The organism is Bifidobacterium goeldii (genome assembly GCF_003951095.1).
Taxonomy (GTDB): domain Bacteria; phylum Actinomycetota; class Actinomycetes; order Actinomycetales; family Bifidobacteriaceae; genus Bifidobacterium; species Bifidobacterium goeldii.
In genome coordinates this window covers 173,015-230,685 of sequence record NZ_QXGL01000001.1, presented here as the reverse complement: position 1 = coordinate 230,685, position 57,671 = coordinate 173,015, and the positions used below count along the sequence as shown (strand labels likewise).

Sequence of the window (57,671 nt, the reverse complement as noted above, 5' to 3'; positions counted from 1 at the left end):
TTGTCGGCTTGTAATTCGATATACCTGTCGTTGTCGAATCCCTGTCGCATAAATCGGCATTCCTTTCGAACGGCGTCGTAAACGCAAGGATTATACCGGAAAACCAACCCGTCTGCGACATGCAAAAGCGGGTCGGAACCATAACGATTCCGACCCGCTTTCATCACTCGTTATCAAAGAAGTCGCTATCGACGGCTTTGACCTCATAGGAGGTTTTCACGCTGACTCCAACGTTGTATTCGATCATCAGCTTTGTCAATGTCATGCCGTCGATGAGCACGACGCTGAGATTGCTGGAACGCATACTTTCCTCGGCATAGCGGCGGGCTTCCTCCGAGAAACGCGAAGTAGTGATAAACACGCCTCGCTGGGCGCCGTTGCCGACAAGCGCGCCGACGAACCCTTGTATATCCGGTCGTCCGACGACATGATCTCTGTTCCAACGCTTGGCTTGAATATATACGGAATCCAGGCCGAGTCGATCCAACCTCACTACACCGTCGATTCCTCCATCTCCGCTTTTCTTCGTGATTTCGCTGGAAGTTGTCTGAGACAGATCCCCGTATCCGAGACTCAATATCAGCCTAGTCACTAGCCGTTCGAAGAAGTAGGGGTCGTTGGCCATGATGCGGTCGAGTAGTTCTGCGGCAAGTGCTTCATTCAGTTGCTCTGAAGCCTTCTCCAACAGATCCTCCGGGGTCAGCTCATCGGAATGGGATGTAGCATCGGCATTGTTGAGGTCCGAGGTTTGAGAACCTTTCAATTCGATGTTTCTGGCCAGATACCCTCTCTTCCAGGCGATGAACGCGGGAACCGATTCCAGTTCTTCAAGCGCAAAGCCGTCACGGTGGGCATTGAGAAACACTTGTCCGTTTTCGGTGATGCGATAGGAACCTCGTTTCCCGGCATTTTCGATGAGTTCCGCTTTGCGAAGATCAGTTAGACCCCAGTAGACGCGGTTCGAGATGCGCGACTGTCCGCTTTTCAGTGTTTCCCCTTGTTCATCCGCTGTCATGGCGAACGTTTCGATTACTCTTTCTCGCAAGTGTTTCGCGGTGTGTACGTTGCCATCAGATAGTTCCTTCATGATGGGGAACATTGTCTGGTCCCATGTCGGCATCGTCATGGTTATCTCCTACGTTGTGAACGTCTCATTTGAACCCAGTGTAGTGTGCCGAGGATCTTCAGAGAAAAAGTGACGTAGTACGCGTGGGTTTGCATACTCTGGTTGGTTGTCGACTGCCACGGAATGAGATTTTCGGCTGTTTTGCCATCGCGTGCGAGGACGGTTACGCACGCGATGGAATACAATGGTTCTTTTGCAGTCCTGTGCTCCCGATTTTGGGACACAGGATGGAATTAGAGATATGTTTTGCCATCGTGTGCGAAGCGCTTTCTGCACGCGATGGCATATTGTGCGTGTTTTCCCATCCCGTGCGATTTTCCGGATGAGCGGCACAAACCCTAATGCCGACTAGCGGCAGTCAGAGTCATGTCGGCTTTTTCGTCACGTGACGTGTGTCTGCAAGGAGGTAGAGGGTACGACATGAATCTTCGTGCTTCTTTGATGACTGCAGCACCCATCCAAGTATGTGAAAGCGGATCGAATCTTTCACAGATCCGACCCGCTTTCACATACTTTTCAGATGATCATCCGGTGAAATTCGACGATGTGTGCGGAGACCGACGTCTGAGGCCGAAGGCGTGCTGAGCACGTCGAGCGCCGAGGAAAGTCGGTATACGCTCCATCGTCGCCTGCTATTTGAGAGGGATTGAATAACGTGTGTGTCCTCGAGACGCACCGAGGGAAGGCGTACGAAGGTACGTCGACCGAGGAGCAACAATGAGGACACTCCGTTATTCAATCACTCCCATTCGATGGTTGCTGGGGGCTTCGAGGTGCAGTCGAGGACGACTCGGTTGATCTGGCGGCATTCGTTGGTGATGCGCGTGGAGATTGTGGCGAGCACGTCGTAGGGTAGGCGCGACCAGTCGGCGGTCATGGCGTCTTCGGAGGAGACGGGACGCAGGACGATGGGGGAGCCGTAGGTGCGCTCGTCGCCTTGGACGCCGACGGAGTGAACGTCAGCGAGGAGTACGACGGGGCACTGCCAAATGTCGCGGTCGAGACCGGCTTTGGTGAGTTCTTCGCGGGCGATAGCGTCGGCTTCGCGCAGCAGGTCGAGGCGTTCTTTGGTGATTTCGCCGATGATGCGGATGCCGAGACCTGGGCCTGGGAACGGCTGACGCCAGACGATTTCGTCAGGCAGACCGAGCTCAGTACCGATGGCGCGCACTTCGTCCTTGAAGAGGGTGCGCAGCGGCTCGACAAGCTGGAATTTGAGGTCCTTAGGCAGGCCGCCTACGTTGTGGTGGCTCTTGATGTTAGCTGCACCGTCGCCGCCACCGGATTCGACGACGTCGGGATAGAGGGTACCCTGCACGAGGAATTTGACTTCCTTACCACGGGCGCCGGCTTCTTCGAGGACCTGGCGCTGGGCTTTTTCGAAGGTGCGGATGAACTTTTCGCCGATGATCTTGCGCTTGCGCTCCGGTTCAGAAACGCCCTTGAGCGCGGTGAGGAAGTCGTCAGCAGCGTCGACAGTGATCAGGCGGATACCGGTAGCAGCAACGAAGTCGTGCTTGACCTGTTCAACTTCGCCCTTACGCAGCAGACCGTGGTCAACGAATACGCAGGTGAGCTGATCGCCGACAGCTTTGTGTACCAGAGCAGCAGCAACAGCAGAGTCCACGCCGCCGGACAGACCGCAGATCACTTCAGCGTCGCCGACCTGTTCGCGGATTTTCTTGACCTGATCTTCAATGATGCTGGAAGCGTCCCAGTCGTTGGGCAGTCCAGCGCACTGGTGCAGGAACGTTTCAATGAGCTGCTGGCCCATTGGGGTGTGCTTGACTTCCGGATGCCACTGCACGCCATAGAGCTTGCGGGATTCGTCCTGCATGGCGGCAACAGGGGCGCCTTCGGTGTGGGCGAGGACCTCGAAACCAGCAGGCGCGGTCTTGACAGCCACGCCGTGGCTCATCCACGTGTTCTGTTCGGCGGGGGAGCCAGCGAGAATGCCTTCTGCGTGATCGATGCTGGTTTCAGTTTTGCCGTATTCACCAAGTGCTGCCTTGTCGACATCTGCGCCAAGTGCATACGCCATGGCTTGGAAGCCGTAGCAAATGCCAAGCACAGGCACGCCAGCGTCAAAGAGCTTAGCGTCAACGCGCGGAGCACCGGGTTCAAACACGGATGCGGGGCCGCCGGACAGGATAATGGCCTTGGGATCCTTAGCAAGGATCTCGTCAACGGGCATGGAGTGGGGCACGAGTTCGGAATACACACCGGCTTCGCGTACGCGACGCGCGATGAGCTGAGCGTACTGGGCTCCAAAGTCAACGACGAGCACAGGACCTGTTGCCATGAATTCTCCCTTATATATGCGAGATGATGACGGACGGATAACTCATCCATTGTGGCGGCGCAAGGCGACATTGTGACATGAAGGTGTGCGTATGCGCGTATTCGAGTGAATGTGACATCCCGTTATGTTCGTTTGAACAACACGCGCGTGTCTTCACGCAGAAACGAACGCAATGAAAACAGTCGAATCGTTGATTTTGCGCGGAATATAGCCATTTTGTGGAAGATGAACGATAAACCTGACATTCACAAAACCACCATTAAAAGCGAACAAAAGGTTAGATTTTTGCAACATTTTCGAACACACACGCAAAAAATCGGCCAAAAGTCGCGAATCGCTCGTATGATGCAAAGTGATTGGGATTGGAAACGGCAGGATCGCAAGGCCCAGCCGTGCCCATGACCTACCGATAATAATCAATCGCACAACACAGTGCAGGAGTACAGGAGTACATATGACGAGTCCTGTTATTGGCACCCCTTGGAAGAAGCTCAACGCTCCGGTTTCCGAGGAAGCCCTCGAAGGCGTTGACAAGTACTGGCGCGTTGCCAACTACCTTTCCATCGGCCAGATCTATCTGCGTAGCAACCCGCTGATGAAGGAGCCTTTCACCCGCGAGGACGTCAAGCACCGTCTGGTGGGCCACTGGGGCACCACTCCGGGTCTGAACTTCCTGATCGGCCACATCAACCGCTTCATTGCTGACCACGGCCAGAACACCGTGATCATCATGGGCCCGGGCCACGGTGGCCCGGCTGGTACCTCCCAGTCCTACCTGGATGGCACCTACACCGAAACCTTCCCGAAGATCACCAAGGATGAGGCTGGCCTGCAGAAGTTCTTCCGTCAGTTCTCCTACCCGGGTGGTATTCCTTCCCACTTCGCTCCGGAGACCCCGGGTTCCATTCACGAGGGTGGCGAGCTCGGTTACGCTCTGTCCCACGCTTACGGTGCTGTGATGGACAACCCGAGCCTGTTCGTGCCGGCCATCGTTGGTGATGGTGAGGCTGAGACTGGCCCGCTGGCTACCGGTTGGCAGTCCAACAAGCTCGTGAACCCGCGCACCGATGGTATCGTGCTGCCGATCCTGCACCTCAACGGCTACAAGATCGCTAACCCGACCATCCTGTCCCGTATCTCCGACGAAGAGCTCCACGAGTTCTTCCACGGCATGGGCTACGAGCCGTACGAGTTCGTCGCTGGCTTCGACGATGAGGATCACATGTCCATCCACCGCCGCTTCGCCGAGCTGTGGGAGACCATCTGGGACGAGATCTGCGACATCAAGGCCACCGCTCAGACGGACAACGTGCACCGTCCGTTCTACCCGATGCTGATCTTCCGCACCCCGAAGGGCTGGACCTGCCCGAAGTACATCGATGGCAAGAAGACCGAGGGCTCTTGGCGTTCTCACCAGGTGCCGCTGGCTTCCGCTCGCGATACCGAAGCTCACTTCGAGGTCCTCAAGAACTGGCTCGAGTCCTACAAGCCGGAAGAGCTGTTCGACGAGAACGGTGCTGTCAAGGACGACGTCCTCGCCTTCATGCCGAAGGGCGAGCTGCGTATCGGTGCTAACCCGAACGCTAACGGTGGTCTGATCCGCAAGGATCTGAAGCTGCCGAAGCTCGAGGACTACGAGGTCACCGAGGTCAAGAAGTACGGCCACGGCTGGGGCCAGCTCGAGGCTACTCGTCGTCTGGGTGTCTACACCCGCGACGTCCTCGCTGCCAACATGCACGACTTCCGTATCTTCGGACCTGATGAGACCGCTTCCAACCGTCTGCAGGCTTCCTACGAAGTCACCAACAAGCAGTGGGACGCTGGCTACATCTCCGACGAGGTCGACGAGCACATGCACGTCTCCGGCCAGGTCGTTGAGCAGCTGTCCGAGCACCAGATGGAAGGCTTCCTCGAGGCTTACCTGCTCACCGGTCGTCACGGTATCTGGAGCTCCTACGAGTCCTTCGTGCACGTGATCGACTCCATGCTCAACCAGCACGCCAAGTGGCTCGAGGCTACCGTCCGTGAGATCCCGTGGCGTAAGCCGATCGCTTCCATGAACCTGCTCGTGTCCTCTCACGTGTGGCGTCAGGATCACAACGGCTTCTCGCACCAGGACCCGGGTGTCACCTCCGTGCTCCTGAACAAGTGCTTCCACAACGATCACGTCATCGGCATCTACTTCGCTACCGACGCGAACATGCTGCTGGCTATCGCTGAGAAGTGCTACAAGTCCACCAACAAGATCAACGCCATCATCGCTGGTAAGCAGCCGGCTGCCACCTGGCTGACCCTCGACGAAGCTCGCGCTGAGCTCGAGAAGGGTGCTGCTGCTTGGGATTGGGCTTCCACCGCGAAGACCAACGACGAGGCTGAGATTGTGCTTGCCGCTGCTGGCGATGTCCCGACTCAGGAGATCATGGCTGCTTCCGACAAGCTGAAGGAACTGGGCGTCAAGTTCAAGGTTGTCAACGTGGCTGATCTGCTCTCCCTGCAGTCCGCTAAGGAGAACGACGAGGCTCTGACCGACGAAGAGTTCGCTGACATCTTCACCGCTGACAAGCCGGTGCTGTTCGCGTACCACTCCTACGCTCACGACGTGCGCGGCCTGATCTACGATCGTCCGAACCACGACAACTTCAATGTCCACGGCTACGAGGAGGAAGGCTCCACCACCACGCCGTACGACATGGTTCGCGTGAACCGCATCGATCGTTACGAGCTGACCGCTGAGGCTCTGCGCATGATCGACGCCGACAAGTACGCCGACAAGATCAAGGAGCTCGAGGACTTCCGTCAGGAAGCCTTCCAGTTCGCAGTTGACAACGGCTACGATCACCCGGACTACACCGACTGGGTGTACTCTGGTCTGAACACCGAGGAGAAGGGCGCTGTCACCGCTACCGCTGCAACCGCTGGCGACAACGAGTGATGTAGCCTGACCTTCTAGGTTAGCGAATCAATAAATGGTCCTCGAGGAGAAAATCCTCGAGGACCATTTATTGTTCTTGGGATGAAATACGACACAAATAACATCATCTCTAGTGACGCGGAGCGTGACCAGGAGCGGCCCCCTCAATCCTTGATTTTGGTAAAACCCTTATTTTTTAATGCTTTGTGGACTTCATACTGTTGATTGATTCGCTCCTGGTCACGCTCCGCGTCACAAAAGTGCAACACGACTGCGAATTGGTAAACTACGTAGCTAATTATCAGTTAGAATCATTGTGTTTGTGTCCGATTTGGTCATCCGACCCTCGAAGAAGAAGGTGATGATTCCCCTTGGATGTGTCGCTGTCATACTTCATCCAACAAGTGTTCTCTAATCCAGCGTTGGCTATTACCACGCTACTGACACTGGGAGTCATCTTTGTCAACGGCTGGACTGATGCGCCCAATGCCATCGCCACCTGCGTAACCACCCGATGTATGCGCATTCGGCCAGCTGTGATTATGGCCGCGGTACTCAACTTTTTCGGCGTACTAGTGATGACGCAACTCAACGCATCGGTGGCTTCCACAATCTCTAACATGGTTGATTTCGGCGGTAACACGCATGCTGCATTGATTGCATTATGTGCAGCACTGTTTTCTATTGTCGTCTATAGCGTTGGCGCATCCATGCTCGGCATTCCCACTTCTGAAAGCCACAGTCTTATTGCCGGCCTATCTGGCGCAGCGATTGCAATCCAGGGCGGCATGAGCGGCATCAACATGCATGAATGGGTCAAGGTTATCTATGGTTTGTTCGCGAGCCTACTCATCGGTTTTGGCATGGGCTGGATCGTATGCAAAGTTGTCACTCTGATTTGTGCTGGAATTGACCGTAGACGAGCCAATGGATTCTTCCGTTATGCACAAATCGTTGGTGCTGCCGCAATGAGCTTTATGCACGGTGCACAAGATGGTCAGAAGTTTATCGGCGTGCTGTTCCTCGGCATGGCATTTTGCAACGGTCAGTCAAGTGTTGCCGGAGTAGTTATCCCAGTGTGGCTAATGATCCTGTGCAGTGCGATTATGGGCGTTGGCACATCAGTTGGCGGCGAGCGCATCATCAAATCTGTCGGCCAAGACATGGTTCGTCTTGAACAATATCAGGGCTTCTCTGCTGATTTGTCCAGCGCACTGTGCCTGCTGCTGATGACTGTGCTCGGTATTCCAGTGTCAACGACGCATACAAAAACGAGCGCGATTATGGGTGTTGGTGCGGTGCGTCGCCTGTCAGCAATCAATTTCGGTGTGGTCCGCGACATGATGCTCACTTGGGTATTTACGTTCCCCGGATGCGGCATCATCAGCTTCGCGATGGCCAAACTCTTTATGTTCGTGTTCTAGCCAGCATTCAGGAGGACTTCAATGGCAAGAAAAAATGACGCGTTCTATTTCGATAGCTTTACTAAGAGCGTCGAATGTGCATGCCAAGCAGCAAATCTACTGTCGGACGTCATGCATGACTATGACCCAACGAGACTGCGCAAGCACATGGACACGATGCATCGTATCGAGCAAGATGCTGACAGTGTACGTCACGCCATGATGGATGAACTAGTAACTGCATTCATCACGCCCTTTGACCGTGAAGATATTGCTGAGCTCAGTCACGTGCTTGACAATGTAACCGACAGCATTGAAGGCGTGCTAGACCGCATGTACTACGACAACGTAACAGTTATTCGCGAAGACTCGTTGCAGATGGCTGACATGATCGTACGCGCTTGTGGCCGACTGTCTGACTTGTTTAATGAACTGCCGCAGTTTAAGCGTTCGAAAACGTTGCGCGAGCATGTGTTTGCAATCAACACGATTGAAACTGACGCAGATCATGTGTTTATTGAAGCGATGCGCACATTGCACACTACCTGTGATGATCCGCTACAAGTGTTTGCATGGCATGACGTATACCGTCATCTTGAACAGTGTGCTGATGATTGCGAGCGTGTTGCTGACACCGTTGACAGCATTGTCGTCAAAAATAGTTGATTGCATTTGCCGGTATGCTGCTTTGCGGTGATACCGGCAAATTGGGCTTACCGGTGCGCGTTAAGCCACAGGATCGCAAGTTGTGTGCGATTTGTCAGTCCCATTTTTTCCAGGATGCCGCTGATGCGGTTACGCACAGTACCCTCGCTGAGAAATAGTTTGGCAGCGATGTCACGATTATCAAGTCCCTCGGCAACAAGCGCTGCAATATCACGGTCGCGTTGTGGCAGTGATTGTAACGCAGCACGATCAGCAGTATGATTAGCGAGATGTGCAGCAGATGGCAGTGCAGAAGATGTTTCCGCTGTACTATGCACAGCGGCTGGATTGTTTGAAGCTGAGTGCTCGGAAAGCTTGTCTAATACTTCAGCGCCGAGTACGATTTGCCCGGCCATTACTGCTTGCAATGCTGGGCCAACTGACGCAACATCCTGTTTAATGAGATAGCCGCGCGCGCCAAGCGCTACAGCTTGCGTAATATACGACGTATCTGCAAACGTAGTCAGGAACAAGATTTTTGCGCCGGGATCTTTACTCAAAATCTCGTGAGCCGCACTGAGACCATCTTTCTCAGGCATTTGCACATCGATGAGCAACACGTCAGGCCGGTTTGAAGGTGACTCAAAATATCGGGTTACTGCTGCATTGCCATCATTCGCCGTCCATAATACGTCAGCCACTTGCGTTGCTGTCAGAATCGTCGCCAATGATTGACATACGATTGGATCATCATCCACAATCGCTGTTCTCATCGTTGCTCCTTGGACGTTGAAATTCGCTGAGCAGTACTGACAAAATGCCTGTAATAATCACTCACCACGATTATGGTAGGTCCACTGTTGCTTCGGAATCGTGACAAACACACGCCAACCATTACCGTACGGTCCGCATGATGATGTGCCCCCAAGCGAACGCACACGATATTCAATATCCGATAAACCCATGCCGCGAAATACCTCAGTATCCGCAGGAGCGGATTCACTATACGCGGGAGTCGATGGTTTAGCAGGTCCAGGATCTTGGACGATGAGCTGCCAAAGGGCAGGAAAATCACGCAATGTTACGGTTGCTGATTTTGCTTCGCTATGTCGTGCCACGTTCGACAACGATTCACGAATCACGGTTGCAAAGCAACGCGCAACTGGTGCTGGCGCATCGATAATGTCATTGGACACCATGACATTGAAGTCGGCAGAAGCGTCACCGAACGTGTGCGCCGCGTCAGCAATTTGTGCCGCAAAATCGGTACCATCGTCTTCCAAATCGTGCACTGAGCGACGAACCATCGTCATTGCTTCGCTCAGCGTGGCATTCAGTTCACTAAAACTTTGTGCTGCGATTGGGTTATTGGTCGCATCAGCAACCGCTTTGCCAGCCTGTGATTGCATAATTGCGCGGGTAAGCAAATGCCCTACATTGTCATGAATTTCACGCGCAATACGCGTACGTTCACTCAGCGTTGCTGCACGTATCGACTGAGATCGTTCTTCGGCAACATCAGCCATACGACGACGATGCACACGGTTACTATCGCGAGTCAAATCCTGCGTACGGCGCAGCGATTGCCGTAACTGCATCACTGTTGTACGAGATCGACCAAGCATCATGCCAAGCGCAACAAGCGGCATAGTTACCAGTATCATCCAGCGATCATGCATACTTGACACGCTTATCATCGCACTCATGATCGGTGCGAACGGCAAACACTTGATCGCATAATCGACACGAGCATCGTGCATAATCGCCGGTAATCGCAATGTGTCATAAGCAGTAACTGGTAGCAGCACGCACCAGTGCGGCATAAGCATTGTAGCGACTATGAAACAGCCAACTGGCAGGGCAGATATTTTCGGAGAAGATTGGCGAGCTATCAGCCATTCGCTGATACACGAGAGAGAAATAGCTATCAGCAGGCCAATCAATAGGGCGATATCAAAGCCAGAAAATGATGCTACCGCCGTCCCGCAGGCAAGCAGCATAGCCTTTTCTAGCAAGATAATCATGCTTTTATGGTAGTCGGCTCCGGGGATTGAGCAGAATACGGTACTTCAACAAACTCATGACAAATGTCATTGTCTTGCGGCGAAGTGGTGACGGATGACTGTGGTGTTACTGCATGGCAAGCGCGATGATGATCATATCCACTAGGAAAGGAGCGGACATGACCGACATCAACGAGACACCGGCAGTCCACGTCAGTCAACTGGTCAAACGCTACGGCGATATGGTCGCGCTCGACTACTTTGATCTTGACGTGAAGCAAGGCGAGATTTTCGGCCTCCTCGGCCCTAATGGTTCCGGCAAAACTACGGCAATCAACTGCATCCTGGCATTATTAACGTACGACTCTGGCACCATTCGCGTGTTCGGCCAGCCGATGACACCGACCTCGTATGCGCTCAAGCGTCGTATCGGCATCGTCCCGCAAAACGTCGCCGTGTTCAACGAACTGACCGTCACGGAAAACATCGACTACTTCTACTCACTGTACGTACCAAAGAAAGCCGATCGTGCACCGCTGGTCGAAGAAGCGATTGAATTTGCAGGACTACAAGATTTCCGCAAATTCCGCCCAGGCAAACTCTCTGGAGGTCTCCTGCGCCGCCTGAACATCGCTTGCGGTATCGCACACAAGCCTGACCTGATCTTCTTCGACGAGCCAACTGTGGCTGTTGACCCGCAAAGTCGCAATGCGATTTTGGAAGGTATCCAAAAGCTCAACCAGGCCGGCGCAACGGTGATCTACACCAGTCACTACATGGAGGAAGTCGAACAGATTTGCGATCGCATCCTCATCATGGACCACGGTCGCCATCTTGCGCTCGGCACGGCCGACGAGCTCAAAGCCATGATCGACACAGGGGAGCGCATCACCATCGAAACGTTCGACCTGACCGACGACGCGCTCGCAGCAGTACGCGCGCTCGCATTCGTGATCGAAGCAACGTATGACGGACACGAATTAGCGGTACGATGCCGGCGCGGTGACCACAATCTTGTCGATCTGATTGGCGTGCTGCGTGCGGGAGGCGCAAACCTCGGACACTTGACCAGCCGGCCTCCAACCTTGAACGACGTGTTCCTCGAGCTGACCGGTAAGGCGCTGCGAGACTAGACAGCCCCGCCGCCTCTACTCAAAGAAAGGAGAACGCCATGTGGAGCACCTTCATCGTCACTCTGAAAACGAACCTGCGTGATAAAAGCGCTCTGTTCTGGCTCATTGTGTTCCCGATTGCGCTGGCAACCATGTTTAACGGCGTGTTCGGCGGACTCGACAAAGCCATGAGCATCACTCCAGTATCCGTCGCTGTCGTCCAAGATACGAATTGGACAAACGCAGTCGGTGCAAGCACGCTGATTGATGCGCTCGCTGGCAAACAGGCCAGCACCAACGCAACAGTAGACAACACCACAGATGGCAACAACAATGCTGACGCAACTATCGGCGACATTGACATCGGTGTGAAGCTGCTGGACATCACTGAAGTCGACTCCGCTACTCAGGCTCGCGACTTGCTGAACCAAGGCAAGACCGATGGCACTATTGCCGCTGACAACAATGGTCGACTGGAACTGACGCTCGGCTCTGACACTGTCGCCACCGCCAACAACGGCACGCAGGACGTGGGACTCGATGTCTCTCTTGCCGCGCTCGACAATGTAATCGATCAGTACAATCGCACTAGTGCGACCGTGCGCACCGCGCTCAAAGACAATCCAACCGCCGCCATCACAAGCACGTTCTGGAACGGTATCGGATCGGCCATGAACGGTACGAAAGAAGTCCAACTCACCAATTTCAAACCTGATGTGATGGCGAGATACTATTACGCGCTCATGGGCATGGCCTGTCTAATCGCCATGTCTTACATGATTCACACGGTCACCACTGCACAGGCGAATCTCTCTGCGCTTGGTATCCGTCGTACTGTCGCACCACTCGGGCGCGCCAAACAACTGCTTGCTGGATTCCTCGCCGGATGGTTGTGCTCTTGCACATGTCTGCTCATTGCTCTTGCCTACATTCGCTACGGGTGCGGCATTGCAGTAGGCGGGCGCGAACCGCTGGCCGTGCTTGCTGTAGTAGTCGCCTCGTTTATGACCTGCTCGTTCGGCACAATGATCGGCGCAATCCCCAAACTCACAACCGGTGTCAAACAAGGCATGTCCACCGCGATCGCCTGCGGACTGTCACTGTTCAGCGGCTTGTACGGCGGATTCGCAATGGAATTAAGCGACCTGATTGTGCGTAAAGCACCGCTCCTCGCTGCCATCAATCCTGCCCAACAGGTAACCAACCTGTTCTATTCGCTTATGTATTTCGACAGCACTCAACCGTTCGTCCGCACATGCGCAATCCTGCTTGCAATGAGCGCAGTGTTCCTTGCGGCCGGCGTGATCATGCTCAGGAGGCAACGCTATGAACACTTGTAAGGCCACGGTGCGCGTGCTACTTGCGCACCGAACATACATCATCATTTATCTCGTACTCATGGGCATTATGATGTTCACGCTCAGCTGGTCGCAGATCGTCGCCTCCAACCGGCAGGTAGTCGATACGTATGAGCCAGCCAAAGTCAACGTTGCGGTCATAGATCGAGACAAGAACCACGGAGGTATCGCCGACGCTTTACGTGATTATTTGTCTGAATCCGCCACGCTGATCGATCTGGACGATGACTCTGAGTCGTTGCAGCAGGCGGTTGCCTCGAACTGGACTGATTTGATTGTCATTATTCCCAATGGTTATGCGGATCGGTTCCTTGAGGCTGCGCGTTCCGGCGAGGATATGCCGCAAGTTGAGACGGTCACCAGCTACGCATCGGGAGCCGGCACGATCGGCGGTATGAACGTGACTGGGTTCCTCTCACTCACCCGAATCGCGTTGATTGGCGAACATGCGCATATTGATGAGGCGGAACTCAAAGCGTGGACTGAACGCACGTTGGGTGCCATGAACAGCGGGGAAGCAGGGGCAGGTATGCCTGCAAACCCGAACACGGGGGATACGGGCGACTGGTCGCAGTATATGAACAGCTCGTCCACGTTTGATATTAACTCGCTGCCACAAGGTACGCTGACGGACTTGACGATGGACGATGTACATGATGCGGCTCAACATGCTGCAACAACAGCGCACGATACGCAGGTCAACCGTCCGGTGAGCGTGGAACGGGTTGTGTCACAGGATGAGCAGGATGCTGGCATGGTGAATCCGGTTGCATCGGGATTCGGCGACACTATGAAAACTGCACTGTACCCGCTATTTCTCACGCTGAGTGTTTGTGTGAGCTTGGTGGCGCGCGTGTTCGGTGCCGGAGAGTTGCGGCGCAGGCTCACCGCATCCCCGGTGGCAGCGTCGATTGGGCTCAAACGCATGGGAGTGTTGTGCGTGTTTGCTTTGCTGATCTGTGTGGCTTATCTGCTTGCCGCGCTGGGATTGACGATTGCTGCCGGAGCAGATCCAACCGCATTGCCAGTGGCTGGCGTTGCGATGGCGTTTGGCTCGGTGTGCGTATTCAGCCTCATGTGCGTCGGCTGCGGGTTTATGCTCGGCGAGTTCGGTGCCTCCGACACGGCTGCCAATGGGTTTGCGAACGTGTTCGGCTTGCTTATCCTGTTCACGTCGGGTATCGCATTCCCGATCAGTATGATGCCCGATTCGATTATTCCGTTCGTCAAACTGACACCTGGCTGGTGGTACACGTCGTCGATTGATGCGGCTCTTGGCGTTGGCATGGACGGGTCAAATACCCTCGGCTGGCTGAACGGCATTGGTATTGTTGCTTTGTACGCGGTGACGTTTGTTTGCATTGGACTCGCGGTGGGACGAGTGCGTAGGATGCGACCCACGAACGTTGCTATGGCGACTACGCAACTTGCTGAGGCATAAGTCCGACAGTGTCACTCGCCTTGTTTGCCGGTTATGAGGCCTGACCGATATTTAGCCGGTACCGTTGGTCCGGGTCATCTTGGAATCGCACTGGGATGACCCGGCCTTCGCGTAATAATTCACGGAGTCCAGTTGTGGCAGCAAGTGGAGTGAGTTGCAGCTCACGCATGATCTCCTTTGCACTCATCGCCGAGTGACGTTCTAACACGGTTGTGATCGCTTTAGAGATGTCACTGGGGGAGCCCAGCCGTGCCGTGCGCTGCTTGGTAATCGTCATGGTAAACGTGTTAATCGTATTCACAGTAGTAGCTGGTTCAATACCAGCCTCACGCAAGGTTGCAGCAATACGTTGATAACCGTCTCCGCCTTCTGGATTCACATATCCGCCATCAGGGTAAGGGGTTGATTCAAGCAGCGCGAACAGAAACTGGTTACGAGTTGATTGCAATGGTGTTCCTGATACAGGGTGCGGATCAGTGAGCACATCATGCGTAACTGTTCCGTACAAGCCACCAGGATTTGCAATCTCAATACGATCCGTAAACACACTGATACGCACTTGTGTGCCACGAGCGTCAGGGGAATAGTCGCGATGTGTCAATGCGTTCGCAATTGCTTCGCGCAGTACAACAGGGGGATAATCAGGTTTCTTCGCGCCGATCCAATGCATGAGAGACTCGACTGCGTCGTTAATCATTACTGGAATTGGGCCAACAATTGATTTTGAAGCAACAAGACGTTCGTCGCCGCGAAACACGTCGTCTCTGACCGTACTGGGGAATACTGCGATCGAGATACCGAGGCGCGGATAAAACTTTTGCGGGTAACGCCCCAAGGCCAGCAATCCCGCTAATGTTGGTCGCAGTGAGCTACCGACTGCAGTTGTACTCGAATCGTCATGGCGAAGTACTTGCAAATCAAGCAGCGTGTCTGTATCAGTACGTTGAGCGAATACATGCGGATGCTGTTCGCGCACACGCGTCAGTAATCCGCTCACGAGCGTGGGATCAAGATCGTCGATGGTGGCTCCTGGAACAACATCTAAATCGTAAGTTGGCTGCAGATGCTCTTCGATGAGCCGGTCAACCTCATACGAATTCATATGCCGGTCACCATCGCCAGTGCGAATATAAGAACCGTTATACGGGCCCTGTTCAGTCAAGAAACATGGCTTATCACGTGGAAGCATTTCATCGATTCGCGCGAATACCAGATTTGAGCCTTCAAATGGGCATGTTACGATCACCGGGCGAACTACTGGGGTCATTTTTTCACATGCTTGGCTTAACGCCTCCTGCATCGCACGTGCGTTGAACCCCTCAACTGGAGTGAACCCGGCTTTTTCAGATAACCCAAGAATAATCCAGCCGCCAGAACCGTTAGAAAATGCGGACAACGTATCAGTAATAGTTGATGAAATACGCCGACAGCATTCTTTTACTTCACACTGCTGGGTATCATTGCCGATCAAACGCATTAAGTCAATGAGCTCAACCATCTTCGCAGTGTAATCGACAGTGTCATCAACCATGGCGGATCTCCTTACGCCCGATACATACCAACTATTGTGCTGTACTGGTGTGCGTATATGGAAAGTCAGCGAGAAATTGTTGCCAGTGGTTCACGGCGAATTCACGCGTTAGGCATGAGCGCCTAGTCAAAGCTAATAGTGAGCGTGCGTCCCATGCCGTGAGCCAGCGCTTCAAGCGTTTTGAACGATGGATTGATATGCGCTTGCTCAATGCGCTGAATCGTAATACGCGATACGCCGGTAGCGTCAGCCAGCTGTTGTTGTGTCATATCGCATTCTTTGCGTGCTTTGAGCAACGCTGCACCAACTTCTGGATAAATACGAGGTTGTGAGGCGTTTTCGGCCATGAGGCTTCCTCCTTGAAGTGATGAATGCATGCTGGAACCACTTACTAGTATAAACAATAATGCGGCCTGCACAGAAGATCATTGATAATGATAAATCTTCTGTACAGGCCGCTGCAGTTACTACGGCAAATGTATGCTCGTTATTGTTCGCTACGAACAGCGAGGAAATGCTCTTCGCTAGGCAAAACAGCGTTGAGAATAACCGCAACAACGAAAGCAACAGCAATACAGTTCGAAGCGAAGATCTGCTGGAACAGGGCCGGGAACTGGCTGAAGATGTCGCTTACCTGCGTGAAGCCGATGCCGATCGTCAGCGACAGCGCCGCGATCGTGATGTTGCGCTGCGAGAAGCCAGCTTCAGCGATCATCTGGAAGCCAGAGAGGATGATGTTGCCAAACATCATAATCGTGCAGCCGCCGAGCACAGCTTGCGGCAGCGAATTGAACACTTCAGCGATAGCCGGCACGAAGCTCGCCACCACCAGAATCAGGCCACCGGAGAGGATTACCTTGCGATTAACAACCTTAGTCATGGCCACAAGTCCGATGTTCTGCGCGAACGAGGTCAGCGGCAGGCAACCAAACAGGCCGGACACGGAAGAGATCAGACCATCACCGGCGATTGCGCCCGCCGTCTCGCGTTCGGTGGGCTGTCGGTTCAGGCCGACCTTGGTCAGCGCGGCCGTGTCACCCAGCACCTCGACCGAGGAGACGACATACAACAGGCCGAGGGAAATAATCGAACCCCAGTCAAACGTAGGCTTGAACGGCATGAACTGCGGCAGGGAGACGATCGAGAGGTTTTGGAAGCCAGAGAAATCGACCTTGCCCATAATGATGGCGACCACATAGCCTACAACAAGGCCAAACAGCACGGACAGCTGCTTAGCAGTACCCTTCATCAGCAACTGGAATGCAAGGCAGGCGACAAGAGAAATCAGACCGAGCGTGAGATTCTGCCAGCTGCCGAAGTCCTTCGCACCTGAGCCGCCGCCGAAGCTTGTTGCACCCACGTTGAGCAGTGAGAAACCGATCGACGTCACAACAATCGCAGAGACAATTGGCGGCACAAAACGACGCCAGTACTTTGCTGTCAAACCCAGCACAAGTTCAAGCAAACCACCAACAATCACCGCGCCAACAACCGCACCGTAGCCTTTATCAGCAGCAATAGCACACGCCGCCGCAACATAGGTGAACGAGATGCCGGTAACCATTGGCAGACGAGAGCCAATCAGCCACGCGCCGTACAACTGCAGGCAAGTACCCAAGCCTGCAACCAGAAGGCCTGCCTGAATGATCGCTGCGGATTGTGCAGCATTCATCTTCGCAGCAGAGGCGACAATGAAAATCGGAGCGAGATTCGCCACGAACATGGCCATCACATGCTGCAAGCCGAACGGAATACCTTTCCAAAATGAGATCGGCGCGTCCAAGCTACTCAAAGCCTCAAAAGAGACAGCTTCAGATTGCTTCTTCTGCGACAAAACAGTAATCCTCTCTTCTTCTCTTCTTTCTCGTTGTTGTAAGTGCTTTATGACTTAGTGGCGGAACACGATGTCGCCGGTCTTCGGATCCATCGATTCAACAATCGCCAGTGAATCAACGTCATAACCGTCTGCGCGCAGCTGATCGCCGCCGCCTTGGAAGCCCTTTTCTACAGCGATGCCAATACCTTCAACAGTGGCACCGGCATGCTCACAAATATCAATCAGGCCACGCAGTGCTTTACCGTTGGCCAAAAAATCATCAATGAGCAGCACGTGATCTTCGGGGCCAAGATACTTACGAGACACAATCACTGGGAATTCACGCTGCTTCGTGAACGAGTACACAGTAGTCACGTACTGGTCGCCATCAAGATTGATAGACTGCGCTTTCTTCGCAAACACCACCGGCACGTTGCCAAAATGACGTGCAGCTACGCAAGCCATACCAATACCAGATGCTTCAATCGTGAGAATCTTCGTGATGTTCTTGCCGGCGAAATGCTCAGCCCAAGCCTTGCCCATCGCATCGTAAAGTGCTACATCGCACTGATGATTGAGAAAAGCGTCTACTTTAAGTACGTTGCCTTCCTTAACGGTACCTTCCTTGCGGATGCGTTCCTCGAGTTCCTGCATAAGACCCCTTTGCTCAAGCGGTTGACAGTGATTATGGATGTAGCATACGCGGCACAGATGACTGGGAAGCAAGCAACGTAATGGAGACACTCTGCAAGCCATATTCATGCTGGTTACGTAACACGACACAAGCGTGCAAACAGTCACGCGTCTTCGGTAATCTTGCCTCGCATACAACGCAGTGGGAAGGCATGCAAAGAAGTGGTTACGCGGCAAAATGTGCGCTATGCGAGCATAGATGGCATTAAAGGGTTCGCACTGATCGGCATTATCTGGTATCACCTTGCACAGCAATCGTTACCAGGCGGATTTATCGGCGTAGAAGTATTCTTCACTGTTTCTGGTTTTCTGCTCGGCTTGAGTGTGCTGCATGAGCTTGACCGCAATGGGCGTATCGCAATCGGCTGGTTTTACTTGCGCCGTTTGGCTCGCCTATGGCCAGCTATGCTCTTTATGATTGCATCTGTAGTGAGCTTTGGATTCCTTACAGACCATGACACACTCGTGCATATCGGCAGCAAGAGTGCAGCATCAGCCGTGTTTGCTTCAAACTGGTATGAGATTGCCACTGGCGGTAGCTACTTTGACTCCACTTCACCGCAATTACTACGCCACTTATGGTTTGTGGCGTTACTTGCGCAATTCACCATCATTGTGCCGTTATTAGTACGAGTGTTGCAGCTCGTACGCTACTTCGCACTCCGAGTACTGGTGACTATTGGCTTGGCAGTTGTTTCAGCTGCAGGCATGGCATTGCTGTTTGTGCCAGGAAGCGACCCGACACGAGTGTATTTCGGTACTGATACCCACTGTTTTGGGCTACTCATTGGCCTGGCATTAGCAATGTGCGTGCATCATTCCAGCCAGAAAACGCATGGTGCCACGGCCGCTCATGCGGCTGAATCACCCACTGGTATTGCATGGCGCAGTGAGGTGATGTCCTGGCTGGCGACGGCTGCTGTATTGGCATTGATCGTATTGATGACGCGCGTTGGGCAGGACGCTTCCGCATTTCGTGGCGGATTGTTTGCCGCTGCGGTACTTTCCGCTGTTGTTATTGCCGGTAGCATTACCAAAGGCTCATGGATGAGCGCACTGTTCGTGTGGCGCCCGCTTGCATTACTCGGCAAATACTCGTACGGCCTGTATTTGTGGCATTGGCCACTGTTTTTACTGTTCCAAGTACTGTTGCCAGCATGGCGAGGAACAGGCATGTGGTTGATCTGGACGTTGACCATGATCGGCAGTATCGCAATGACCGCACTGTCATGGTGGATGCTTGAAAAACCTATCGCGCAATGGATAGCAAAGCTACGTCATCGTCGGGCGATTCGCTCCGGTAATGCGGCAGCGCGCACCGCATCATCGCAATATCACACGCCAATGAATACACCGATGGTCATTCAGCCAACACGTGAACCTGCGATTGCGATGCGACTCCATACCAGCATCACTGCCATTATTGTGCTCTTGTCAGTACTTGGCTTCGTAGTTGGCACACTGCATGCGCCAGACAAATCTCGAATCCAAATGACACTTGAACACAATCAAAGCGTGCTCAGTCATGAGGCTAGCCAACGTGAACATGATGTTGAAGCTGCTCGAGCTGCCGCTGAAACACAACGTCGCGTTCAAGAAGCAGCGCGTAAACGCGAGCGCGCGAAGCAAGAAGCATTGCAGCATCTTGATGGCACCAACGTAACTATTATCGGCGACTCCGTAACCGTGAGTGCATCGCCAGCCTTAAGCAAACTATTGCCAGGCGTTGTAGTAGACGCGGAAGTGTCACGCTCCATACTGAAAGGCCCTGAAGTAATTGCCACACTCAAAGCACAAGGGCAATTGCGTAAATACATTGTTATTTCATTGAATACCAACTCAGAATCCAACGCTGCGCAACTCGATGACATCGTTCACGCAGCAGGAGACGACCACGTCTTCATTTTCGTCACCGCGTACGGTGACCGTGCATGGATTTCATCGTCAAACAAAGTATCGTTCGACTATGCGAGTACGCATCCGAACAATAGTGCTGTAGCAGATTGGAATGCTGCTATCAGCGCGCAGCCACAACTGCTCGGCACAGACGGTATACACCCGATTGAAGGCGGACAAGAATTGTACGCGCAAACAATCAAAGAAGCGCTCGCTGATTGGATTGCTGATCACGGCGCGTAACCATGCGCCACTGGTGATTTGAGCAGTATGTGCTTACGATGCTGACCGCCGCCTGTGGTAGACAAGTAAGGCCGCAAAACGACAATCACATGTGAAGGGGAACAGCGTGCAGCAGGATCCGGATCTTATCGCTCGAAGCGCCACCGAACTCGTTGGTGACCTTAATCCACAGCAGGCACAAGCTGTGCAGTATCGTGGTCAAGCGCTGCTTATTGGCGCTGGCGCTGGCTCTGGTAAGACGCGCGTACTGACGCGCCGTATTGCGTGGATTCTTACGCAGTTCGGCGCATGGCCCAGCCAAATTCTTGCCATTACGTTCACAAATAAAGCTGCAGCTGAAATGCGTGAACGTCTATCGGCATTGATTGGACCAGTTGCAGAACACATGTGGGTGTCAACTTTCCATTCCGCCTGTGTGCGTATTCTGCGCCGTGACGGCAAAGCGATCGGCCTGAACTCTGGATTTTCTATTTACGACACTGCAGATTGTGAGCGTCTCGTTAAGCTCATTGCTGCTGATCTCAATATTGACGTTAAGCGTTATACGCCGCGTGCAATCCTCACGCGTATTTCTGATTACAAAAACAATCTGAAAAGTTGGCAAAGCCAGCTGAAAACGTATGCGCCTGATTATCGGCCTGGGCAGCGCGGTTATCAGATCGGCAACTTCGGTGATATTGAAGTGCTGTATTCGATTGTGTACGCGGAATATCAGCATCGTCTCGCTGCTGCTAATGCTGTTGACTTTGACGATCTGATCGGTCGTACGGTTGAACTGTTGCGCACGCAGCCTGATGTTGCCGCCTACTATCGTCATAAGTTCCGTTATATTCTCGTCGATGAGTATCAGGACACGAACCATGCGCAGTACGTGTTAGTTCGTGAACTCGCTGGCGTTGACGAGCACAATGCGGCGGGGCAGTCCGCGCTTGCAGCTTCTGGAGCTCCGGCAGCGCCTGTACAAATGAGCCAGCAGCCAGCTTGGATTACCGTGGTCGGTGATTCTGACCAGTCGATTTATGCGTTCCGTGGCGCAGATATTCGCAATATTCAAGACTTCGAGCGTGATTTCCCTGGTGCAAAAACCATCATGCTTGAACAGAACTATCGTTCTACGCAAACGATTCTTGATGCTGCGAACGCGGTGATTGCCAACAATCAAGGGCGCAAGCCTAAGAAGTTGTGGACTGCGCTTGGCAAGGGTGACCCGATTATTGGGTATGCGGCTGATAATGCGCAGCAAGAAGCCGCATGGATTGCGGGTGAGATTGCGCGTATACATGTTGAAGAGGGAGTCGCGTACTCGGATATCGCGATCATGTACCGTGCTAACGCACAGTCGCGCTCTCTTGAAGAAGCGTTGATTAACGCGGGGCTACCATATCAGCTCGTCGGTGGCACGAAGTTCTATGAGCGCCGTGAAATTAAAGATGCGATCGCTTATCTGCAAGCCATTGTGAATCCGGCTGACAATGTGAACATGCGACGTATTTTGAACGTGCCGAAGCGTGGACTTGGTCCGCGTGCTGAATCGATTATTGTGGCATGGTCGGATGCGCGTGGCACCACGTTCTGGAATGGTGTTGATCATCTCGACGAGATCGAAGGTGTGCCCACGCGCACTGCAAAGCAGCTCGCAGCATTCCGTGATCTGATGCGAGAACTGTCTGCTTTTGCCGCTGAGCATGATGCTAAGCCTTCCGAAATCGTTGCTGAAGTATTGCAGCGTACTGGTTTGCTCGGGGAATTGCAGTGTTCTGAAGATCCGCAGGATGCGTCACGCGTGGAAAACCTATCCCAGTTGCAGTCGGTAGCTGCTGAGTTTGAACAGAACACGCCTGATGCAACACTGGCAGGCTTCTTGGAAACCACTGCGCTCGTTGCTGATTCCGACCAACTGCCAAGTGAGAACGAGGATTCTGGCAAGGTCACCATGATGACTTTGCACACTGCTAAGGGCCTCGAATACCCTGTAGTGTTCCTGACCGGCATGGAACAGGGTACGTTCCCGCATTCGCGTGCCATGGAAGATGCGAGCGAACTCTCTGAAGAGCGTCGACTCGCTTACGTGGGCATTACGCGTGCAAAGCGGCGGCTCTACGTGACGCGCGCGGCCGTGCGCGCCCAGTGGGGGCAGGCTAATGAGATGATGCCCAGCCAGTTCCTTGATGAAATTCCTGACACGTTGATTGATTGGAAACGCCGCGAAACCGGTATGGAACGCATGCGCGGTGGATGGTCCAACAACAGTTTTGATGATGAATTCGGCGGCTGGGATGACTCTGATACAACCACGTTCGGCGGTTCATCCTATGGTTCTTCGCGCTCGTATGGCTCCCGTAGTAGTTATGGATCTGGATCATCGTATGGCTCTTACGGTGGTTCATCCTATAGTTCTGGTTCGTCAGGATCATCACGCCGATTCGGATCTGGTGCTTCCCGCACGGGGCGTTCTGGTAGTGCTTCATACAGATCGCGATATGGCTCATCATCGGGATCTTCGACCTCGTCACGTTCTGGCAAAGTCACGACGCGCCGCACTACGCCCAAATCATCGAGTAGTGCAGGATTTGGCGTATCGCCGTCGGCTGCATTGAAGCGCGACAATGGCTTGAACATCGCCGACTTCCACGTCGGTGACAAAGTTACACACGACCAGTATGGACTCGGCACCGTGGTCGACACTGTAGACAAGGGGCCGAAGTCAGTGCTTACCGTTGACTTCGGTTCGAGTGGCGTGAAGCGGTTGATGCTGCGGGTTGCGCCTATTGAAAAGCTTTAGGTAGCTTTTCAATAGGCGCCTTCGCCGCTGTGCGGCTCACCTCGCCTACAGACAGTCCACTGGACTGTCTGTTTGACGGCTCAGCTATTGAAAAGCTTTAGGTAGCTTTTCAATAGGCGCCTTCGTGGCGATATCGGAGGGGTGCGTAACACAGAGCGCGAATAAAATCAAGACTTGTTTTTCTTTTTTGCCTATGCGCATAATGCAAAGGTTGTGCCGTCATGGCTCGCGACTGTCAACAGAAGTTACGCGTATCAACCATGAACGCCTTGAGGAAAAGAGAAGAAGTCATGAAGAACAAGCTGTTCGCATCCATCCCCAACATCGTGTTCGGAGCGCTACTCGTCATCGCGCCGCAAACATTCGCTCACGCGTGCGGCGCGCATGACGGCATGATGCCAGCCTGCCACTACTCGCAACAAGCTGCCACCGGTATTGGTGCAGTCATTCTCGTCCTTGGCCTCGTGGCACTTATTGTCGACCCGAAAGTACGCATCGGCTTAAACATCGCCGCAATAGCTAATACGGTGCTCTTGTTTGCTATTCCTACCGTGCTCATTGGCATTTGCAAGGGAGCTATGATGCATTGCCGCGCGGTGATGCTTCCTACCCTCATCGTCCTTGGCGTGCTCGTTGTTGTCTTTGCAGTTCTGTCTATCGTCTTCGACACTCGTTCCAGCAAGCGAGCGTGAGACATTATGGCCAACACAGTGCGCAACAACACGCTGCGAACACTAGCTTCCCGCAACCTTGCTGGACGCCCCGTGCGCACGGGGGCGTTACTCGCAGTAGTCACCATTCTGGCGCTAGCATTCTTCGGCGGCACCATGTTCACCATGAATCTCAACACTGGCATGACCAGCATGGAGCGCCGACTTGGAGCAGATCTGATGGTCGTGCCGCAAAACACTGCGCAAAAAGCGGAAGCGCTACTCACCGACGGCAATCCCAGCACGTTCTACTTTACAAAAGACATTGTCGCCAAAGTCAAGCAAGCTGACGGTATTGCGCAAGCCAGTGAACAAACGTATATTGCCTCGCTCGCTGCAGAATGTTGCGCAGAAAAACTCCAGATTATAGGGTACGATCCAGCCACCGATTTTGTTATCGAACCATGGGTAGCTTCCCAGTTTGACGGCACACTAGAAGACGGCCAGATGATCGCCGGCGCGAACGTTAATGTTTCGACAGATGGCACCGTAGAACTGTACGGTCGACGATGGTCTATTGTGGCGCAATTAGCTGCCACCGGTACCAATCTTGACAACTCTGTGTTCATTAACCTCAATACAGTGCCTGAAATGGTAGCTGCTTCTGCCGCAGTATCGCAGCGCATTATGCCTGAAGAGTATGCGCATAAGGCCATTTCTACAGTGCTCATCAAAGTGGCAGAAGGCTATGATGCACAAACTGTAGCTGAACGGATCAAAGATCTTGACCCGTCGTTTACTCAACTCGGCTACGTATATCCGGGCGGTATTACTGCCACTACGAAAACCGCGCTGAATGCACTGGTCACCTATCTTGCGGTGTTTGTTGCTGCAATCTGGATTATGGGCGTGATCGTACTGCTAGCAGTGTTCGCTTCATCTGTTAATGAGCGCAAACGCGAATTCGCCTCATTGCGTATTCTTGGCGCTACGCGTGGCATGTTGGCGAGTATTCTGCTGCGCGAATCTGCAAGTATCGGGCTCATTGGTGGAGTTCTTGGAGTTAGCATTGCTTCACTCGCAATTTTCCCGTTTAGCACGCTGATTAGTCGTCAACTCCAATTGCCATACCTGCAAGCATCTCTTCCGGCAGTATTCGGCATCATGATACTCACCGTACTCTGCGCGGTGGTAATTGCCATTGTTGGTTCAGTAATTGTGCTTGTACGTGTTGGACGGCCAGAAGCATATCTAGTTCTTCGTGAGGGGGAGTGACGTGACTGATACCACGGCAACCATTGAAGCAGTGCGTCAAGCAGATATGCGCGCAACACAAGCACAGTCCGCGTCGTCACAATCCGCGCCGCTGGTTGAACTTCATGATTTGACTCGTACCTTCATGCGACGCGGTAAACCGTTCGACGCAGTCAGCCATGTAAACCTTGCGATTGTGTCTGGCCAGTTTGTCGCTGTTACTGGACGTTCCGGCAATGGCAAAAGCACGCTTATCAACATGATTGCAGGACTGGTACGCCCATCATCCGGTTACGTGCGAGTGGATGGACACAATGTAGCCGAGCTGAGCGATCGGGATATTTCGCTACTGCGCAATCAGACCATTGGATGTATTACGCAAAGCCAAACGTTGCTGGCTAACCTAACGGTGATCGATAACGTCATACTGCCGGCGACATTGTTTGACCATTGCGCACAGGACACGCATGCGGCTGATACAACAGCTGACGGTCTCCAACATCGTGCACAAACCTTGTTGGATCAATTGGGTATAGCTGATCTCGCTGATAGCTATCCAAAAGAACTCTCTGGCGGAGAAATGCGACGCGTCTCCATCGCCCGCGCGCTGATGAACCACCCAAAGCTGCTGATTGCCGACGAGCCAACTGGTGATCTCGATGCAGAAAGCACTGTGATCGTCATGCAACTGCTGCGAGCTGCCGCCGATGCAGGAACAGCAGTACTCATGGTCACCCACGATCCTGACGCGCTCGAATATGTTGATCGCACCTATCGTATGGATCGCGGTATGCTGACTGCAATTGCGTAACAGATCAGCTGCATTCGAACACTGCTAGGCACTGTTCGAGCACGAACGACGATGTATTGCAAAACACACGCTGCGATGCTGTCCAGACCTCATGTGTATAGTTGCGGATTGTGTCTGCCACCAGGCAGATGCTATCTGGAGCCTTAGCCCATCAGTGGGTCGGCGGCGGTACAACGCCGTTCGTGCACAGCACGACGAAGCACTGGAGAGGCCGGCTCAGCGTAGAAAACAGTTTCTACGTTCCGTTCAGATAACGACAGAAATAAAGGAACAAGAATGACTAACGTTCAGCGTTCTCGCCGTCAGGTGCGTCTTTCCCGCGCCCTCGGCATCGCACTGACCCCTAAGGCTCAGCGCATCTTCGAAAAGCGCCCGTACGCTCCGGGTGAGCACGGTCGTACCCGTCGCCGCACCGAGTCCGATTACGCGGTGCGTCTGCGCGAGAAGCAGCGTCTGCGCGCCCAGTACGGCGTGTCTGAGAAGCAGCTTCGTCGCTCCTACGAAGAGGCCACCCGCACTGCCGGCCAGACCGGTAACGCAATGCTGACCGATCTCGAGACTCGTCTTGACAACCTGGTGCTGCGTGCCGGCTTTGCTCGCACCACCGCTCAGGCTCGTCAGTTCGTGGTGCACCGTCACATCCTCGTTGACGGCAACATCGTGGATCGTCCGTCCTACCGCGTCAAGCCGGGCCAGACCATCCAGGTGAAGGCTAAGAGCCAGACCATGGTTCCGTTCCAGATCGCCGCCGAAGGCGTGCACCGTGACGTGCTGCCTGCGGTTCCGGGCTACCTCGACGTGACCCTGCCTTCTCTGAAGGCTACCCTGACCCGCAAGCCTGAGGTCGAAGAGATCCCGGTGCAGGTCAACATCCAGTACGTCGTCGAGTTCTACGCTCGCTGATCTACTCTCACCCACTGTAAAGATTTACAGCTTAAGGACATACATACGCACGAACGCCCCGTGGTTACAAACCCGGGGCGTTCGTGTATTCGCATACATCCCGTGCAATAATCGAAAGCATGATCCTTCATCTTCACTTAGTTCGCCACGGCCAGACCACCTTTAACCGTTACAACCGCCTACAAGGCTGGTGCAATGCGCCACTGACTCAATCCGGTCTGGAAGACGCGGATAAAGCAGGACATAAGCTCGAACACTACGATTTTGCTGCAGCCTATTGCTCAGATACGTCACGTGCTCAGATCACTGCCGCTCGCATTCTTGACATCAATGAAGCTGCTGGACACGCGCGCCCTGAACTGGTATCTGATATGCATTTTCGTGAACAATGCTATGGATACTTTGAAGGCCAAGACATGTCGCTCGCATGGACTGCAGCTGGTGGCCCGCACGGTGCGAAAAACTACAATGAGATTGTTGCCAAGTTTGGTCTTGCAGCAACACGTGATTTCCTCAAAGAAGCTGATCCGTTCCATGACGCAGAATCGGACACTGAATATTGGACTCGCGTTGAAGGCGCATTCGCACTGATTGCTGCCAATCCGCAACTTCACGATGGCGATGATGTGCTCCAAATCTCCCACGGCAACACATTATTGAGCCTCGCACATCGTTTTGGTTCTGACGATCTTGACGTTAGCGAACGGCCTGCAAATGGTTCAGTAACCGACGTTGATTTTGATACCGATAAGCCGTTTGATCACGCGTTAACAATTGTGCGTTGGAATCAGTGACCACACGACAGTATGCTGTTGTGTTTAGGGACGGTCTGGGCCGTTGGCTAGGCTTGTGCGGGTGCTGTGTGCACAGGACAAACTGTGAGACAGAAAAGAGGTTCACATGGGTGTTGGCCAGATTGCAGGCCTGATCGCGGCGATTGCGTTCGCTGTACTTGCGGGCTTTATGATCTATCCGCTCATTCGCCTAGGCAAGCTGTTCGACCAGATTGCGGACACGGTTAGAGAATCGGGCGAACATGCCATCCCCGCGCTTGACGAAGGTGTAACCACCGTCAAGCAAGTGAACAAGTCACTCGAGGACGTGAATCGCATTTCAGCTGCAGCCTCCGCAACAGCTGACAATGTGGGCGCGCTTACCGACCTGTATGGGTCGTTCCTCGGCAAGCCGGTCATCAAAATTGCCTCTGCGTTCTACGCGTTGAGGACTACTGCACAGTCGTTCTTGGCTGGTAAGAGTACCGGTCGGCCTGTAGACGACGCCAAGGGGGAGTGATGTTCAAACGCATGTTTTGGATCGGCATGGGGGTTGCCATTGGCGCCGTCGCAGTCGTCAAAGCGCAGGCTTATGTAAAAGCCAATACGCCTGAGACGGCTCGTCGTTTCATGTTTGGTCCAGATCAGGATCATGTGGGCATGAGAACGCTCGAAGGGCTGATTAACGAGTTCAACGCTACACGCCGAGCCCGTGAGGCTGAACTTAATCAACACTACATCGATCGTGCCGCTCGCTGACAAAAAGTCAGTATCGGCAAACCGCACACATCTCTTCACTATTCATCACTCATCGTCTCACCATCATCTGCGGGCCATACGGCTCGCCCAACAAGGAGTTCATCAACTCATGCGCACTTCAGAAATCGCGAAGCGCTATCTTGATTATTTCGGCAAGCACGATCATCTCATCGTGCCGTCGGCATCTCTGATCTCGCCGAACCCAACCACCCTGTTCACTATTGCAGGCATGGTGCCGTTCATTCCATACCTCATGGGCGAGCAGACCCCGCCGAAGCATCGCATGGCCTCCAACCAGAAGTGCGTGCGCACGCTCGACATTGACGAGGTTGGTAAGACCACTCGTCACGGCACCTTCTTCCAGATGCTCGGTAACTTCTCCTTCGGCGATTACTTCAAGGAAGAAGCCATTCACTATGCGTGGGAGCTGCTGACCACTCCGCAGGATCAGGGCGGTTACGGTTTTGACCCGGAGAAGCTGTGGATGACGACCTTCACCGACGACGAGGAAGCTCGCTCGCTGTGGAAGAACGAAGGCGTTGACCCTGAGCACATCCAGATCATGGGCATGGAAGACAACTTCTGGACCACTGGTGGTCCTGGCCCTGGCGGCCCGTGCTCCGAAATCTACGTCGACCGCGGCCCTGAATACGGTGTTGAAGGTGGCCCGATCGCCGACGAAAACCGTTACATTGAGATCTGGGACCTCGTGTTCGAAAACTATGAGGTCGACAACGTCAAGTCCAAGACCGATCTGCACATTGTTGGTGAGCTTGAAAACAAGAACATCGATACTGGTGCTGGCCTTGAACGTCTTGCATACCTGATGCAGGGCAAGCAGAACATTTATGAAACCGATGAAGTCTTCCCGGTTATCGAAGCTGCCGAGCGTCTTTCGGGCCGTAAGTACGGCGAGGACGAAAAGGCTGACGTGAAGTTCCGCGTTGTGGCCGACCACGTGCGTTCTGCGTTGATGATCATGTCTGATGGCGTGCGCCCATCCAACGTTGGCCGTGGCTATGTGCTGCGCCGTCTGCTGCGTCGTACTATTCAGGCTATGCGTGTGCTTGGCGTAACCGATCCGGTTATCCCCGAGCTGCTGCCTGTCTCTAAGGACGCGATGGTCGCTTCCTACCCGGAGCTCAACGACACGTTCCACGACGTATCTGAAGCCGCCTACGGCGAAGAGGATGCGTTCCGCCGCACGCTCGACAACGGTATTCAGATCCTCGACGTGGCTGTTAAGAAGGCTAAGGAATCTGGCGCTGATGCGACCGTCTCCGGTTCTGACGCATTCACGCTGCACGATACGTATGGTTTCCCGATTGAGCTGACCCTCGAAATGGCGGCCGACCAGGGCGTTAAGGTTGACGAAGCAAAGTTCCGCGAGCTGATGAGCGAGCAGAAGTCTCGCGCCCGCGCCGACGCGCTGAAGAAGCGTCACAACGTTGATCTTTCTGTCTACGACGATTTCAAGAAGACGCTCGCCAAGCCGATCGACTTCCTCGGCTACACCGACTTCTCTGCTCGCGGCACCGTTATCGGCATTATGCAGGAAGGCAAGGGTTCCGTCCCAGCTGTCACCGCTCCAGCAAACATCGAGGTCATCCTTGACCGCACGCCATTCTATGCGGAAGCTGGCGGCCAGCTCGCTGATCAGGGTGAGATTCTCTCCGATGATGGTGCAGTGCTTGAAGTTGACGACGTGCAGAAGCCGATCAAGGATCTCATCGTCCACCAGTGCCGTCTAACCGAAGGCACTCTCGTGGTTGGTTCGCCGGTCAACGCGAACATTGATCTCGATCGTCGTGGCGCTATTGCCCGCTCGCACACTGCAACGCACATGGTGCACAAGGCGCTGCGTGAAGAGCTCGGCCCGCAGGCTACCCAGCGTGGTTCTGAGGATGCTCCGAACCGTCTGCGTTTCGACTTCCAGTGGTCCAAGGCTCCGTCCAAGACGGTGATGAATGCTGTTGAGGCTCGCGTTAACGAGAAGCTGCGTGACAACCTTGCTGTCACCACCAAGGAAATGAAGTTCGACGACGCGATTGCGCTTGGCGCAATGCACTTGTTCGGCGAAAAGTACGGTGACATCGTGCGCGTCGTGTCCATTGGCGAAGACGGTTGGAGCCGCGAGCTGTGCGGCGGCACCCACGTCGACCATGTTGGCAAGATCGGCATGGTCAACATCATGTCTGAAGCGTCCATCGGCTCTGGTGTGCGTCGTGTTGACGCGCTCGTCGGTGCTGGCGCGTACGACTTCAATGCTCGCGAACATGCACTGGTCTCCCAGCTGAGCGACAAGCTCAATGCTCGTCCGGACGAGCTGGCTGAGCGTGTGAACACGCTGCTCGCCAAGCTCAAGGAATCTGATCGCCGTCTCGCGGCCATGTACGAAAGCCAGCTGGCTGCGGCTATGCCGGCGCTCGTGGCTGAAACCCGTGCGTCTGCAGCTCCGGTCAAGGTCGCTGCGAAGAACGTCGGCCACTTCGGTTCGTTCGACGCCCTGCGCAAGACCGTGCTTGACGTGCGCGCTCAGCTCGGCGACGAGGCACCAGTTGTAGTGGCTCTTGCAGGCGTATCGGAAGACGATAAGCCGATGGTTGCTGTGGCTACCAACGAGGCTGCTCGCAAAGCTGGCATTAAGGCCGGCGATCTGGTGCGCGGCGCATCCAAGATCCTCGGTGGCGGTGGCGGCGGCAAGCCGGACTTCGCCCAGGGTGGCGGTGCCGATGCTTCCAAGATCGACGAGGCGATCGCCGCGCTGAAGAACGAGGCGCTGAAGGGCTGAGTTGCCTAGTGGTATGGCTCGGCGTTGATTTAGGTGATGCCCGGGTCGGACTTGCATTGTCCGACCCGGAGCTCACCTTCGCACACCCTGCGGGCAATGTGAGGGTGTTCGGTGATTCTTTTCAGGCATTGGACGACGTCATCGGCGTCATAGAAGACGAATCGGTGGAGCGCGTTGTTGTGGGATTGCCGTTGCAGCTTGACGGGACTGAAGGCAAAAGCGCCAAGAAGGCCCGCAGGTGGGTGGCAAATCTTACTAAGCGAATGCAAGACTATATTGATGCCGGAGAATGTGCTGTTGCGCAGGTTCCCGACATTATTCTGCTGGATGAGCGTTTGACTACGGTTAGCGCGCATCGTCAGCTAATTGACGCGCAACTAGGAACGCGAAAGCATAGGCCTTTCGTTGATCAACAATCTGCGGTTGTGATTCTGCAGACCGCTTTGGATCGTGCTGCGCATTGTGAGGAGCAAAACAGTGTCTGATAATCTTGAGGATTTCTTCGAGGAAAGCACCCACTGGGTGGATGGGCGCGGTAACGCGACTCCTGTTGCACCTCCTAAGCCGCCGAAATCGCGCAAGGAAATGCGTCAACGGCGCAATCGTAAGCGCCGTAAAACACTGACTAAAGTTATTGCTGCTGTTATTATCGTCGCCCTCGTTGGTGTAGGCGGCTGGTTCGCATACGGTGCGCTCAAGTCCCTGCGTGAACGCAACACTTCTGAAGTGACGCTGTTGGAAGACTACGAGGGCCCTGGCTATGGTTCAGTAGAATTCACCGTGGCTCAAGGTGACAATTCGGTAACCATTGCGAAGAATCTCGTCAAAGCGCAGGTGATTAAATCTGAAGCTGCGTTCACTAGCCTTGCTGCTGGGCAAACACTGTACCCTGGTACCTACGATCTCAAGAAGCACATGGCTGGCGCTGACGTAGTCGCAATTCTTACGGATCAGTCCAAGGCTAAAGGTTTCCTCGATGTGAAGGCTGGCGAACGCGTCTCTGACGTGATCAAATCAGCCGCAACACTGTCTGGTATCGATGAATCCGAATTCCAAGCGATTATCGACGCTAAGGGCGCTGGCATTCTTCCTGAAGAAGCCGGCGGCAATTTTGAAGGTTGGCTTGAGCCGGGAAGCTACGATGTGAAATCAGCATCTTCCGCGCAGGAAATCTTAAAGAACATGGTCGATAAGCGTATCGCTAAGCTTGATGCATTGGGTGCGCCGACCGGTGCTGAGCGTGAACGTCTGCTCATTATTGCTTCTATCGCAGAATCTGAGGTGAATTGGGCGCAGTATTACGGCAAAGTCACGCGTGTAATTCTCAACAGGCTTGATCAAAACATGACGTTGGGCATGGATTCAACTACCGCGTATGGTTTGGGTATTAACGCTGGTCAGTTGACGAACGCTCAGCTACAAGACAAGTCAAACCCATATAACACGCGTGTCAATACTGGGCTTACGCCCACGCCGATTAGCAATCCTGGAGATAATGCTATTGAGGCGGCGCTCTCGCCAGAAGAGGGTAATTGGCTGTATTTCGTAACCGTCAATTTGAAGACTGGCGAAACGAAATTCACTGATAACTACGATGAGTTTTTGAAGTTCCGTGACGAATACAAGGCAAATAATCCGGACGCAAACTGATAGATAATACATAACTCACAGTAATGCGACGCATTGCTGCAGATGGGGGGAGAGCACTCCTTGTCATCTGTATCAATGCGTCGCATTTGCATTATTGTGCAGCGCGAGATTGTTGGCTTATAACAATGAGGCGATACTCACGGCAACAATTGCCGCCAGCACAATGACTGGAGCAAATGGCGTTTTCTTGCGAAGACGAGTGCTGTGTACGTGTTTGGACACATGCGGCCATATGGCAAGCCATAATATGCCAAGAGCACCCATCGAAAGCCACCACATCACAACTGCAGTAAGGCCAAACATACCGGGTGCTAAGCCAATAACAATCATGCAAGTTACATCACCAAACCCTAACGAGCCAGGTTTGATCATCGCTAATCCCAGTTGAATCAACGTGCTCAATATTGCGAATAGCAACGCTTGCACGATGATGAACATGTCGTTGACTGCGATTGCATATGCGGCAATGGTTGCGATCTGTGCCACGAACCCAAGTGCTACCCATAGCCGTGGAATGCGTCGAGCGCGCATATCTTCAACACATAGGGCAAGCCCACATATCAAGCCGGGAAGCAACATGAGGTAAACCATGCCCTAAGATATACCGGAGTTGTCGATTGAATTAAAGGAGAGGGCATGTTGCGTTGGCAGACGGCAGGTGAATCGCACGGTGAGGCGTTGGTCGCCATGATCGAAGGCCTGCCTGCTGGGGTAGAAGTTGCTACTCAAGATGTGGTGGATGCGCTGGCTCGCCGCCGTCTTGGATATGGTCGTGGCGCGCGCATGAAGTTTGAGCAAGATAAAGTGCGTTTGCTCACTGGCGTGCGTTTTGGTCGTACGCTTGGCTCCCCAATTGCTGTGGAGATTGCCAACACTGAATGGCCAAAATGGACTGAAGTCATGAGCGCTGATGCACTGGATCATGACTTACCGCGTGAAGGACGTAATGCTCCACTGTCTCGCCCGCGCCCAGGACATGCTGATCTGACCGGTATGCGTAAGTATGGTTTCGATGATGCGCGCCCAGTGCTTGAACGTTCTAGTGCGCGCGAGACTGCTTCTCGCGTGGCGTTGGGTGCTATTGCTGCTCGTTTCCTTGAACAGTCGGTAGGTATTCGCACGGTTGCGCATGTGATTTCTATTGGCGGCGCTGGCGTTGAGGATCCGGCGAACGCGCCGTTGCCTACGCCTGACGATGTGGCTGCGCTTGACGCATCCCCAGTACGTACGCTTGACAAGGATGCTGAAGCGCGCATGATCGCACGCATCGACGAGATTAAATCCAATGCTGACACCGTTGGTGGTGTTATCGAAGTAATTGCGTATGGCGTGCCTGCAGGCTTAGGCACGTATGTGGAATCTGATCGTCGTCTCGACGCCGCGTTGGCCGGCGCTGTTATGGGCATCCAGGCCATCAAGGGTGTGGAAATTGGCGATGGATTCCTTGAAGCTGTGCGCCCAGGTTCTGCCGCACACGATGAGATGGTTCCTGGCGAAGATGGTCATATCAGCAGGCTCACGAATCGCGCAGGTGGCATCGAAGGCGGCATGTCGAACGGTCAGCCAATTCGCGTGCGCGCTGCAATGAAGCCGATCCCATCGATCCCACGCGCATTGCGTACCGTGGACGTGGCCTCTGGTGAGGCAGCTCAGGCGATCAATCAGCGTTCGGATTCGACAGCAGTGCCGGCAGCATCCGTGGTTGCAGAAGCTATGGTGCGACTTACTCTGGCACGTTTTGTGTTGGAAAAGTTTGGCGGAGACAGCATCGAGGAAACGCGACGCAACGCCGAAGCGTATCTTGCATCTTGGCCCGAGCACATGCGCTGAGCTCATAGACCTGCAACGTAACCGGCCCTAAGACTGATGGTGCAATTGCACTGCTAACGTCAAAGGCCGGTTACGAAGATTTGAAGAGGAACACATTCACATGACAGTACGTCCTATTGCGGTAATCATTGGCATGATGGGCGCCGGTAAAACCCGTGTTGGCAAAGAGGTTGCGCAATTGATGCGCGCACCGTTTATTGATGCTGACGTGGAAATCGAACGCGAAGTTGGGATGCGTATCCCAGAGTATTTCGACCGATATGGTGAGCCAGCGTTCCGTGATGTGGAATGCGATCTTATTACTCGCAGGTTGCGTGATTTCAATGGCATTTTCGCACTTGGCGGTGGAGCACCAATGACTGCCGGCGTGCAGGATGCGTTAGCTGACTATATTGCTGACGGTGGCAAGGTCGTCTATCTGATGGCTGATCCGCGTGAAGCAATGGAGCGCGCTCATCGCGGTGGAGGTCGGCCGATGCTCAACGGCGGTGACGCAAACGCCCGGTGGAAATCACTGTATACAGTGCGCGATCCGGTATATCGTCAAGTTGCTAACGTTCACGTGCCGACGCGTGGGCAGACGCCGTTAGCTGCGGCGAGGAGGATGATGGACATGATCAACGAGCGTACCGTTCATGTGAATGTTACGAACGGTGAAGACTATGACGTGCGTATCGGCGAAGGATCAATGACTCACTTGGCTGAGGTGCTCGGAAGCAAGCCAGCCAAGATCGCGTTGATCCACACACAGCCCGTACAACGGCACTCTGATCATGCGCGCGCGATTTTGCGCCAAGCTGGTTATCAGGTTTCGGATATCGTTATTCCTGATGCAGAATCTGGTAAAACTATTGACGTAGCCAATGGTATTTGGCAGCGTCTTGGTGATGAAGGCTTTACGCGTTCGGATGCTGTTGTTGGTGTTGGCGGCGGTGCTGCCACTGATCTTGCTGGTTTTGTAGCTGCTACGTGGATGCGTGGCGTACGTTACGTGAACTGCCCGACGTCACTGCTGGCTATGGTTGACGCTTCTACCGGCGGCAAGACTGGTATTAACACGCCACAGGGCAAGAACTTGGTTGGCTCGTTCTACACGCCTGCTGGTGTGCTAGCAGACATGAAAACGTTGGCTTCACTGCCGAACGATATTTTTATCGAAGGTCTGGGCGAGGTTGCTAAGTCTGGGTTCCTCATGGATCGTCAGATTTTGACGATTCTTGAGGAACATGCAGCGCAACTGCGTGCCTTTGATGGTGCATCCTTCCTTGGCTCTGGTTTGGAAGATGTGGTCGCTGAGCTGATTGAACGCACTGTGCGCGTCAAGGCGTACCACGTTTCCGCGGACCTTAAGGAAGCTGGGTTGCGTGAATTCCTTAACTATGGGCACACGCTCGCACACGCTATCGAGAAGCTGGAGCACTTCCGCTGGCGTCACGGCAATGCCGTTGCTGTTGGCATGGTGTACGCGGCCGAACTAGCGTCGCTGCTTGGCTATATCGATCGTGATTTGGTTGACTATCACCGCTCGTTGCTGTCTTCGCTCGGGCTACCGATCTCATGGAATGGTGGCTCATTCGACGAAGTGCTCGCACTCATGCATCGCGATAAGAAGGCACGTGGTAACAAGCTGCGCTTCGTTGTGATCGATGGTGAGCCTGGTCACATGACGCACCTCGAGGATCCGCCAGCAGATGCGGTGCGTGAGGCTTTCGACCGCATTCGCAGTTAGCGATACTCGCAAGTTGTAACCGAACTCATTGGCAATCATTGATTCGAAATAAAGGATTGAACCATGACCAAAGTGATCGTTGTGAACGGCCCAAATCTTGGCCGTCTTGGCGTGCGCCAGCCCGATGTGTATGGGCGTCAAGATCTCGAAGAGCTGCGTCGTCTGTGCACCGAATGGGGTAAGGAATTCGGTCTCGACGTTGAAGTGCGTCAAACTGATGATGAGGCTGAAATGGTGCAGTGGATGCACCGAGCTGCCGATGAGAAAACCCCGGTAGTGATGAATCCTGCTGCGTTCACGCACTATTCGTACGCTTTGGCTGATGCGGCTCACATGGTCGGTGACGCTGGTTTGCCGCTTATGGAAGTGCATATTTCTAACCCGTCTGCTCGCGACGAGTTCCGTAAGCGTTCTGTGATTTCGCCAGTCGCTACGGGCACGATTACCGGCCTTGGTTTCTTCGGATATCGCTTGGCGATTGAGGCTATTGCGCATTTGGTAAACGCGTAAAGCAACGACGCAACACGGTGTGATCTGTGGGCTCATCTGCTATTTTGGCGGATGAGCCCATTGCGTTATTGAGGGTAACACGCCGCGTCACACATGGATGATAGGATGAAATTCCATGGTTAGAAGACAACATGGCAATTCTCAAGAGCACGTTACCAAGCACATTTTCGTTACCGGTGGCGTGGTTTCCTCCCTCGGTAAAGGCCTGACCGCATCCTCTCTCGGTCGTTTGCTGCGCAGTCGCGGTATTAAGGTGTTGCAGCAGAAGCTCGACCCGTATATCAACGTGGATCCGGGCACGATGAACCCGTTCCAGCACGGTGAAGTGTACGTGACTGAGGATGGTGCTGAAACTGATCTTGACATCGGACACTACGAGCGCTTCCTTGACGTCTTCCTGAGCCAGAAGGCAAACGTTACTACTGGCCAGATTTACCAGGAAGTGTTGCGCAAGGAGCGTGCTGGCGAATATCTCGGCCAGTGCGTGCAGGTTATCCCGCATATCACGAACGAGATCAAGTCGCGTATGCGCGCGCAGGCGAGTGATGATGTTGACGTGATCATCACTGAGATCGGTGGCACGGTTGGCGACATTGAATCCCAGCCGTTCCTTGAGGCAGCTCGCGAAGTGCGTCGCGATCTCGGTAGTGAAAACTGCATGTTCGTGCACGTCTCGCTCGTACCGTACATCTCTGCTGCTCATGAGCTCAAGACTAAGCCGACCCAGCATTCTGTGATGATGCTGCGCCAGCTGGGTATCACGCCGGACGCGCTCGTGCTGCGTTCTGACCGTCCGCTCAACCAGTCCATCAAGGACAAGATCTCCCTGATGTGCGACGTGGATGAGGAAGGCGTGGTCAACTGCGTGGACGCGCCGAGCATCTACGACGTGCCGAAGATCCTGTTCAACGAGGGTCTTGACGCCTACGTGGTGCGTGAGCTTGGTCTGCCGTTCCACGATGTTGATTGGGACGAGTGGGCTGACCTGCTCGAGCGTGTGCACCACCCGAAGCACGAGGTCAACATTGCGATCGTCGGCAAGTACATCGATCTGCCGGACGCTTACCTGTCTGTCACCGAGGCTATTAAGGCTGGTGGCTTCGCTAACTGGGCGAAGGTTAACGTCAAGTGGGTTGCTGCCGACAAGTGTGAGACCGAGGCTGGTGCGGCTGCGGCCCTCGACCAGGTTGACGGCATCGTCGTGCCAGGCGGCTTTGGTATCCGTGGTATTGACGGCAAGATCGGCGCTTTGAAGTTCGCTCGCGAACACAAGCTGCCCGCGCTTGGCCTGTGCCTCGGCCTGCAGTCGATGGTCATCGAATACGCGCGCCACGTGCTGGGCATCGAGGACGCGAACTCTTCCGAGTTTGAACCGGATTGCGCCAACCCGGTTATCGCCACGATGGAAGAGCAGAAGGACATCGTCGCCGGCCACGGTGACATGGGCCACACGATGCGATTGGGCTCCTACCCGGCCGAGCTGGAAGAGGATTCCCTTGTCGCTCAGCTGTACGGCACCACGCACGTTACCGAGCGTCACCGTCACCGTTACGAAGTGAACGTGGCATACAAGGATCGTTTGCGCGAAGGCGGCCTGCGCATCTCCGGCCAGAGCCCGGATGGTGAGCTCACCGAGTTCGTTGAGCTGCCGCAGGACGTGCACCCGTTCTACGTGGCCACCCAGGCCCACCCGGAGTTCAAGTCCCGCCCAACCAAGCCGCACCCGCTGTTCGCAGGTCTGGTCAGGGCAGCTCTCGATCATCAAGCAGAGCGCGAAGGCAAGTGAGCTAGATTCGTTGCAATAAACGAATAGGGCAGAGCTTTCTCAACGTGTGGGGGCGTACCGAATATTTTCGGTACGCCCCCACACGTTGTAATGGCTTTTTCAGTGAGCGCTTATCCCAGTGCAAGCGTTGTACCGCCCATGAGTGCGCCTATGCCGTATAGTGCAACAATGTGTGCCGGATAGTATGCATAGAAGAACCATTTGATGCCCGGTCCTCGTCGCCGATCGTATAACAGCATGAACGGTAAGGCGAACACCATCATCCACTGATAGTTGGCGAGTAGACCACCGCCAGCACTGAACGGGTCAATACCGAACAGTTCAAGGAGCCCGTTGAATATGAATGAAAGATGAGATGGTCCGCCGCTCATCCCCATTAGTCGACCGGTGACAAGTTGGATGAAGCGTGCGCCGATACTCGAATATGCGAGCGCGTACGCTGCCACCATGCCGATATACGATGCAGACAGGATGATTTTATGTTCACGGGTCATCCACAGGATTACGCCAAGCAGTACGTAAAACAATCCACCTTCAAGATTGAATATGCTGCCGGTTGCTGCTAACAGTGGATAAGCAAACGATTCCGGAATAGACCAGATTGAATCTATCACTGATAGCACAACCATAAGTCCAACTTGGTAGGCGATGTATAACGCAATGTTGCGAGTTTTACGATGTACCGTTGGAGCGGACAGCAGCGAGATAATGAGCGCTGTCTGGAACAGATTAGTAAACACATTGTTGCTGATGAGCAAGCCGCCCTGAATGGCAGACATCGCCACACTCGCTACATATAGGCGCAGCAGATACCGTTTGCGATCATGAGTGAATTCGCAACTCCAACCTACTAGAAAAATAAATATTGGTCCTGCAAGCCGCCCAATCCAACGCAGTTCTATTGGCATCCCCGGTATGAATTCGCCCACATGATCGATGGTCATGAACACGCATGCCATCACCTTTAACGCAAAGGAAGTCATTGTTCTCCGTCTAAAGAAAAGTGTGGTGTTTCTCCACCGAACTGGTGGCGAAACACCACACGAAGAATCAGCAATTACGAAATATCACCATTGAAACTAATGCTCGAACTTTTATTGTAATACCAAGCTGCGTTGTAGAAGCAGAGATAGATCTTATCGCTTGATCCTGTACTTACGGTATATTGAAGACCGACACCGGGATTTACAGTGTGTTTATCAATATTAGTATCTTCGACTAGCAACCGACGTTTGGTAGTGTAAATATCAATAGGACTTGATCCTGTGTTTCTTATCCAAATTGTATAATTTTTCTTACCAGTAAACAGGTAGTTCGTATAGATGAATTGGTAAATATTGCTGCCTTTGAACGAATACGCACCTTTTGAACTAATATTCCATACAGGACCTGGAAGATCTTGACCGCGCGTTTTCTTTCCCTCAATAAGATAGGACGGATCGGTTGTTAGTCCGATGTTCTCGTCACTAGATGCGTAAGCTGGTTGAATCATAATGGAAAGCAAACACAGGATACTGCATGCTGCAGCTATAAGACGTTTAATGAGCTTTGTCATGTCGTTTCCTTTCATCGGCGATGATGTGTGGACGACATTTACTGTATCTAGTTTGTATGGGGCATCATCTAAAAGATGATGCCCCATACGCATCTCTTAGCATGAGAGCTACCGGGAGAGCATTCAATTATTAGGGAGGATTCGTTTGAAACGATTTTCCGCTGCAATTATGGCTATTATTCTGTCAGTATCACCATCTTTTTCGCTGATGCATTATGGATCTTCTGCTTCGACATCTTCAGATGATGCATATACACGTATTGTTGATTGCCCAGCATGGCTCAGGTGGTTTTGTGGCCCTCGTTAATCTGTAGCATCGGGATTTCCGCAGTCATAACCCACAGACCATCTTCAGAGTTCGCAGTAAATGTGCCGCCTAGCGATAGTATTTTCAATTTGTGCAGTGCTAGACCTTTACCGCTGTGGGCATACGAATAGCTCGAGAACGTGGATTCAACATTGAACTGGTAGATAACAATCTTAGACTTTAGCAGTCTTATATGCACGTAGTATGAATCTTCTCCTTTGCGCCCGTGCGAAAGAATATTGGTGTACATATGGTCGATAAAAGATGAGATTTCATTCGTGCATCGTGGATCAAGACCTTGCACGAGAGGATTGTAACTGCATTCGATTTGACTGATACCGAATACGCCTGCGATATTCATTCGATTATCGTTGTCCGTTACTATGCGCTGTAGCTCATCTTGCAAAGTCTTTGTTGGATTTTTTGTAGTCTTATATTTTGGATCACTACCTGTATCTAACGCATCAATTACTTCGCGGACTTCGGATAATGCTTGTTGGGCCGTTGAATGAATGAGATCCATTTTTGCGCTACATTCATCATCGTTATTTTGCATCTCGTTTTTGCACTGTATCGCAAGCAAAGATATCAAAGTCAAGCTACGCGTTGTTGAATCGTGAATTGTGCTGGCAAGCCTAACATCCCTATACAGTCTATCTCTCTCCATTTGTATTTGCCGCTGTTCCTCTAACGTATGACGCAGTCGTTCGTTCTTTACATGTTCAGACACAGCAAAACCCGCTAGCATAGCAACAAGATATGAGCACATCACAGTAAGTACGCCAGAGGGCACCCATCCGGAATCTGGATATGCATACAAAGCGCTAACGCGACTCATTGCCTTCAATATCAGCATGAGTATGGCTACCAACGTTCTCCGTTGATACGCTAATAATGAAAATGCTAGCCAGCTGCTCCAAAGTTGTGGGGAAAAATGTATCCCTGGTAGTAATTCCGTGACTATGGAAACCACGAGGATTGCTATTCCGCATGGCAGTATCTTCCAATACATGCCAATCGTCAAACATATTTGTATGACTACTGATATGCAAACGATTAGTGATGATTCATTACTGACCAGATATTCGGCTGCAGTGAAAATAACCGTTAGCGTAATCATCAGCGCGATATATGGATGGCCAATGCTTTCGCAAAACTGTCGATGCTTAATGCGCTCACAAAGAATCATTGGATGTTGTTCTCCGATTCGTTACTCAAGCTACTCCATAGTCGAATGGCATGAAGTTTGTTACGCGCACCAAGTTTTGTAATAACATGTCGCACATGAGTTTTTACCGTAGCTTCAGATAGTCCAAGTTTGATGGCGACTTCTCGTGCCGTATATCCTTCGATTGTTTGGTTCATAATCTCAGCCTCTCGTGCCGATAAAACCCCGCAATGGCTTTGATACGGTAAAGCCGTCGGCTGTGAAAAACCTTCTTGTACGTATGGTTTTCCTAATGCACAGTTAATAAGACAACGTTCCATTCCAGCGAAATCTGCTTTATCGAGTAATGCTTGTGCTCCAGATTGTTGTGCTCGAGTACGGTAATGATTGAGAGAGTGTGCGGTCATTGCAAGGATTGGCATACTTTCTGAGATATGCCGTATGCGTAGGCAAACAGTCGCACCGTCGATGTCATCCATGCCCATGTCAATGAGCATTGCGTCTGGTCTTGTTGTGTGATGAACACATCGTTCAACTGCGTCATTGCCGAATCGTGTTGTCCATAGTACGGAGATCGCATATGTGCTGAAAAGTCGGTGATCAATCAGTGCGCGTAATGCGGCTAAGGTCATGGCATCGTCATCTACGATTCCCAGCCGAAAGCCTTGTTGCTTGTTCAACTGCATATTGTCGCTGCCTTTGGTAGATTCCACACCAACTATACGGGAAAACAATGCTTATTTGGCATGACATGTTGCATGCTGCGCATACAGCAGCGTAAACGTGGGCTGGTTCACGTTCGCGCGGAGCCAACATGCGGTGTCGCTGTGGAGTTCGCCTTAGGGTTCTGCTAGGTTTACCAAGGAACTAAGTGAGAATGGAGGCAGTGTACGGTGAGCGACACCCAAGCACCCAACGCCGCGTCCGACGTGGAGATGAGCCAGTACGTGGCCGATCGAGCACGCGTGGACGAAGAGAAACTCAAAAAGGATGATGAGATCATCCAGCAGTTTGGCGACTACACGTACGGCTGGCATGATTCTGATGCGGCCGGAGAGGCTGCTAAGCGAGGCATTGACGAGAACGTTGTGCGCGCGATCAGCGCTGATAAGAATGAGCCGCAGTGGATGCTCGATATGCGTCTGCGCGGTTTCAAGGCGTTCCTTGAAAAGCCTATGCCCGATTGGGGCGTGGACCTGTCTGGTTTCAACGCCGATGACTTTAAGTACTACGTCAAGCCGATTGATAAGCAGGCCAAGACGTGGGAGGAGCTGCCTGACGACATTCGCTCCACCTATGATCGTCTCGGTATCCCGGAGGCCGAGAAGAAGCGTCTTGTCTCCGGCGTCGCAGCCCAGTACGAGTCCGAGGTTATCTACAACTCCATCCAAGAGGACCTCAAGAAGCAGGGCGTGATCTTCGTTGACACTGATACCGCAGTGCGCGAATACCCCGACCTTGTGCGCAAGTACTTTGGCACTGTCGTCTCCCCGGAAGACAACAAGTTCGGCGCGCTCAACACCGCCGCATGGTCTGGCGGCTCGTTCGTGTACGTGCCGAAGGGCGTGCACGTTGATATCCCACTGCAGGCGTACTTCCGCATTAACACGCCGGCCATGGGCCAGTTCGAGCGTACGCTGATCATCGCCGACGAAGGCTCCTACGTGCATTACGTTGAAGGCTGCACCGCGCCGATCTGGTCTGAGGACTCGCTGCACGCGGCCATCGTCGAAATCATTGTCGAAAAGCATGCGCGCGTACGTTACACCACCGTGCAGAACTGGTCGAACAACGTGTACAACCTCGTCACCCAGCGCGCTTACGTGCGCGAAGGCGGCACGATGGAATGGGTCGATGGCAACATCGGCTCCAAGGCGACCATGAAGTACCCGGCGTGTATTCTCGCTGAGCCGTATGCGAAGGCTGAGACCATGTCGCTCGGCTTCGCTGGCAAAGGCCAGTATCAGGACACGGGCGCGAAGATGATCCATCTTGCCCCGCACACCAGCTCCACGATCGTCGCCAAGTCGATTTCGCGCGGTGGCGGACGCTCCGCTTACCGTGGCCTCGTCAAGATCGTCGACGGTGCAGAAGGCTCCTCCAACTCGACCGTATGCGATGCGCTGCTCGTTGATGATTTCTCCCGTTCCGACACGTACCCGCATGTGGACGTGCGTGAGGACGATGTGACGATGGCGCACGAAGCGACCGTCTCCAAAGTCTCTGAAGACCAGCTCTTCTACCTGATGAGCCGTGGCCTCGAAGAGAAGGAAGCAATGGGCATGATCGTGCGCGGCTTCGTCGAGCCGATCAGCCGCGAGCTGCCAATGGAGTATGCGCTCGAACTGAACCGTTTGGTCGAACTGCAAATGGAAGGATCGGTGGGCTGATTCCCATGGCATCGAACACAACCGAACTTAACATTCCCGTCGCGGATCCGAACGATCCGTATGCGATCCCCGCGGCCATGCCGTCCAGCGCCGATAAGGAGCCACGCTCGTTCGACGTGGCTGATTTCGCCATGCCAACGCGCAAGCAGGAGGACTGGCGTTACACGCCTCTTGAGCGCATCGCAGAATTCCTCGACGTGTTCAAGCCGAGCGGCGAGACAACTATTGAGATCAGCGACACGAAGGGTAACGCTGTCGATCCGGCGCATGTGGCTATTAGCCAAGTGCCCATCAACCAAGCACCTTCTGGCACTGTTTCCAAGCCGAATGACCGCGCATCCGTCGTGGAATGGAATTCCGGGCGCACTGCGACCGTGATCGCGCTGAACGGCGAAATCGCTGAACCGGTGCTGATCACTGTTACCGGCGGCGGGCTTGACCTTGACGCACTGCATTTGGTGATCACTGCTGCCGCAGGTACGCATGCCGACGTTATCGTCGAGCATAAGGGGCCTGCCAAGTTAGCTGAAGGTGTTGAAATCATTACTGGCCGTGATTCGCACGTTTCTACCACGTTCGTGCAGGAATGGGATAAAGGCTCCAAGCATGTGGGCAACCATCGCATTCGCGTCGGCCAGGGCGCATCCTTGCGTCACTCGGTCGTCACTCTCGGCGGCGATGTTGTGCGCATCCGTATGGACCAGGATTTTGGCGGCGAGCAGGGCGATCTCAACATGCTTGGCATCTACTTCGTCGATCCGGGTGAGCACATCGAACACCGCACGATGGTGGTGCACAACGAGCCGGAATGTAAGTCTCGCGTCGTCTACAAGGGCGCGCTCGACGGCAAGGACGCGCACTCTACGTGGGTGGGTAATGCGCTGATTCAGCCGACTGCTCCTGGCACTGATTCATACGAGCTCAACCGTAACCTGGTTCTTACACCGGGTGCTATCGCCGACTCCGAGCCGAATCTTGAAATCGAGAACGGCAACATTATCGGTGCTGGTCACGCTAGCTCCGTGGGCCGTTTTGACGATGAAGAGCTCTTCTACTTGCAGTCGCGCGGTATTCCTGAAGCTGAAGCGCGCAAGCTCGTCGTGCGTGGATTCTTTGGTGAGCTCGTCGAAGAAATTGGCGTGCCCTTCATTTCCGAACACCTGATGAATGTGATCGACCGCCGTCTTGCCCGCGGCGAAAGCGACGCTATGAAAGCCGTATTGGAGGATAAGTAACGATGGCTGAACAGCACACCCTGGAAATCAAGGATCTCTACGCGTCCGTGGAGACCAAGGAGGGTCGCAAGCAGATCCTCAAAGGCGTGAACCTCACCGTTCACTCGGGTGAGATTCACGCGATTATGGGCCCCAATGGTTCCGGTAAGTCCACGCTTGCTTACACGCTGGCCGGCCACCCCAAGTATGAGGTTGATTCCGGTCAGGCGCTGCTCGACGGCGTTGACATTCTCAAGCAAACGCCAGACGAGCGCGCTAAGGAAGGCTTGTTCCTTGCTATGCAGTACCCGGTTGAAGTGCCGGGCGTCTCGATGACGAACTTCCTGCGTACTGCTAAGACTGAGATTGACGGTCAAGCGCCCGCTATTCGTACGTGGGCTAAGGAACTGGGCGAAGCGATGAAGAAGCTGCGCATGGATCCGAAGTTCGCTGGCCGTTCTGTGAACGAGGGCTTCTCCGGCGGTGAGAAGAAGCGCGCTGAAGTGTTGCAGCTCGAGCTGCTCAAGCCGAAGTTTGCGATTATGGACGAGACTGATTCTGGTCTCGATGTTGACGCACTGCGCATCGTGTCTGAAGGCGTGAACCGTGCTCACGAGAACACGGGCCTCGGCATCATGATGGTTACGCACTACACGCGTATCCTCAAGTACATCAAGCCTGATATTGTGCACGTGTTTGCACAAGGTCACTTCGTTAAGACTGGCGGCCCTGAGCTCGCTGATTATCTTGAAGATCACGGTTATGATGAGTACCTGCCTGAAGGCGCGGACTCTGAATCGGCATTAGCGTAAGGCTTGTCATGGTTGATTTTGCAGCGATTCGTGCGCAATTCCCCATTCTTGATCAGCAGATTCACGGCCATCCGCTCGTGTATCTTGATTCGGCTGCAACTTCGCAGAAACCACAATGTGTGATTGATGCTGAAGCTGACTTTTACCGTACGATTAACGCTGGTGTGCACCGTGGTGCGCATGAGCTGGCCGCACGGTCCACTGAAGCGTTTGAACAGGCACGTGCTAAGGTCGCGCGTCTTGTGGGTGCGAATGCAGAAGAAGGCCAGGAAGAAGTCGTTGTTACTGGCGGCGCTACTGCTGGTCTGAACCTGCTGGCAACCGCGTTTGGTAACGCGAGCTTAGGTCGCGGGGGAGAGGCAGCAAAGCGTTTTGCCCTCAAGCCTGGCGATGAGATTGTCGTTTCCAAGGCTGAACATCATTCGGTACTGTTGCCATTCCAAGAGTTGGCTGCTCGCACGGGCGCTACGCTCAAATGGTTTGATTTGACTGAAGATGGCCGCATTCGCTCTGATACGGCTGATGAGGTTATAACCGAGCGTACAAAGGTTGTAGCGATCACGCATGTGGGTAACACTACTGGTGCGATTACTGATATCGCTCCGATCGTGCGCCGCGCGCATGAGGTCGGAGCCGTGTTCATTCTCGATGCATGCCAGTCTGTGCCACATCTCAAGGTTGACTTCCACGTGCTGGACGTTGATTTCGCTGCTTGGAGCGCACATAAGATGTACGGCCCGACCGGTGTTGGATTCCTCTACGGCAAGCGTGAACTGCTTGAAGCGTTGCCTCCGGCAAACTTTGGCGGATCAATGGTTGAGCTGGCTTGGATGGATCGCCCCGCGCAATACATGGAGCCGACGGCACGCTTTGAGGCTGGTACGCAGCCGGTCGCGCAGGTGGTTGCTGCAGGCGTTGCCGCCGAATGGATGATGAACATCGGCATGGAAAACCTTGAAGCGCATGAGAAGACGATTGCCGCTGAGCTGTTGAAGCTTGGTGACATCGACGGCGTGCGCATTCTTGGGCCTCGTGAAAACGTGAACCGTATTGGCACGGTTGCGTTCGACGTTGCTGGCGTGCATCCGCATGATGTTGGTCAGTTTATTGACGCGCAGGGTATCGCTATCCGCGTTGGTCACCACTGTGCGCAACCTGTTCATCGTCATTTTGGACTGTATGCGTCAAATCGTGCATCGAGCGGTATTTACAACAATGTTGAAGATGCAGCTGCACTCGTTGAAGCGGTAGCGAAGGTTCGTCCATTCTTCGCTGCATAACATGTTGTGCGCACTGTCCAGCGTCTATTGCGAATGGTGGACGCTGAACAGTGCGCACAATGCCGACAACAAGAATACGAAACAAGTACAAGACAAGTAGTTAATGATGAGTGATTTTGGTATGAGTGGTGACGACCTCGAACAGATGTATCAGGAGGTGATCCTCGAGGCCGCACGCGATCCGCATGGTCGCGAACATTTCGCTCCCGATCTAGCCAGCGAGGATGCGGGATCTGCTACAAACACCACTGTGCGTGCCAGCCATGAATATTGCACGCCTGGCGAATCTCACCAATTCAACCCCACTTGTGGTGATGAAGCTACCGTGCACGCTGAAGTTTCTGACGCGCAGCCGCATCGTATTGAGCGACTCGTTTGGGACGGTCATGGTTGTTCAATCTCGCAGGCCAGCTTGTCTGTGATGGTTGATCTGTGCGCCGGTAAAACGGTGGATGAGGCGATGGAATTGTTCCGCGATTTTCATCAACTGATGGAGTCGCGTGGCGCAGGATTGTCTGATCCTGATAAAGAGGAGCGTCTTGAGGATGCGGTTGTATTCCAAGGTGTCTCCAAGTATCCGATGCGTATTAAATGCGCGCTGCTCGGTTGGGAAGGCATGCGTGACTCGGTTGCCAAAGCATTGGCAGCAAAAAACGCACAGTAGCATCTAGCCACGTATTCGTTTGCCGCGTAAATGACTTTCTGACGGTGACGATTACGGCATAGAATTGAGAGAAGCATTTCCTGAGATGTTTGGAGTGATATGAGTGACAATCTGGTTCCCGAACCTCAGCCTTCGGTGTTCGATACCGTGAATAAGGTTCTGGGGGATGAGGAAGCTGCACGACGTGTAATGGCCAATACGAATCTTGCAGCAGGTTTCCCTGGTGGTCGCCCTGCGTCAACTGCGAATTCTGCACAGGATGGCACTGAAATGTGTGCGTGTGGCCGTCATCCGAAGAGCGAATGTGGCCATGATCATAGTGAACCGGATATTCCGCTGAAAGCAGTGGATGATATTGGTCGGGCTACTGCAGAAGATGTGAAAGAAGCACTGCACCAGGTTATTGACCCTGAATTGGGTATTGATGTGATCGATCTGGGTTTGGTGTATGGCATTGAGATCGACGAACTAGGTCGCGCGATTATCACGATGACGCTTACGACGCCGGCGTGCCCGTTGACTGATCTTATTGAGGATGAGTGTGCTAGCACATTGGCGGGTCTGGTTGAGGAATTCCGTATTGACTGGACGTGGCAGCCGCGTTGGACGATGGATAAGATCACGCCTGAAGGTCGCGAACAGCTTGCGGCATTGGGCTTTAATTTCGACAATATGCCGAAGTATTAAACCACGATTGCATACGGAGATGCTTAGGGATACTGCGTATGCAATCGTGTTGTTTCCCGGCATGATAATGGGGCTTACCTCCTGAGGTAAGCCCCATTATCGTACGTAATGTTGTTGCGTATCAGTCGTCAACAACTGTGCCCTTCGGCACCACAGTGATACCGTCCGGCGTAACGGTGAAACCGCGTGCTAGATCATGTTCAGTGTCGATACCAACCGTGGAATTCTCTGTCAGAACAACATTCTTATCAAGAATGGCCTTGTAGACGCGTGCACGGCGGTTGATTACCACGTTGTCAAACAGAATCGAATCAACAACCTGTGCCCACGAGTGAATACGCACATTTGGAGACAGTACCGAATGATGCACTTCGCCACCAGAAACAATCACGCCAGGGGAGACAATCGAATCGGTTGCGTGTCCCAGACGGTCGCGGCCAGCGTGCACGAACTTAGCTGGCGGTAGCGTGCCAGAGTTCGTGTAGATCGGCCATGCCTGGTTGTACAGGTTAAACTCAGGCACATACGCAATCAGATCCATGTGTGCATCGTAGAACTGCTTGAGTGTACCCACATCACGCCAGTACGCGTGATCAGTAGCAGTAGATCCTGGAATTACGTTCGAGTTGAAGTCGTACACGCCGGCCTCACCGCGCGCAGCGAAGTAAGGGGCAATGTCGCCACCCATATCGTGCTTGGTATCCTCAGCCTTCTCGTCCTTGGCCAACGCGTCGAACAAGGCGTCCGTATTGGCTACATAGTTGCCCATCGAAGCGAGGAACGAGTTCGGATCATCCGGCAGACCTTCAGTCGTAGCCGGCTTCTCCTGGAATTCACGGATCTGGTTCGGATGATTCGGATCCACGCTAATCACACCGAACTGGTTCGACTGTGCAATCGGCTGGCGAATACCAGCAACAGTAAATTCAGCACCAGATTCGATGTGCTGCTCAACCATTTGGCCAAAGTCCATACGGTACACGTGGTCAGCGCCAACAATCACAACAATGTCAGGCTGCACATCTTCGATAATGTTGATCGTCTGATAGATTGCGTCAGCAGAACCAAGATACCAGTGCTTACCGAGACGCTGCTGTGCCGGAACAGGAGATACGTAGTTGCCCAGAAGCGAAGAGAAACGCCACATCTGTGAGATATGACGGTCGAGAGAATGCGACTTGTACTGGGTAAGTACCACGATATGGCGGTAATCGGAATTCACCAGATTACTCAGTGGGAAATCAATAAGGCGGAAGACGCCACCGAAGGGGACGGCGGGCTTCGCGCGGTCACGGGTCAACGGCATGAGGCGGGTGCCTTCGCCGCCTGCCAGAACGATGGAAAGAATCTTCTGCTTGTTCTTCGCCATCTGGTGCTCCTCTCATTGTCAACAGCACCCGGTCGGCGCTGCACATCTCACCCATGCTTCATTGCTGTGGGCTTACAGGAACAATAATGGCACATTTCCAACGCTGTGCAAGGAATTCGTGTCGCGCGTCATGAAAAAAAGACACAATTTTGCGTTAACTTTGTCACACGCGCGACAAAATTCCGTCAATGTGCAGCGCGCAAGGGAGAAGTAGCGTAGAACGCTACCGCGCTAGATGCCGCTACATTAAGACTGTCTACGCCGTGAGCCATGGGGATTTTCACAGTCAAATCCGACCCAGCAATCGTATGCAGAGACAGTCCATCGCCTTCAGTGCCAAAAATCAATGCCAGCTTGTCAATATGGTCAGATTCCGTCGGATTGTTATTGAGTCGGCGTGTCAACTCATCAAGCGAAATGGAATCGTCACTCAATGCCATAGCAACCGTGGTAAAACCAAGCGATTTCAACTCAGCTAAGCCTTTGCGCGGCCAGTCATGTACATCTTCACCAATACGTGTCCACGGCACTTGAAATACCGTACCCATCGATACGCGTGCTGCACGGCGGTAGAGCGGGTCACCGCATGACGGTGTGACCAGTACTGCGTCAACGTCAAGAGCGGCAGCAGAACGCATGAGCGCGCCTACATTCGTATGATCAACAATGTTTTCCATGACTGCCACACGGCGAGCATTGCGGCACACTTCAGCAACGGACGGTAGCGGCCAGCGTCGCATAGCTGCCAATGCGCCGCGGTGCAGCCGATAGCCGGTCAGCGATTTCAGTTGTTCAGGAGTCGCCACATACACCGGAATATCAGTGCCCCAATGTTCGTCTACAAACGCGAACGTATCAGCCATGCCCTCAATCCATGGCTCTTCAACTAGCAGAGAAATCGGCTCTCTACCAGCAGCTAACGCGCGATCAATCACCTTCGGAGATTCTGCGATAAACAATCCTTTAGCCGGCTCCAGTCGATTACGCAGCTGGATTTCTGTAAGGTTCACATAGGCGGATACGCGTTCGTCTTCAAAAGAATCAATGGTGATGAAGCGCATGATCAGCCTTTCGCTCGGCTCCGCCTGCAGGGAGCATGGGTAACGCATCGGATGCACTGGATCATGCACAATAGTGGCAACAATCCAGCATTCCTATCTAGCAACAACTAGCAGATTCTGAGCGTAACAAGCTTGGAATCCCGTTGCCGTAACGTATCACGGTGTGCGGATAACCGTCTAGCGAGATCATTGGGGTAACAAAACGAGTATTTCGTTTGAAACGAGATTGTGTTGTACCCTCATGGTGATGTTGACTGCCAAGCAGCACAAGGGGGCATTGTCATGGAAGTAGCGTTGGAGAGCAATGCGTTCTTCATGGGCATTGAGTATCTCGCTATCTTCTGTTCTGGCCTCATGGGTGGCTTGTGCGCAGTCAAAAAGAATTATGACCTATTTGCGATGATGATTACCGCATGGTTGACGGCGCTCGGTGGCGGCATTATTCGTGATGTCATGCTTGGGTCATTACCGCCCGTTGGTATTGCTGATAAAGGTTTTGTAATTACTGCACTTGTCTCCGGACTAGTGGTAGCAGTCATTCATCCTGAAGTTGATAACCTGAAATGGTCGATGCTGTCTATTGATGCATTGTCAGTGGGCTTGTTCGCGGTTAATGGCACCGCAAAAGCCATGATTATGGGAACGTCAGGCATGACCGCTGTGTTCATGGGCATGTTTACTGCGCTTGGCGGTGGTCTCGTACGTGACATGCTGCTGAATGATGTGCCAATGATTATCCGCGATAAACATTGGTATGCCATTCCTTCTGCCGTGGGGTGCGTGCTTACTGTGCTCGTGATGAAAGGCGTACAAGCTGGCGTTATGAGTTTCAGCGTTGAAGTCGGACTTGATTGCGCCATCGTGGTGATTGTCGTCGTACTGCGCTTACTGTCAGTGAAGTTCAATATCACATTGCCTGGGGCAATGGAACGGCATGAAGTGTTTTTACCGAGTCAGACGCGGTACTTGCAACGTCCGGTAATCCACCCGAATGTGCACGATCATCCACAGGATGACGATTCTGAATAACTCATACGGAAACGCTATATACGAGCTGAGCGTGGAAGCGACGTACCTACAGGAAAGCCCCGTCACCGAATTGGTGTACGGGGCTTTCCTGTATTCGCGCGAGCTATGCTCGCAGGAATCACATCGCGTTGATGGCGAGAGCCAGACCGGACTTGCGGTTTGCAGCCTGGTTCTTGTGGATGACGCCAGCGCCGGCAGCCTTGTCGAGCTTCTGAGCAGCGACCTTGTAGGCGGCCTCAGCAGCAGCCTTATCGCCAGCGGCGATAGCTTCGCGGGTAGCGCGGACAGCGGTCTTCAGGCTGGACTTGACGGCCACGTTGCGCTTGTGCGCCTTCTCATTGGTGAGCACGCGCTTCTTCTGCGACTTAATGTTTGCCACGTTTTCTCCAAACGACGTTTGCTATAAGGACATACAGCGTGACATGATAACACGGCACTCGGATAAATCGCCAGGTGCGTCTTGGAGTGTCGTGAGGAAAATGCCGACGGCGGCCGGTAGACTGGTTGACTTGCAGTATACATGACGTCATTTATGCTTATCGTGCTTCATGTGCAGCCTATGAGCAATGCGTTGCAGGTAACAGACCGAAGAGAGGGAGACGGAACAGGTGATTGAACCGAAGAACAAGCCAGGGTTTACCGATCAGTCACTGATCCGCAACTTCTGCATTATTGCGCATATTGACCACGGCAAGTCGACTGTAGCCGACCGTATCCTCCAGCTGTCTGGCATTGTGCCGGAGCGTGAGATGCGCGATCGTTTCCTCGACCGTATGGATATCGAGCAAGAGCGTGGTATCACCATCAAATCGCAGGCTGTGCGCGTGCCGTGGACGTTCGATGGCACTGAATACACGCTCGGCATGATCGACACCCCTGGCCACGTTGACTTTACCTATGAGGTGTCGCGCGCGTTGGCTGCATGCGAGGGCGCGGTTTTGCTTGTTGACGCTACGCAGGGCATTGAAGCACAGACTTTGTCGAACCTGTATATGGCTATTGACCATGATCTGACGATTATTCCAGTGCTCAACAAGATTGACTTGCCAAGTGCTGAACCAGATAAGCATGCTGAGGAAATCGCTGGTCTGATCGGTTGTGAGCCGAGTGACGTGCTGCGCGTATCCGGCAAGACTGGCGAAGGTGTGAGCGAACTGCTCGACCGTATTGTTATGGAAGTGCCAGCTCCTCACGGCGACCCGCAGGCTCCGGCCCGCGCGCTCATCTTCGACTCTGTGTACGACTCGTACCGTGGCATCGTCACCTATATTCGTATGGAGGATGGCGAGCTGCACGCCCGCGAAAAGGTGCACATGATGGGCATTGGCATGACACATGACCCGATTGAAATCGGCGTGATCAGCCCTGACATGATGCCTACCAAGGCGCTTGGCGCGGGTGAAGTTGGCTACATCATCACCGGTGCGAAGGACGTGAGCCAGTCAAAGGTCGGTGACACGTTGACCTCCGCTGTGCGCCCAGCTGCTGAACCATTGCCTGGCTATCGTGACCCGCAGCCGATGGTTTACGCTGGTTTGTTCCCGATCGACAATGCGCAGTTCCCCGAACTACGTGACGCACTTGACAAGCTTAAGCTCAACGACGCTGCGCTCATCTACGAGCCGGAAACGTCTGTAGCACTAGGCTTCGGCTTCCGCTGCGGCTTCTTGGGACTACTGCACATGGAGATCGTCTGCGAACGTCTCGACCGCGAGTTTGGTCTCGATCTGATCTCCACCGCGCCGAACGTGCCGTATGACGTGACCGCTGAAGACGGCAGTGAACACCACGTGACCAACCCGAGCGAATTCCCGGACGGCAAGATCAAGAAGATTGTCGAGCCGATGGTCGCGGCCGATATCATCACACCGAAGGAGTTCATCGGCGCTGTTATGGACCTGTGCCAGGACCATCGTGGCATTATGGGCACGATGGAATACATTTCCGCCGATCGTGTGGAGATGCACTACCGTATTCCGTTGGCGGAGATCGTGTTCGACTTCTTTGATCAGTTGAAGTCGCGTACTAAGGGTTATGCGTCGCTTGACTATCACGAGGATGGCGAGCAGGCTGCTGATCTGGTCAAGGTTGATATTCTCATCCAGGGCGACAAGGTCGACGCGTTCAGTGCAATTGTGCATCGCGACAAGGCGTACTCTTACGGCGTGATGATGACGAAGAAGCTGCGCGAGCTGATCCCGCGCCAGCAGTTCGAGATTCCGATCCAGGCGGCGATCGGTTCGCGCATTATCGCGCGCGAGAACATTCGCGCACTGCGCAAGGACGTGCTGGCCAAGTGCTACGGCGGTGATATTTCTCGTAAGCGTAAGCTGCTCGAAAAGCAGAAGGCCGGTAAGAAGCGCATGAAGATGCTTGGCCATGTCGAGGTGCCGCAAGAGGCGTTCATCGCCGCCCTGTCCACCGGCGACGCTGGCAACGACCGCGACACCAAGGACAAGATTCGCGCCGCCCAGAAGACAGAAGGCTGAGCCGTTAAGCGGACAGCCCAGTGGGCTGTCCGTAGGATCAGCCTGAGCGAGACGATAGTCGAGCAAAGGCAGCATTGAGTCCGAGCGTAGCGAGGTCTGTAATTGCAGGGCCGGAGGCGATGTTCCTTTTCTTGGCCCCCTCGGCTGAGGGGGCTGTCAGCGGAGCTGACTGGGGGAGCGTCGAAGGTTGACGTGCAGAAGCCTCTAACTGCTCTTCAACGTGTCATGTTTGATTGTTCCAAGTAGGTTGACTCTCCGTTCTGCGGAGATCTATTTGGATAACCGAGGAGAATTCTGCAGGATGACCTACGAAATCTACATCCACGTTCCATTCTGCCTCCGCCGCTGTGGGTACTGTGATTTCAACACATACACCGCCGTCGATCTTGGTGCGGGGGCCTCGCGGGGTAATTACGCCAATATGGTCATTCGCGAAATGGAACTGACCAAGCAGTGGCAACTCGATCACGGCATCGAGGAGCCTGCAGCATCCACCGTGTTCTTCGGCGGCGGCACGCCCACGATTCTCTCGGCGGATGATCTCGTGGCCATGCTGGATGCGATCCGCGAGACATGGGGCATCGCGCCGGGAGCAGAGATCACCACTGAAGCCAATCCGGACACTGTTAACGAGTACTACATCAACCGTCTCGCCGAAGGCGGCTTCACGCGTATCTCCTTCGGCATGCAATCTGCTGTCCCGCATGTGCTGCGTACGCTCGATCGCACGCATACGCCCGCGAACGTGGCTGCCGGCGTTGAGGCCGCGAACAAGGTTGGCCTTCGTTCCAGCGTTGACTTGATCTATGGTGCGCCGGGGGAAAGTCTTGACGATTGGCGTACTTCAGTGCACACTGCAATCGATCTCGGGGTGAATCATATTTCCGCATATGCACTCACTGTTGAACCGACCACAAAAATGGGCCGTCAGATCGCCGCTGGCATTCTGCCCAAGCCTGACGATGATGATGAGGCTGCGAAATACGAGATCGCTGACGACCTGTTTACGGCCGCTGGACTCGAATGGTACGAGGTGTCTAACTGGGCGCGCCCGGGCTATGAGAGTCAGCATAATCTCGGCTACTGGCGCAACGTTGACTGGGCTGGGCTCGGTCCGGGCGCGCATTCGCATTACAACCGTGCGACCGGCACTGATAATGCGCACAATGTCGCCGAGACGGATTCGCATGACACGCACGGCCTGCGCAGCTGGGACATCGCGCATCCGCGCCTGTGGGGCACGGCTATCAACGAGGGCCGCGTTCCCTGGGATGGCAGTGAAACCATCACGCCGGGGGAGAATCTCGAGGAACTCATCATGCTCGGCCTGCGCCTGCATGAGGGACTTGACCTGAACCGCATTAACCAGGCTGTCGCTGCATCCGAATCCAACAGTGGAACTGCGCCCTTCCACCAGATCGACCCAGCCGAGCTCCAACCGATGATTGACGATGGCCTCATCGTCGTCGACTCCGCGACGAGTCGCGTCGTACCCACGCGTAAGGGCCGTCTACTCAACGATGCCGTCATCGAACGGTTCTTCGACCTCGCCGGCATCTAACGAATCCGGTACGCGTCCGCCGAGCTCAAGGTTGTTGCCGGCGCAGGGCATGGCTTTGATGGCGATGACGAACGTCTTGCCGTTGATCTCATGGGACGATACATCGGTGGGTGCGCGACCGATGACGCCGCCTGACCCGGGTGAGCCGAAACAAGGGTAGGCTTATCACATAGAAGGCGTTGAACGGCGGCAGTGCGACGATCGACGCCCATCCGGCCGGCCAATGAAGGAGCGTCCGTTATGAGCCACTACCAATCCATTATCGAACCGTTTGCGTTGACCCATGTCCGTATCGTCACCGGCGACGAATCAGGAACCGTGCTTAACAACATGACCATACTGGTCGACGCCTCCGGGCGGATCGAACAGGTGGCGCCCAGCGTCGAGGCCAGCGTGCCGGACGAATACCATCGGCTTGACGGCACCGGTAAAACCGTGATGCCGGGACTGATCAACGCGCACACGCATCTGTTCTCGCAAGGCAAGCCGCTCAACCCGAAACTGGCCACCCCGCGCGGCCAGCGCATCGTGTCCAAACTGGTGCATTCGCCGATTGGCGTACCGTACATGGCCGCCACGGTGCGGCATAACGCGCAGACTTTGCTTGATTCCGGTGTGACTACGATCCGCACGCTTGGTGACGTGGGCTATGAGGTGGTGGCCTTGCGCGATCGTATCGCCGCCGGTGAGGTGCCCGGTCCGCGAATTCTCGCATCCGGTCCGCTGCTGGCCATACCTGAGGGGCACGGCGCACCGCTGATCGCTCTGACCTCCTCAACGCCCGAAGGAGCTCGCGAATGCGTTGCAAGGAACATCGCGCACGGCGTGAACGCCATCAAGATCGCGGCGACCGGGGGAGTAACTGACGCGCAGAAAGTCGGCGAGGCCGGCAGCCCGCAAATGAGCGTCGAGCAGATGCGTGCTATCTGCGATGAGGCGCACGAGCATGGCATCATCGTCGGCGCGCACGCGCAAAGCGCCGAGGGTGTGCGGCGAGCGCTCAAGGCCGGCGTGGACACGATCGAGCACGGCAGCGAACTGGATGACGAACTGATTGGATTGTTCAGGCATAATCCCAATTCGCTGCGCGGATACTCCGCATTGGTCCCTACGCTGTCTGCAGGATTGCCGCTGACGATGATCGATCAGAAGACGACCGGCATCACGGACATCCAGCTCGAAAACTCGAAGACCGTGGTCTCGGGCATGGTGAACGGTGCGCGGCAGGCGCATGAGGCGGGGCTTACGGTGGGGCTCGGCACGGATACGGGCATGACGTTCGTGCCGCAATACGCCACATGGCGTGAACTCGTGTTGCTGGTGCGATTCGCCGGATTCACGCCCGCGCAGGCGATTCACGCGGCCACGCAGGTCAAT

At 53.9% G+C, this 57,671-nt stretch carries 49 protein-coding genes (2 of these 49 running past the window's edge); 32 read left to right on the top strand and 17 right to left on the bottom strand.

Annotation, left to right across the window (positions count from 1 at the left end; translation table 11 throughout):
• From D2E25_RS01065 to guaA, 3 genes are all read right to left on the bottom strand, one after another.
• Window positions 1–50 carry the start of a DUF1846 domain-containing protein gene (locus D2E25_RS01065; protein ID WP_125979205.1) on the bottom strand. 1,432 nt of this gene lie to the left of the window's left edge, so the window shows 50 of its 1,482 coding nt (coding positions 1–50); it begins with the start codon at window positions 48–50; its stop codon lies off the left edge, out of view.
• A 113-nt stretch (window positions 51–163) separates the two neighbouring features.
• Window positions 164–1,126 carry a restriction endonuclease gene (locus tag D2E25_RS01060; protein WP_125979204.1) on the bottom strand — a complete coding sequence of 321 codons (963 nt, stop codon included), beginning with the start codon at window positions 1,124–1,126 and terminating at the stop codon, window positions 164–166.
• 739 nt (window positions 1,127–1,865) lie between these two features.
• Window positions 1,866–3,428: a glutamine-hydrolyzing GMP synthase gene (gene guaA, locus D2E25_RS01055; RefSeq protein WP_125979203.1), complete on the bottom strand. Its 1,563-nt coding sequence runs from the start codon at window positions 3,426–3,428 to the stop codon at window positions 1,866–1,868.
• A 454-nt stretch (window positions 3,429–3,882) separates the two neighbouring features.
• Between guaA and D2E25_RS01050 the strand changes: the two genes are divergently transcribed.
• The 3 genes from D2E25_RS01050 to D2E25_RS01040 all read left to right on the top strand — a co-directional run bounded on the left by D2E25_RS01050 (window position 3,883) and on the right by D2E25_RS01040 (window position 8,408).
• Window positions 3,883–6,360 (top strand): phosphoketolase, encoded by a 2,478-nt coding sequence (locus tag D2E25_RS01050; RefSeq protein WP_125979202.1) that lies wholly within the window; start codon window positions 3,883–3,885, stop codon window positions 6,358–6,360.
• A 350-nt stretch (window positions 6,361–6,710) separates the two neighbouring features.
• The gene (locus D2E25_RS01045) at window positions 6,711–7,763 is read left to right on the top strand and encodes an inorganic phosphate transporter (protein ID WP_125979201.1); all 1,053 of its coding nucleotides are present in this window, start codon (window positions 6,711–6,713) and stop codon (window positions 7,761–7,763) included.
• Between the two features lie 21 nt (window positions 7,764–7,784).
• A complete protein-coding gene (locus D2E25_RS01040) occupies window positions 7,785–8,408 on the top strand; it encodes a DUF47 domain-containing protein (RefSeq protein WP_125979200.1) in 624 nt (207 codons plus the stop codon).
• A gap of 47 nt (window positions 8,409–8,455) precedes the next feature.
• Here the strand turns inward: D2E25_RS01040 and D2E25_RS01035 are convergent, their stop codons facing one another.
• Both D2E25_RS01035 and D2E25_RS01030 read right to left on the bottom strand, forming a co-directional pair.
• Complete coding sequence (locus D2E25_RS01035; RefSeq protein ID WP_125979199.1) at window positions 8,456–9,160, bottom strand: response regulator transcription factor; 705 nt, start codon at window positions 9,158–9,160, stop codon at window positions 8,456–8,458.
• Between the two features lie 57 nt (window positions 9,161–9,217).
• On the bottom strand, window positions 9,218–10,051 hold the full coding sequence (locus D2E25_RS01030; protein ID WP_241216894.1) for a sensor histidine kinase: 834 nt from the start codon (window positions 10,049–10,051) through the stop codon (window positions 9,218–9,220).
• Between the two features lie 488 nt (window positions 10,052–10,539).
• Between D2E25_RS01030 and D2E25_RS01025 the strand changes: the two genes are divergently transcribed.
• Genes D2E25_RS01025 through D2E25_RS01015 form a run of 3 tightly spaced genes read left to right on the top strand, consistent with a single transcriptional unit; the run spans window position 10,540 to window position 14,301 of the window.
• Entirely contained in the window at window positions 10,540–11,523 is a 984-nt protein-coding gene (locus D2E25_RS01025) for an ABC transporter ATP-binding protein (protein ID WP_125979759.1), read from the top strand.
• A 38-nt stretch (window positions 11,524–11,561) separates the two neighbouring features.
• Complete coding sequence (locus D2E25_RS01020; protein WP_125979197.1) at window positions 11,562–12,842, top strand: ABC transporter permease; 1,281 nt, start codon at window positions 11,562–11,564, stop codon at window positions 12,840–12,842.
• On the top strand, window positions 12,829–14,301 hold the full coding sequence (locus tag D2E25_RS01015) for an ABC transporter permease (protein WP_125979196.1): 1,473 nt from the start codon (window positions 12,829–12,831) through the stop codon (window positions 14,299–14,301). Before D2E25_RS01020 ends, D2E25_RS01015 begins: the two co-directional genes overlap by 14 nt.
• 31 nt (window positions 14,302–14,332) lie before the next feature.
• Here D2E25_RS01015 and D2E25_RS01010 read toward each other — a convergent pair whose 3' ends face one another.
• The 4 genes from D2E25_RS01010 to D2E25_RS00995 form a co-directional block, all read right to left on the bottom strand.
• Window positions 14,333–15,832, bottom strand: a complete 1,500-nt coding sequence (locus D2E25_RS01010) for an ATP-binding protein (RefSeq protein ID WP_125979195.1) — start codon at window positions 15,830–15,832, stop codon at window positions 14,333–14,335.
• Window positions 15,833–15,954: 122 nt separating this feature from the next.
• Complete coding sequence (locus D2E25_RS01005; protein WP_164514648.1) at window positions 15,955–16,179, bottom strand: helix-turn-helix transcriptional regulator; 225 nt, start codon at window positions 16,177–16,179, stop codon at window positions 15,955–15,957.
• Between the two features lie 140 nt (window positions 16,180–16,319).
• Window positions 16,320–17,666: a nucleobase:cation symporter-2 family protein gene (locus D2E25_RS01000; RefSeq protein WP_125979193.1), complete on the bottom strand. Its 1,347-nt coding sequence runs from the start codon at window positions 17,664–17,666 to the stop codon at window positions 16,320–16,322.
• Between the two features lie 54 nt (window positions 17,667–17,720).
• Window positions 17,721–18,302: a xanthine phosphoribosyltransferase gene (locus tag D2E25_RS00995; RefSeq protein ID WP_125979192.1), complete on the bottom strand. Its 582-nt coding sequence runs from the start codon at window positions 18,300–18,302 to the stop codon at window positions 17,721–17,723.
• A gap of 201 nt (window positions 18,303–18,503) precedes the next feature.
• Here D2E25_RS00995 and D2E25_RS00990 point away from each other — a divergent pair, with 201 nt between their 5' ends.
• The 12 genes from D2E25_RS00990 (at window position 18,504) to mltG (ending at window position 32,853) form a co-directional block, all read left to right on the top strand.
• The gene (locus D2E25_RS00990; RefSeq protein ID WP_125979191.1) at window positions 18,504–20,480 is read left to right on the top strand and encodes an acyltransferase family protein; all 1,977 of its coding nucleotides are present in this window, start codon (window positions 18,504–18,506) and stop codon (window positions 20,478–20,480) included.
• A gap of 106 nt (window positions 20,481–20,586) precedes the next feature.
• A complete protein-coding gene (locus D2E25_RS00985) occupies window positions 20,587–23,262 on the top strand; it encodes an ATP-dependent helicase (RefSeq protein WP_125979190.1) in 2,676 nt (891 codons plus the stop codon).
• Between the two features lie 290 nt (window positions 23,263–23,552).
• Window positions 23,553–23,954, top strand: coding sequence for a DUF4418 family protein (locus D2E25_RS00980; protein WP_125979189.1), 402 nt, complete (start codon window positions 23,553–23,555; stop codon window positions 23,952–23,954).
• A gap of 6 nt (window positions 23,955–23,960) precedes the next feature.
• Window positions 23,961–25,187, top strand: a complete 1,227-nt coding sequence (locus tag D2E25_RS00975) for an ABC transporter permease (RefSeq protein WP_125979188.1) — start codon at window positions 23,961–23,963, stop codon at window positions 25,185–25,187.
• A 1-nt stretch (window position 25,188) separates the two neighbouring features.
• Window positions 25,189–25,977, top strand: a complete 789-nt coding sequence (locus tag D2E25_RS00970; RefSeq protein ID WP_420897307.1) for an ABC transporter ATP-binding protein — start codon at window positions 25,189–25,191, stop codon at window positions 25,975–25,977.
• 276 nt (window positions 25,978–26,253) lie between these two features.
• A complete protein-coding gene (gene rpsD, locus D2E25_RS00965; RefSeq protein ID WP_125979187.1) occupies window positions 26,254–26,880 on the top strand; it encodes a 30S ribosomal protein S4 in 627 nt (208 codons plus the stop codon).
• 119 nt (window positions 26,881–26,999) lie between these two features.
• Window positions 27,000–27,674 carry a histidine phosphatase family protein gene (locus tag D2E25_RS00960; RefSeq protein ID WP_125979186.1) on the top strand — a complete coding sequence of 225 codons (675 nt, stop codon included), beginning with the start codon at window positions 27,000–27,002 and terminating at the stop codon, window positions 27,672–27,674.
• A 106-nt stretch (window positions 27,675–27,780) separates the two neighbouring features.
• The gene (locus tag D2E25_RS00955) at window positions 27,781–28,173 is read left to right on the top strand and encodes a DUF948 domain-containing protein (RefSeq protein ID WP_125979185.1); all 393 of its coding nucleotides are present in this window, start codon (window positions 27,781–27,783) and stop codon (window positions 28,171–28,173) included.
• Complete coding sequence (locus D2E25_RS00950; protein WP_125979184.1) at window positions 28,173–28,412, top strand: hypothetical protein; 240 nt, start codon at window positions 28,173–28,175, stop codon at window positions 28,410–28,412. The genes D2E25_RS00955 and D2E25_RS00950 overlap by 1 nt, the downstream gene beginning before the upstream one ends.
• Before the next feature lie 109 nt (window positions 28,413–28,521).
• Window positions 28,522–31,203 (top strand): alanine--tRNA ligase, encoded by a 2,682-nt coding sequence (alaS, locus tag D2E25_RS00945; protein WP_125979183.1) that lies wholly within the window; start codon window positions 28,522–28,524, stop codon window positions 31,201–31,203.
• 8 nt (window positions 31,204–31,211) lie between these two features.
• On the top strand, window positions 31,212–31,688 hold the full coding sequence (gene ruvX / locus D2E25_RS00940) for a Holliday junction resolvase RuvX (protein WP_125979182.1): 477 nt from the start codon (window positions 31,212–31,214) through the stop codon (window positions 31,686–31,688).
• Complete coding sequence (gene mltG / locus D2E25_RS00935) at window positions 31,681–32,853, top strand: endolytic transglycosylase MltG (RefSeq protein WP_125979181.1); 1,173 nt, start codon at window positions 31,681–31,683, stop codon at window positions 32,851–32,853. Before ruvX ends, mltG begins: the two co-directional genes overlap by 8 nt.
• A 117-nt stretch (window positions 32,854–32,970) precedes the next feature.
• Here mltG and D2E25_RS00930 read toward each other — a convergent pair whose 3' ends face one another.
• Window positions 32,971–33,339 (bottom strand): peptidase A24, encoded by a 369-nt coding sequence (locus D2E25_RS00930; RefSeq protein ID WP_338142114.1) that lies wholly within the window; start codon window positions 33,337–33,339, stop codon window positions 32,971–32,973.
• A 150-nt stretch (window positions 33,340–33,489) separates the two neighbouring features.
• On the opposite strand from D2E25_RS00930, the gene aroC reads away from it, so the two are divergent.
• The 4 genes from aroC (at window position 33,490) to D2E25_RS00905 (ending at window position 38,708) form a co-directional block, all read left to right on the top strand.
• The gene (gene aroC, locus D2E25_RS00925; protein ID WP_125979179.1) at window positions 33,490–34,683 is read left to right on the top strand and encodes a chorismate synthase; all 1,194 of its coding nucleotides are present in this window, start codon (window positions 33,490–33,492) and stop codon (window positions 34,681–34,683) included.
• Window positions 34,684–34,783: 100 nt separating this feature from the next.
• The gene (locus tag D2E25_RS00920; protein ID WP_125979178.1) at window positions 34,784–36,412 is read left to right on the top strand and encodes a bifunctional shikimate kinase/3-dehydroquinate synthase; all 1,629 of its coding nucleotides are present in this window, start codon (window positions 34,784–34,786) and stop codon (window positions 36,410–36,412) included.
• Window positions 36,413–36,475: 63 nt separating this feature from the next.
• On the top strand, window positions 36,476–36,922 hold the full coding sequence (aroQ, locus tag D2E25_RS00915; protein ID WP_125979177.1) for a type II 3-dehydroquinate dehydratase: 447 nt from the start codon (window positions 36,476–36,478) through the stop codon (window positions 36,920–36,922).
• 115 nt (window positions 36,923–37,037) lie between these two features.
• A complete protein-coding gene (locus D2E25_RS00905; protein WP_125979176.1) occupies window positions 37,038–38,708 on the top strand; it encodes a CTP synthase in 1,671 nt (556 codons plus the stop codon).
• 110 nt (window positions 38,709–38,818) lie between these two features.
• On the opposite strand, the gene D2E25_RS00900 is transcribed toward D2E25_RS00905, so the two are convergent.
• From D2E25_RS00900 to D2E25_RS00885, 4 genes are all read right to left on the bottom strand, one after another.
• Window positions 38,819–39,691, bottom strand: coding sequence for a TraX family protein (locus D2E25_RS00900; RefSeq protein ID WP_125979175.1), 873 nt, complete (start codon window positions 39,689–39,691; stop codon window positions 38,819–38,821).
• Between the two features lie 74 nt (window positions 39,692–39,765).
• Entirely contained in the window at window positions 39,766–40,263 is a 498-nt protein-coding gene (locus D2E25_RS00895) for a hypothetical protein (protein WP_125979174.1), read from the bottom strand.
• A 281-nt stretch (window positions 40,264–40,544) separates the two neighbouring features.
• Window positions 40,545–41,408 (bottom strand): sensor histidine kinase, encoded by an 864-nt coding sequence (locus D2E25_RS00890; protein ID WP_164514647.1) that lies wholly within the window; start codon window positions 41,406–41,408, stop codon window positions 40,545–40,547.
• A 347-nt stretch (window positions 41,409–41,755) separates the two neighbouring features.
• On the bottom strand, window positions 41,756–42,451 hold the full coding sequence (locus D2E25_RS00885) for a response regulator transcription factor (RefSeq protein WP_125979172.1): 696 nt from the start codon (window positions 42,449–42,451) through the stop codon (window positions 41,756–41,758).
• Window positions 42,452–42,673: 222 nt separating this feature from the next.
• Here D2E25_RS00885 and sufB point away from each other — a divergent pair, with 222 nt between their 5' ends.
• From sufB to D2E25_RS00855, 6 genes are all read left to right on the top strand, one after another.
• Window positions 42,674–44,128, top strand: coding sequence for a Fe-S cluster assembly protein SufB (sufB, locus tag D2E25_RS00880; protein ID WP_206430723.1), 1,455 nt, complete (start codon window positions 42,674–42,676; stop codon window positions 44,126–44,128).
• 5 nt (window positions 44,129–44,133) lie between these two features.
• Window positions 44,134–45,363 (top strand): Fe-S cluster assembly protein SufD, encoded by a 1,230-nt coding sequence (sufD, locus tag D2E25_RS00875; RefSeq protein WP_125979170.1) that lies wholly within the window; start codon window positions 44,134–44,136, stop codon window positions 45,361–45,363.
• A gap of 2 nt (window positions 45,364–45,365) precedes the next feature.
• Complete coding sequence (sufC, locus tag D2E25_RS00870; protein WP_125979169.1) at window positions 45,366–46,154, top strand: Fe-S cluster assembly ATPase SufC; 789 nt, start codon at window positions 45,366–45,368, stop codon at window positions 46,152–46,154.
• 8 nt (window positions 46,155–46,162) lie between these two features.
• The gene (locus D2E25_RS00865) at window positions 46,163–47,434 is read left to right on the top strand and encodes a cysteine desulfurase (protein ID WP_125979168.1); all 1,272 of its coding nucleotides are present in this window, start codon (window positions 46,163–46,165) and stop codon (window positions 47,432–47,434) included.
• A 106-nt stretch (window positions 47,435–47,540) separates the two neighbouring features.
• On the top strand, window positions 47,541–48,098 hold the full coding sequence (gene sufU / locus D2E25_RS00860) for a Fe-S cluster assembly sulfur transfer protein SufU (protein ID WP_125979753.1): 558 nt from the start codon (window positions 47,541–47,543) through the stop codon (window positions 48,096–48,098).
• Window positions 48,099–48,197: 99 nt separating this feature from the next.
• Window positions 48,198–48,785, top strand: a complete 588-nt coding sequence (locus D2E25_RS00855; protein WP_125979167.1) for a metal-sulfur cluster assembly factor — start codon at window positions 48,198–48,200, stop codon at window positions 48,783–48,785.
• 121 nt (window positions 48,786–48,906) lie between these two features.
• Here the strand turns inward: D2E25_RS00855 and glgC are convergent, their stop codons facing one another.
• Window positions 48,907–50,154 (bottom strand): glucose-1-phosphate adenylyltransferase, encoded by a 1,248-nt coding sequence (glgC, locus tag D2E25_RS00850; protein WP_125979166.1) that lies wholly within the window; start codon window positions 50,152–50,154, stop codon window positions 48,907–48,909.
• 185 nt (window positions 50,155–50,339) lie between these two features.
• Window positions 50,340–51,215, bottom strand: coding sequence for a TrmH family RNA methyltransferase (locus D2E25_RS00845; RefSeq protein WP_125979165.1), 876 nt, complete (start codon window positions 51,213–51,215; stop codon window positions 50,340–50,342).
• A 282-nt stretch (window positions 51,216–51,497) separates the two neighbouring features.
• On the opposite strand from D2E25_RS00845, the gene D2E25_RS00840 reads away from it, so the two are divergent.
• Window positions 51,498–52,244, top strand: a complete 747-nt coding sequence (locus D2E25_RS00840; protein ID WP_164514646.1) for a trimeric intracellular cation channel family protein — start codon at window positions 51,498–51,500, stop codon at window positions 52,242–52,244.
• 118 nt (window positions 52,245–52,362) lie between these two features.
• Here the strand turns inward: D2E25_RS00840 and rpsT are convergent, their stop codons facing one another.
• The gene (rpsT, locus tag D2E25_RS00835) at window positions 52,363–52,623 is read right to left on the bottom strand and encodes a 30S ribosomal protein S20 (RefSeq protein WP_125979164.1); all 261 of its coding nucleotides are present in this window, start codon (window positions 52,621–52,623) and stop codon (window positions 52,363–52,365) included.
• A gap of 229 nt (window positions 52,624–52,852) precedes the next feature.
• On the opposite strand from rpsT, the gene lepA reads away from it, so the two are divergent.
• From lepA to D2E25_RS00820, 3 genes are all read left to right on the top strand, one after another.
• A complete protein-coding gene (gene lepA / locus D2E25_RS00830; protein ID WP_125979163.1) occupies window positions 52,853–54,733 on the top strand; it encodes a translation elongation factor 4 in 1,881 nt (626 codons plus the stop codon).
• A 301-nt stretch (window positions 54,734–55,034) separates the two neighbouring features.
• Window positions 55,035–56,294 (top strand): radical SAM family heme chaperone HemW, encoded by a 1,260-nt coding sequence (gene hemW / locus D2E25_RS00825; RefSeq protein WP_125979162.1) that lies wholly within the window; start codon window positions 55,035–55,037, stop codon window positions 56,292–56,294.
• A gap of 240 nt (window positions 56,295–56,534) precedes the next feature.
• Window positions 56,535–57,671, top strand: partial view of a metal-dependent hydrolase family protein gene (locus tag D2E25_RS00820; protein WP_125979161.1) — the 5' portion only. Its footprint extends 207 nt past the window's final position; only the first 1,137 of its 1,344 coding nucleotides appear in the window; it begins with the start codon at window positions 56,535–56,537; its stop codon lies beyond the right edge, outside the window.

What these genes read in the sequence shown, in the direction of transcription:
- D2E25_RS01060 (WP_125979204.1), bottom strand. Translation starts at nt 1,126, where the DNA reads ATGACGATGCCGACATGGGACCAGACAATGTTCCCCATCATGAAGGAA.
- guaA (WP_125979203.1), bottom strand. Translation starts at nt 3,428, where the DNA reads ATGGCAACAGGTCCTGTGCTCGTCGTTGACTTTGGAGCCCAGTACGCT.
- D2E25_RS01050 (WP_125979202.1), top strand. Translation starts at nt 3,883, where the DNA reads ATGACGAGTCCTGTTATTGGCACCCCTTGGAAGAAGCTCAACGCTCCG.
- D2E25_RS01040 (WP_125979200.1), top strand. Translation starts at nt 7,785, where the DNA reads ATGGCAAGAAAAAATGACGCGTTCTATTTCGATAGCTTTACTAAGAGC.
- D2E25_RS01035 (WP_125979199.1), bottom strand. Translation starts at nt 9,160, where the DNA reads ATGAGAACAGCGATTGTGGATGATGATCCAATCGTATGTCAATCATTG.
- D2E25_RS01030 (WP_241216894.1), bottom strand. Translation starts at nt 10,051, where the DNA reads ATGATACTGGTAACTATGCCGCTTGTTGCGCTTGGCATGATGCTTGGT.
- D2E25_RS01025 (WP_125979759.1), top strand. Translation starts at nt 10,540, where the DNA reads ATGATCATATCCACTAGGAAAGGAGCGGACATGACCGACATCAACGAG.
- D2E25_RS01020 (WP_125979197.1), top strand. Translation starts at nt 11,562, where the DNA reads ATGTGGAGCACCTTCATCGTCACTCTGAAAACGAACCTGCGTGATAAA.
- D2E25_RS01015 (WP_125979196.1), top strand. Translation starts at nt 12,829, where the DNA reads ATGAACACTTGTAAGGCCACGGTGCGCGTGCTACTTGCGCACCGAACA.
- D2E25_RS01010 (WP_125979195.1), bottom strand. Translation starts at nt 15,832, where the DNA reads ATGGTTGATGACACTGTCGATTACACTGCGAAGATGGTTGAGCTCATT.
- D2E25_RS01005 (WP_164514648.1), bottom strand. Translation starts at nt 16,179, where the DNA reads ATGGCCGAAAACGCCTCACAACCTCGTATTTATCCAGAAGTTGGTGCA.
- D2E25_RS00995 (WP_125979192.1), bottom strand. Translation starts at nt 18,302, where the DNA reads ATGCAGGAACTCGAGGAACGCATCCGCAAGGAAGGTACCGTTAAGGAA.
- D2E25_RS00980 (WP_125979189.1), top strand. Translation starts at nt 23,553, where the DNA reads ATGAAGAACAAGCTGTTCGCATCCATCCCCAACATCGTGTTCGGAGCG.
- D2E25_RS00975 (WP_125979188.1), top strand. Translation starts at nt 23,961, where the DNA reads ATGGCCAACACAGTGCGCAACAACACGCTGCGAACACTAGCTTCCCGC.
- rpsD (WP_125979187.1), top strand. Translation starts at nt 26,254, where the DNA reads ATGACTAACGTTCAGCGTTCTCGCCGTCAGGTGCGTCTTTCCCGCGCC.
- D2E25_RS00960 (WP_125979186.1), top strand. Translation starts at nt 27,000, where the DNA reads ATGATCCTTCATCTTCACTTAGTTCGCCACGGCCAGACCACCTTTAAC.
- D2E25_RS00955 (WP_125979185.1), top strand. Translation starts at nt 27,781, where the DNA reads ATGGGTGTTGGCCAGATTGCAGGCCTGATCGCGGCGATTGCGTTCGCT.
- D2E25_RS00950 (WP_125979184.1), top strand. Translation starts at nt 28,173, where the DNA reads ATGTTCAAACGCATGTTTTGGATCGGCATGGGGGTTGCCATTGGCGCC.
- alaS (WP_125979183.1), top strand. Translation starts at nt 28,522, where the DNA reads ATGCGCACTTCAGAAATCGCGAAGCGCTATCTTGATTATTTCGGCAAG.
- aroC (WP_125979179.1), top strand. Translation starts at nt 33,490, where the DNA reads ATGTTGCGTTGGCAGACGGCAGGTGAATCGCACGGTGAGGCGTTGGTC.
- D2E25_RS00920 (WP_125979178.1), top strand. Translation starts at nt 34,784, where the DNA reads ATGACAGTACGTCCTATTGCGGTAATCATTGGCATGATGGGCGCCGGT.
- aroQ (WP_125979177.1), top strand. Translation starts at nt 36,476, where the DNA reads ATGACCAAAGTGATCGTTGTGAACGGCCCAAATCTTGGCCGTCTTGGC.
- D2E25_RS00905 (WP_125979176.1), top strand. Translation starts at nt 37,038, where the DNA reads ATGGTTAGAAGACAACATGGCAATTCTCAAGAGCACGTTACCAAGCAC.
- D2E25_RS00900 (WP_125979175.1), bottom strand. Translation starts at nt 39,691, where the DNA reads ATGACTTCCTTTGCGTTAAAGGTGATGGCATGCGTGTTCATGACCATC.
- D2E25_RS00895 (WP_125979174.1), bottom strand. Translation starts at nt 40,263, where the DNA reads ATGACAAAGCTCATTAAACGTCTTATAGCTGCAGCATGCAGTATCCTG.
- D2E25_RS00890 (WP_164514647.1), bottom strand. Translation starts at nt 41,408, where the DNA reads ATGAGTCGCGTTAGCGCTTTGTATGCATATCCAGATTCCGGATGGGTG.
- sufB (WP_206430723.1), top strand. Translation starts at nt 42,674, where the DNA reads ATGAGCCAGTACGTGGCCGATCGAGCACGCGTGGACGAAGAGAAACTC.
- sufD (WP_125979170.1), top strand. Translation starts at nt 44,134, where the DNA reads ATGGCATCGAACACAACCGAACTTAACATTCCCGTCGCGGATCCGAAC.
- sufC (WP_125979169.1), top strand. Translation starts at nt 45,366, where the DNA reads ATGGCTGAACAGCACACCCTGGAAATCAAGGATCTCTACGCGTCCGTG.
- D2E25_RS00865 (WP_125979168.1), top strand. Translation starts at nt 46,163, where the DNA reads ATGGTTGATTTTGCAGCGATTCGTGCGCAATTCCCCATTCTTGATCAG.
- sufU (WP_125979753.1), top strand. Translation starts at nt 47,541, where the DNA reads ATGAGTGATTTTGGTATGAGTGGTGACGACCTCGAACAGATGTATCAG.
- D2E25_RS00855 (WP_125979167.1), top strand. Translation starts at nt 48,198, where the DNA reads ATGAGTGACAATCTGGTTCCCGAACCTCAGCCTTCGGTGTTCGATACC.
- glgC (WP_125979166.1), bottom strand. Translation starts at nt 50,154, where the DNA reads ATGGCGAAGAACAAGCAGAAGATTCTTTCCATCGTTCTGGCAGGCGGC.
- D2E25_RS00845 (WP_125979165.1), bottom strand. Translation starts at nt 51,215, where the DNA reads ATGCGCTTCATCACCATTGATTCTTTTGAAGACGAACGCGTATCCGCC.
- D2E25_RS00840 (WP_164514646.1), top strand. Translation starts at nt 51,498, where the DNA reads ATGGAAGTAGCGTTGGAGAGCAATGCGTTCTTCATGGGCATTGAGTAT.
- hemW (WP_125979162.1), top strand. Translation starts at nt 55,035, where the DNA reads ATGACCTACGAAATCTACATCCACGTTCCATTCTGCCTCCGCCGCTGT.